We start from the raw sequence: 53,927 nt of genomic DNA on the forward strand, positions 1-53,927 counted from the left end.
CGGCCCCGGCGGCTTCCTGCGCCAGGGCCCCGGTGACCAGCAGGCTCCGATCCCGCCGGCACCGCCGCGCCGCCTGGTACCGGCCAAACCGAGCCCCGAGATCGCCGACAAGACGAGCCTGCTCGACCTGTCGGACAAGGTCTGCCGCTGGCCGATGGGCCATCCGGGCGAGCCGGATTTCCACTTCTGCGGCGAAAAGGTGAACCCGGGCTTCCCCTATTGCGTCGAGCATTGCGGCCGGGCCTATCAGGCACAGCTTCCCCGCGGTGCGCGCCGGCCCCCGCCGCCGCTGCCGTTCGGCGGTCCGCGCGTGCGCTGACTTTCGAGATCACTTCAAAAGAGGGCCGCGTCCGATTGGATTGCGGCCCTTTTTCTTGCCGCGGGCCCCGTACCTCTCGACAGCAGGGCGAGTCTCGGCGAGACAGGCGCCATGCTCCGGATATTGCTCGCCTGTTTCGCATTCCTGGCACTGGGATCGTGTGGCCCCTCGCCGTCACCGGGCGTGATAGTGCTTGCGGCATCGAGCCTGCAGGCACCGCTGGAAGACCTGGCCGAACAATGGGAAGCGCGGGGCCATGATGCGCCGGTCTTCTCCTTCGCTTCATCCGCCGCTCTTGCGCGGCAGGTCGAGACCGATGCGGCGGCCGACATCTTCATTTCGGCGGATCGGCAGTGGACCGACTACCTGCTCGCCAATGCTCCTGCGCTGCGGGAGCAGGCGCGGACAGTCGCGACGAACCGGCTCGTCGTGGGACGGCATGTCTCGGACCAGGCTGCGCCTGTCGCCGCAAGCGATCTCTCCAGCTTGCTTGCCGAAGGTCGGATAGCGACCGGCGACCCGGACGCCGTTCCGCTCGGTCGCTATGCCCGCGAGGCGCTCGAAGCTGCGGGTGCGTGGAATGAAGCCTCTCCCCGCCTCGTCTATGCCCAGTCCGCCCGCGCCGCATTCAGGCTGGTCGCCCGCGGCGAGGCGCCGACCGGTATACTCTACGCAAGCGACGTGTCGCAGACCGACAAGGTCGAGGCGGTCTTCACCTTCGATGCCGCCAGCCACTCCCCGATCGAATATATCGCGGTTCAGCTTCCTGCGAGCGGCCATCCCGAAGCGACCGAGTTCCTCGCCTTCCTCGCCTCCGCAGACGCCGCCGCGACATTCGAGCGCTACGGCTTCGGGCGCCCCTGAAACCGATGCTGACCGCCGCCGAATGGGAAATCGTCGCGCTGTCGCTTCAGGTCAGCGCGGTCGCGATCCTGTTCAGCCTGCCGATTGCCTACGCACTTGCATGGGTACTCGCGAGGAAACGCTTTCCCGGCAAGATCCTGCTCGATGCGCTGGTCCACCTGCCGCTCGTCGTCCCGCCGGTGGTCACGGGCTATGTCCTCCTGCTCCTGTTCGGTCGCACCGGCCCGATCGGCGGCGCGCTCGAAGAGTGGTTCGGCATATCACTCGTGTTCCGCTGGACCGGTGCAGCGCTTGCCGCCGCCGTCATGGCGCTGCCGCTCATGGTGCGCGCGATGCGGCTCTCCATCGAGGCGGTCGACCGGCGTTATGTCGAAGCCGCACGCAGCCTCGGTGCGAACCGCTGGCAGGCCTTCTTGCGGGTCACCTTACCGCTCAGCCTGCCGGGTATCGCTGCCGGGCTAGTGCTCGGCTTTGCCCGCAGTCTCGGCGAGTTCGGCGCGACGATCACTTTCGTGTCGAACATTCCCGGCGAAACGCGGACGCTCCCGCTGGCGATCTACAACGCGCTGCAAATTCCCGGGACCGATGTGCTGGTCGCGCGCCTCGCGGTGATCAGCGTCCTGCTATCGCTGCTCGCCCTGCTCGCAAGCGAATGGCTGGTCCGGCGGCAGGTCGGAGGGCGCGGCCATGTCCTTTGACATCGAGATTAGAATCCGCCGCGGCGAGCGCGACATTGGCGCAAGGATCGAAAGCGCTGAGCGGGTCGTCGCCCTCGTCGGGCCGTCGGGCATCGGCAAGACCAGCGTGCTGCATGCCATTGCCGGTCTGCTCCAACCCGACGAAGGCCGGATTGCCGTTGGCGGTGCGACGCTGTTCGACAGTGCGCGAGGTATCGACCTTCCGCCCGAAGCGCGCCGTGCCGGATATGTCTTTCAGGACAGCCGCCTCTTCCCGCACCTGACTGTCGAGCGGAACCTCGCCTTCGCGGCGAGCCACGCGCAGGGCGAGGCGTCTATCGGACAAGACGATCTTTGCGCCTTGCTCGACATCGCTCACCTGCTCAACCGCGATCCCTCCGCTCTCTCGGGAGGCGAAACGCGGCGCGTCGCAATTGCCCGCGCACTGCTGTCAGCGCCGCGCTTCCTGCTGCTCGATGAGCCACTGTCGTCGCTCGACCCGGAACGCGCCGAGGCGGTCCTCACTTGCATCGAGCGGCTGCGCGATACGCTCGCCATGCCGATGCTCTATGTCTCTCACAGCGCGAGCGAAGTCGCGCGGCTGACGAAAACGATAGTCGAGATGCCGCAAGCGCATTAGACTGATTTTTGTTAACTCGTGGGGAGGAACAGATGCCGCTTACGCTTTACGATGCGATCGTGCCGACATGGCTTCAGGTCACCGGTTCCGTCCAAGGGCTCATCGACAAGGCCGAGCAATGGTGCACCGACGAAGGCCATGCGCCGAGCGAGCTGATCGGCGCCTGCCTTGCGACCGACATGCTGCCCTTCGCCTACCAGGTGAAGAGCTGCTGGGTTCACTCCGCCCTGGCGCTGGAAGGCGCCAAGGAGGGCAAGTTCGCCCCGCATATGGACCCGCCACCCGACAGCTTCGATGGCCTGCGCGACCTGCTCGACCAGGCGGTGTCGGTCATGAAGGAGACCGATGCGGACGAGCTCGAGGCCATTGCGGGCAACGACATGGTCTTCACGATCGGCGACAAGTTCCGCCTCGACTTCACCGTGCAGAATTTCCTGCTCGGGTTCAGCAACCCGAACTTCTTCTTCCACGCGACCACCGCCTACGACATCCTGCGCATGAAGGGCATCGAGATCGGCAAGCGCGACTACCTCGGCCAGTTGCCGGTGAAAGGCTGACACCCGCCCGGTGGCCATGGCGCGCTTCGCTCGCTAGGAGCGCGCCCGATGAAGAAGACAGCACTGACACTCGCCATTGCCGCGGCCGCCATTCCGGCGACCGCCCACGCCAGCCTGCCTGATCCGGTGCGCGCGATGATCGATGCCGCCATCGCGACCGGCGACAAGGACAAGGTCGCCACGGTCATCGAACTGGCCCGCCAGACCAACCCCGACGACGCGGCGGAGCTCGATGCGATTGCCGATGCATTCGCGGCCGACCAGGCCGAACTCGCGGCGGCACAGGCTGCCGCCAAGGAAGAGGCCATTCGCGAATCCGGCCTGTTCGACAACTGGCGGGGCGAAGGCCAGCTCGGCGCATTCCGATCCACCGGCAACAGCAGCAACACCGGGCTGACGGCAGGACTGGAACTCGAACGGGTCGGCATCGACTGGCGGCACAAGGTCACTGCGCTCGCCGATTACCAGCGCTCCAACGGCGTGACGACGCGCGAGCAGTTCCTCTTCGCCTATGAGCCCAACATCCGCATCGACGACCGCCTGTTCGCCTATGGCCTCGCGCAGTACGAGCGCGACCGCTTCCAGGGGTTCACCTCGCGGTATTCGGTATCCGGCGGCCTCGGCTGGCGCGCGATCCGCGAGGAGGACATGACGCTGTCGCTCAAGGCAGGCCCGGCATGGCGCAAGACCGAGCGCGTCGATGGTAGCTCGACCAGCCGCATTGCAGGGCTCGCAGCGCTCGATTTCGACTGGCGGCTGAGCGACACGATCAAGCTGACCGAGGATGCGAACGCCTTCGTCCAGTCGGACAATTCGACCTTCACCTCGACCACAGGCATCGTCGCGGCGCTCGGCGGCGATTTCTCGGCCAAGGTTTCCTACACGGTGGAGCTCGACACCAATCCGCCTCCGGGTGCGGTCAAGACCGATACGCTCACGCGCATCACGCTGGTCTACGATTTCTGACGGAAGCGTTCTCCGAGAAGGAACACGACATAGCCCTTGAAGTCGGGGTCGCGCGCGAGATGGCCGGGCGCATCCCACTCGCCCCCTTCGACCAGCGCTACGCGGTACGGCAGGTCGAGCCGCTCGGTGGCGGCAAGGTAGCGCCGGTAGTCGGCCTGTGTTGTCGTGTGACGGTAGGTCTGCACCACGATCTCGTCGAGCGAGGCGGCCAAGGCAGCTAGGTCTTCGTCCGAGGCATTGGCCGGCCAGTCCATCAGCCCGGTCGCGGATAGCTGCCACTTGTCAGGCAATTGCGCGCGGATGTTTGCAAGGAAACTAGCATAGTCCCCTAGCCCGCCGGTGCTGGAATCGAAGTCGACCTGGATTCCTGTCAGGCGATCGTCGCGATCCCATTGCCGGGCGGCCGCCAGCAATTGCGCGGTGGCCTCATCGGACCAGTCGAGCCGCTCTGCCCGGACGACCAGCCATAGCTCTCCGGTTTCGACCGCCGGGATCGTCCGGCGCAGCGGGACGATCGATTCCGGATCGCCGCGCCTCAATTCCCCCCACAGCAGGTAAACCGCCTGCGCGCGCTCCATAGCAGAATGAGGCTCGACCCCGGTCCAGAGGTAGAACGCGTCGTAATCGGCCGGATCGACGACCTCGGGCGCGCTCGCAGGCTCGGGTGTACAGGCCAGCAGGCCGATTGCGGCCAGCGCGACGGCCCAGCCCCTACCAGTAATATTCGAGCTCCTTCGCCCAGCGCGTCTCGGCGTAGTCCCGCTTCAGCTGGCGGAACCAGGCCGCGCGCTGCGGTTCCTCCACGCCCTCGCCCCCGCAGGAGTTCATATTCGCCGGAGCATAGCAGCGCACCGCGCGGTAGAGCGCATAGGCTCGCTGGTCGCGGCTCGCCGAGCGGTCGGCCATGATCGAGGTGTAGAAATCGTGGCGCGGTATTACCGTGCCGCCATAGGAATTGCTGTCGCCCAGTTCCGGCGGCTCGCCCTCCCCGCGGTAGCGATAGATGATCTGGAAATCGTCGAGCCCGTTCAGCCGATAGAAGTCGCCGAGGCACAGCCGCCCGTCGATGTCCTTGGGATTGCGCAGGAGACGCTGCGCGGTCGCGTCGATCGAGCCACACGGGTAGCCGCTCGACCACTTGCCATCGGCGAAGATGTCGACCGGCGCGATTTCGGCGTCGATCACGTTCCACATGCCCTGATCCTCGTCCCGGGCGGGAAAGTCTTTCGCGAGCGGATAGTCGGCCAGGAAGCCGCGATACTCGCCGCGCTGCAACTGCTTGAGAAGCACGGTGAACAGCGCCAGGCTCCGCTCCGACACCGGGCGATCGCTTGCTCGTGCCTGCGCTTTCAGCAAGTCAGGACCGGCCGAGGAGCCGAGCAGGATGCTGCGGATGCGGCTGTCATCGATGGGCGAGCCCTTGGCGAAGACTTTGTCCAGCCGGCCCTGCTCTTCCCACAGGCGCGCAAGTGCCAGTTCGATGGCAGGGCGCTGCCAGATGCCGCTCGCGCCTTCGATCAGCTCGAGCCAGAAGCCTTCTTCGTTGCGATCGCCAAGCGCATGCAGGGCGAGCCCGCGCAGGTACTGGCGACTGAAGGCGAGCGGCGAATAGCTTTCCTGCCGCGCGTCGTCTGGCAGCAGGTCCCGCGCCGCCCGATAGTCCTGCTCGACATAGAAGGCGAAATTGGCCTTCAGGAACCCGTATAGCTCGGGGTGGTCGGCGAAGACCGCGGCCTGACCATCCAGCTCCGCCTTCGTCAGCTTCTCGTCGCCGTCTGCGTAATAGTCGTTCCGCATCCGCATCAGATCGTCGACCGCCAGCAGATAGACGTGGTCGAGCTGGCCTGCGCTTTCGCGTATCAGCAGCTTGTCGTCGACTTCGTCGATCAGCGCTGCCAGTTCCTCGTCGGTCGGCTCGGCGGATTCCAGCATATCGCCGTAGATAGCCCCGAGGCGGCCGTAGTCCTGCTGCAGCCACAGTGCCTTGCGGATCAGCCCGCTTGCCGAGGCGGCGTAGCGCCCTTGCGGATAGGCAGCGAGATAGGCGCGGAAACCCTCTTCGGCGCGCTTGGCGATAGCGGCATCGGCCTTTTCGAGATCGAACCAGCCCCACTTGTCGTCCGCGCTCTCGATCGCTTCGTTCAGCCGCGTGCGCGCGATCATGTAGAGCGCGGTTTCGCTGACCCAGGGGTCGCGATCGGCATTGCGCACCTTGGCGTAATATTCGACCGCGCGGTCCCAGCCGCCGTTGTAGAAGCTGGCCGAGCCTTCGAGGTAGCCCATGAAGGCCGTGCCTGCGTCGGGCACGCCATTCGCCCCGATATTGGTGAAGAAGCCACCATCGCCGACCGGCCCGAACCCGCCAGGCCCGTCATCCTTGCAGATGGCGGTTATCCGTTCGCGCAAGGAGCGCAGCAGGCTGTCGGCCTCGCCCTCGATCCGGCCATTGGCATCGAGCGCCATGCTGAATGCGGCCTGCCCGGTAATCGAGGTCTGGCAACGGCCACTGCCTGGATAGACCCACTCATCGTCGCCGGAATATTCGACCTCCTCGATGGGATACCAGGCATTGTGGAGGTTCTGCCAGCGCAGGAAATTGCGCCCGTAGAAGCTGCGCCATTCGAGGTCGGGATAATCGAGCCCGATGCCGCTGTTGCCCACCCGGTCCTGCATCAGGAGGAACAGGTTGACCCGGCTGTCGTTGCCGGGCGCGATCGGTATCTGGCTCGCGCAGCCGAGGTCGGGGTTCTCCGGACGCCATTCCGGCTCGCAATAGGCACCGCCCGACATGGCCGGCGTCGCCCATGCCGCGACCATCGCCGCTCCGACTACGAGAACCCCTTTGCGCATTCATGCCCCTCCCGATGTGACGGGACATAGAAACACAGCAAAGCTGAACCGCGCAAGTACGCTCAGCGCTTGCGGGTAGCGAACCAGATCGTGTGCTGCGGCCCCTTGTTGTTCGGGCGAGCGCGAACGGTGCGGACATCGACGTCGAAACCCGCTCCCTTGAGGCGGGTGGTGAACTTGTGATCGGGCGCCGCCGACCACACGGCGAGCACGCCGCCGGGGTTAAGCGCATCGCGCGCGCGGCCGAGCCCGGTCTTGGTATAGAGCCGCTCGTTGCCTTCGCGCACGATACCGTCCGGGCCATTGTCGACGTCGAGCAGGATCGCATCGTAGCGCTGCGTGGTCCCGTCGACCGCATCGTCGATCAACGCCGCCACGTCGGCCAGCACGATCTCGCCGCGCGGGTCTTCGAGGCAGTCGCCCGTCAGCTCGGCAAGCGGCCCCTTCGCCCAGTCGAGGATTTCGGGCACGACCTCGGCCACGACGACCTTCGCCTTCTCGGGTGCCCCGGCCAGCGCGGCGCGGAAGGTGAAACCCATGCCATAGCCGCCGATCAGCACGCGCGGCGCCGTAACGTCCAGCCGTTCGAGCGTCAGCTTGGCGAGCTGTTCCTCGCTGTACTGCATGCGCGTGCCCATCAACTCGTCGCGCCCGAGCATGATGATGAAATCGCGCCCGTGGCTGACGAGGGTTAGCTCGTCCCCGTCCGGGATCTGGGCAGTGGCAATCGTTTCGCGCGGCAGCATGGGCAGAGCCTAGATACGAAAAGGGCCGCCCTGTCGAGCGGCCCTTTCCTGATTGGTCGAATGAACGATCAGTCCTTGAGGAAGTCCGGAACGTGAGCTTCACCGCCCCCGTCGTTGTTCCCGCCACGATCGCCACCGCGATCACGGCCGCCGCCACCGCCACGGCGCGGGCCGCGACCACGACGGTCGCCGCCACGGTCGCCACGCGGGCCACGGTCACCGCGCGGTTCGCGCGGCGGACGGGTGTCTTCCAGTTCTTCCCCGGTTTCCTGGTCGACGACGCGCATCGACAGGCGGACCTTGCCGCGGTTGTCGATCTCGAGGACCTTGACCTTAACTTCCTGGCCTTCGCTGACGACATCGGTCGGCTTTTCGACGCGCTCGTTCTTCATTTCGCTGACGTGGACGAGACCGTCCTTGCCGCCCATGAAGTTCACGAATGCACCGAAATCGACGATGTTGACGACCTTGCCGGTGTAGATCTTGCCGACTTCGGCTTCCTCGACGATGCCTTCGATCCACGCGCGTGCAGCGGCGATCTCATCGGCGTTCGACGAGCTGATCTTGATCACGCCCTCGTCGTCGATGTCGACCTTGGCGCCGGTTTCGGCGACGATCTCGCGGATCACCTTGCCGCCCGTACCGATGACGTCGCGGATCTTCGACTTGTCGATCTGCATCGTCTCGATGCGCGGAGCGTGCTTGGACACTTCACCGCGAGCCGAGCCGAGGGCCTTCTGCATTTCGCCCAGGATGTGCGAACGACCGGCCTTCGCCTGTTCCAGAGCGGTCTTCATGATCTCCTGCGTGATGCCGGCGACCTTGATGTCCATCTGGAGCGAGGTGATGCCCTTTTCGGAGCCTGCAACCTTGAAGTCCATGTCGCCGAGATGATCTTCGTCACCCAGGATGTCCGACAGGACGGCGAATTCTTCGCCTTCGAGGATCAGGCCCATGGCGATACCCGAAACCGGGCGTTCGATCGGAACGCCGGCGTCCATCATCGACAGACAGCCGCCGCAGACGGTCGCCATCGAGCTCGAGCCGTTGGACTCGGTGATGTCCGACAGGATGCGGATGGTGTACGGGAAATCTTCATGGTCGGGCAGCACCGGGTGCAGGGCGCGCCATGCGAGCTTGCCGTGACCGGTTTCGCGGCGGCTGGTGAAGCCGAAGCGGCCAACTTCGCCGACCGAGTAGGGCGGGAAGTTATAGTGCAGCATGAAGTGATTGTACGACAGGCCTTCGAGACCGTCGATCATCTGCTCTGCGTCCTTGGTGCCCAGCGTGGTGGTGCAGATCGCCTGCGTTTCACCGCGGGTGAACAGCGCCGAACCATGCGTGCGCGGAAGCAGGCCGACCATCGCCTCGATCGGGCGGACCTGGTCGAGCTTGCGGCCGTCGATACGCTGGCCGTCCTTGAGGATCGCACCGCGAACGATTTCCGCTTCGAGCTTCTTGACCGCCTTGTTGGCGACCATCTGCGTCTGCGGTTCTTCCTCGGCGAAAGCTTCCTTGGCCTTCTCGCGCGCTGCGTTGAGCGCGTCCGAACGGGCCGACTTGTCGGTCAGCTTGTAAGCGGCAGCGATGTCGTCGCCGACGATGCCGCGCAGCTTTTCCTTGATTGCCGAGGTATCGTCCGAGGTATCGATTTCCCACGGGTCCTTGGCAGCCTGTTCAGCCAGATCGATGATCGCACCGATGACCTTGCGGCTTTCCTCGTGCGCGAACATGACGGCGCCGAGCATTTCCTCTTCGGTCAGTTCCTTGGCTTCGGATTCGACCATCATCACTGCGTCGTTGGTTGCAGCGACGACGAGGTCGAGGCGGCCGTCTTCGCCGAGCGCATCTTCGAGGCTCGGGTTGAGGACATATTCGCCGTTCTTGAAGCCGACGCGTGCAGCGCCGATCGGACCCATGAACGGAACGCCCGAAATGGTCAGCGCTGCCGAAGCCGCGATCATCGCGACGATATCGGGCTCGGTTTCACCGTCGTAGGACAGGACCTGCGCGATGACGTTGATTTCGTTGTAGAAGCCTTCCGGGAAGAGCGGGCGCACGGGGCGGTCGATCAGGCGGGAGGTCAGCGTTTCCTTCTCCGTCGCGCGGCCTTCGCGCTTGAAGAAGCCGCCCGGGATACGACCCGCTGCGGAGAACTTTTCCTGGTAGTGGACGGTGAGCGGGAAGAAGTCCTGCCCTTCGCGAACACTCTTGGCGGCGGTCACGGCGCACAGCACCACGGTTTCGCCATAGGTGGCCAGAACGGCGCCGTCAGCCTGACGGGCAATACGGCCGGTTTCCAGAGTGAGGGTCTTTCCGCCCCACTCCAGCGATACGGTTTTCGTGTCGAACATGTATTTTCCTTATGACCCGCACGGCCTGATTGCGGTGCGGGGCCTACAGTGCCGGGTAATCCGTCCCGGTCCGGTTCGAGGCTCTTCTCGCCTCCATTTTCCGTTCCCGTGCCGGATTGCGCGGGAGCCGGATAAACGAAGGGGCGACCCTGGAGCCGCCCCTTCGAGAAACTCTTATTTGCGAAGACCCAGCTTCTGGATCAGCGCGTTGTAACGCTCGAGGTCCTTCTTCTTGAGATAGGCGAGCAGGTTACGGCGCTTGTTCACCATCGCCAGCAGACCGCGGCGCGAGTGATTGTCCTTGTGGTGATCCTTGAAGTGCTCGGTCAGGTTCTTGATACGCTCGGTGAGGATCGCGACCTGAACTTCCGGGCTGCCCGTGTCGTTGTTGTCGCGGGCGTTGTCCTTGATGATCTTCGTCTTGGTTTCGGGTGCTACCGACATGTCTTTACTCTCTACTCTGCGACACCTGGAAGATTGAAGCCCCGCACGACCCTGGCCGTACCCCCTTCGAGTTCCATGAGCGCAACCGGCACATTCGCCAGCTTCGCAAGGTGGAGCCCATCGGGTTGGGGCATTCCGGAAAGGACCCGGCCCTGGCGGACCGCCTGCGCGCTATCCGGATCGAGTTGCAAGGCCGGGATGTCGTCCAGCCCCGCCTCGAGCGGCAGGAGTAGGTCTTGAAGAGGCGCGCCCTTACCGATTTCGTTGAGTTTGTCCAGCGAAATCGCCTGTTCTTCGAGGAACGGGCCGGCCTTGATACGGCGTAGATAGGTGACGTGCCCGCAGCTTCCAAGAGCATGCGCGATATCCCGTGCAAGGGAGCGGATATACGTCCCCTTCGAGACATGGGCGCGAAGGGTCGCCTCGCCTTCCCCGAAGGTCAGCAAGTCGAGTGCATGGATGGTCACCTGGCGGGTCTTGATTTCGACCGTCTCGCCAGCCCGTGCGCGGTCGTAGGCACGCTTTCCGTCGATCTTCACGGCCGAATAGGCCGGCGGGACCTGATCGATGGGACCGGTGAAGTCCGACAGTACCGCCTCGATCGCCTCGCGCGCGGGCCGAACGTCGCTCGTCTCGATGACTTCGCCTTCGGTATCGAGCGTATCGGTCTGTTCGCCGAAGGAAATCGTGAAATCGTAGATCTTGCTCGCGTCGAGCATCCTTCCAGCGAGCTTGGTCGCCTCGCCCAGCGCGATCGGCAGCACGCCTTCAGCCAGAGGGTCGAGCGTGCCGCCATGGCCGACTTTCGTTTTGGAATAGCCGCCTTCGCGCAAATTGCGCTTCACCGCGCCGACCGCCTGCGTCGAGCCGAGCCCGCGCGGCTTGTCGAGGATCAGCCAACCCGAAAGTGGATGCTGCAGGGCAGGTTTCTTGTCGTCAGTCACCCATCGCCCCTAGCCAAAAGCCGCGCGGCCCGCCAAGCGGTTAGCGATGGAAAACGGCTACGACCTCCTCGTCATCGGCGGCGGCATCAACGGCGCGGGGATCGCGCGCGATGCTGCCGGGCGCGGCGCGAAGGTGCTGCTGGTCGAGAAGGACGACCTGGCGGCGCACACCTCCAGCGCATCGACCAAGCTGGTCCATGGCGGACTGCGCTATCTCGAACATTACGAGTTCCGCCTGGTGCGCGAGAGCCTGATCGAGCGCGAACGGCTACTCGCCATCGCCCCTCACATCATCTGGCCCCTGCGCTTCGTCCTGCCGCACGACAAGGGCCTGAGGCCCAGCTGGATGCTGCGTCTCGGCCTGTTCCTCTACGACCATATCGGGGGCCGCAAACTCCTCCCGCCGACCCGCACCATCGACCTGCGCCAGCCGCCGCACGGGGACGTGCTGGAAGACCGGCTGGTAAAGGGTTTCGAATATTCGGACTGCTGGGTGGAAGACAGTCGCCTCGTCGTCCTCAACTGCGTCGATGCGAAGGAACGCGGCGCCGACATTCGCACACGGACCGAGTGCACCGCGCTAGAGCGGCATGCGGATCACTGGGTCGCCGCCCTGCGTGGCAGCGACGGTGCGAGCGACACAGTCACGGCGCTCAATGTCGTGAATGCTGCCGGACCGTGGGTCGATACGGTTCTCGGCCGGGCGATTTCCGGCGAGCAGCACCAGAACCTGCGCCTCGTGAAGGGCAGCCACCTCATCTTCCCCAAGCTGTTCGACCACCCGACCTGCTACATCTTCCAGAACCGCGACAACCGGATCGTCTTCGCCATTCCCTACGAACACGACTTTACGCTCGTCGGGACGACCGATGTCGGCTTCGAAGGCGACCCCAACGATATCGCAATCTCGGACGAGGAAGCGCGCTACATCTGCGACGCGATCAACGAGTACCTGCGGGTCGACGTGACACCGGAAGAGGCCGTGTCCAGCTATGCCGGCGTGCGACCGCTCTACGACGACAAGTCGGCGAGCAATTCGACCGTAACGCGCGACTATGTCTTCGAATTCGACGACAAGGGCGGCGCGCCGATCCTGTCGATCTTCGGCGGGAAGATCACGACCTATCGCAAGCTCGCCGAACACGCGCTTCAGAAGTTCCCCTCGATCGGCGGCAAGGCGTGGACCGCCGACGAAGCCTTGCCGGGTGGAAATTTCCCGGTCGATGGCTTCGAGGACCTGCTGGCCGGCTATTTGGCCCGCTATCCGTGGTTCCCGGCGAGCGGCATGCGCCGCCTGCTCCGCGCCTATGGCACCAGGGTGGCGGACTTGTTCGGGGAGGCCCAAGCGCTTGCCGATCTCGGCGAGCATTTCGGCGGCGATCTGTACGAGGCGGAGCTGCGCTACCTGCGCGAGGTCGAATTTGCCCGCTCGGCCAGAGACGTGCTGTGGCGGCGCAGCAAGCTTGAACTGCATCTTCCCGCAGACGCAGCAGGCAAGATCGACGCCTGGTTCGCGCGCGAGGGTTGATCAGCCGCCCGCGACTGCCGCTGCTATCGAGAGGTATTTCTCCAGCGCCCACTCGACCGGCGGACCGATGGTGTTGCCGATGATGTTCCACTGCGGAAACGCCCAGCTCGCCGCGATCAGCGCGACGAGCAGGAACATGCCGACCTGCTGGAACTGGCCCCAGTATTTCGCGAGCGAGCGCGGCAGCAGGCCTTCGACGATATGCCCGCCATCGAAAGGCGGCATGGGCAGGAGGTTGAAGAAGGCGAGGAACAGGTTGATCAGCAGGAAATAGAACAGCCCCTCGACGAGGATGCCGGGGCTCGCAAAGTTCTCCGGCGATACGCTCGGCGCGATCAGGCCGATCAGGATGGCGCCGACCAGCGCGAGCAGCAGGTTCATACCCGGCCCTGCCGCAGCAACCGCCATCATGCCGTAGCGCGGATTTTTGAGCCGCTGCTTGATCACCGGGACCGGCTTCGCCCAGCCGAAGATCGGCCCGCCGAACAGCCACAGCGCACCCGGCACGACCAGCGTGCCGATCGGATCGACGTGGCGGATCGGATTGAAGCTCAGCCGGTTGCGCTCCTTGGCGGTCGGATCGCCCAGTGCGAGCGCCGTCCAGCCGTGCGCCACCTCGTGAAAGACGATGGCGATCACCAGGCAGGGGATCACGATGGCTGCGAGGAGAAGTCCTTCGGTCATTCGGGATAGATAGGCAGCGCCGCGTCAGCCCGCCAGTGCCTCGCTGAAATGCTTTCGGCACAGGGCGACATAGCGATCGTTGCCGCCGATCTCGGTCTGTGCGCCCTGCTTGACCGCCGCGCCGCTCGCATCGACGCGCAGGTTCATCGACGATTTACGCCCGCAATGGCAGATCGCTTTGAGTTCGGTCAGCGAATCCGCGATGCCGAGCAGTGCCGCGCTTCCGGGGAAAAGCTCGCCCTGGAAATCGGTCCTCAGGCCATAGCAGAGCACGGGAATGCCTTCCTCGTCGGCCAGCCGCGCGCATTGCCACACCTGGTCTTTCGTGAGGAACTGCGCCTCGTCGATCAGCACGCAATTGACCGGCTCGGCCTTGTGCGACGCCATGACCCGCGACCACAGGTCGGTATCGCGCTCGAACCGGTGCGCGTCTGCTTCGAGGCCGATCCGGCTCGCGATCGGCTTGCCTTCCGAGCGATCGTCGAGCGCGGCGGTCCACAGCATCGTGCTCATCCCGCGCTCGCGATAATTGAAGTCCGCCTGCAGCAGGGTGGTCGATTTACCCGCATTCATGCTGGCATAGTAGAAATAGAGCTTGGCCATGCGCGCGACACTAGACCGCTTCTTGCGCCCGGCGCGAGAGACGCGCTCCAGTCTTCAACAGGCAGCGCGTTAAGCGGGGCGACAGGCGGCGCGAGCAATGCTAGCGCCTCGCAAAAGCAACTTTAGACCTCAGGGGACAATTGGGTGGCAGAAGCAGTCGCGCCGCAGACGCAAAAGGGCATTCTCGGCTGGATCGAACGGAGCGGCAACAAGCTGCCCGATCCGGTGTTCCTCTTCTTCTGGCTGATCGCCGGACTGGTCGTCATCTCGATTATCGCGAGCCTGCTCGGCTGGTCGGCGGCGCACCCGACGGAACTCGACGAAGCGACCGGACAGGCGCGCATCATCGAGGCGACGTCCCTCCTCTCCGCCGAGAACATCCAGCGTCTCTGGGTCGAAATGCCCAAGACGTTCACTCACTTCCACCCGCTTGGTTACGTGCTCGTTGTCATGCTCGGTGCGGGCGTGGCGGAGCGTGCCGGGCTGTTCGGCACCGCCATGCGCGCGGGTGTGCGCAACGCGCCCAAGGCGCTGCTGACGCCGATCGTCGTGTTCGTAGGCATGATGGGCAATCTCGCGGCGGATGCGGCCTATGTGGTCCTGATCCCGCTTGCCGGCATCATTTTCCATGCTGCCGGACGGCATCCCGTGGCAGGTATCGCCGCGGCCTTTGCAGGCGTGTCGGGCGGCTTTTCCGCAAACCTGCTGCCGGGCCAGCTCGATGCGCTGCTGTTCGGCATCACCGAGGCTTCGGTCGAGACCGTGTTCGGCGATTTCACCGCCAACATCGCAGGCAACTGGTACTTCATCGCGGCGATGACCTTCGTCTTCCTGCCGGTGATCTGGTACGTCACCGACCGCATGATCGAGCCGCGTCTCGGCCCGTGGGATCCCTCCCGCGCCAAGCATGACGGGGCCGGCGAGCAGACCGATCGCCCGCTGACCGATGGCGAGAAGAAGGGCCTGCGCATGGCGGGTCTCGCGGTTCTCGGCATCGTGGCGCTGTGGCTCGTCTTCACCTTCGGTCCGGGCACGCCGCTGATCAACGAAGACGCGACGCCCGAAGCGCGGCTGACGCCGTTCTACCAGAGCCTCGTCGCGGGCTTCTTCCTGCTCTTCCTGCTGGCCGGCTGGGCCTATGGCAAAGGCGCGGGCACGATCACCGACCACCGCAGCCTGGTGAAGATGATGTCCGGGGCGATGGAAGACCTCGCCTACTACCTCGTCCTTGCCTTCGCTGCGGCGCACTTCGTGGCGATGTTCGCCTGGTCGAACCTCGGACTGATCCTTGCGGTCGAGGGTGCGGACTTCCTCGGCTCCTCCGGCCTGCCCGCCTGGGCGCTGCTGGCGGCAATCATCCTGGTGTCGGCATTGCTCAACATCTTCGTCGGCTCTGCCAGTGCCAAGTGGGCGCTGCTTTCGCCGGTGCTGGTGCCGATGCTCATGCTGCTCGGCATTTCGCCGGAAATGGCCACCGCCGCCTATCGCGTGGGCGACGGCGCGACGAACATCATCACGCCGCTGATGGTCTACTTCCCGCTGATCCTGATCTTCTGCCAGCGCTGGGACAAGGACTTCGGCCTCGGCAGCCTCGCCGCAACCATGCTGCCGTTCTCGATCGGCCTGCTGGTGGCCGGCCTCGCCATGACGATCGGCTGGGTCGTGCTCGACCTGCCGCTCGGCCCGGGTGCCAGCGTGTTCATGGAAGTACCGACGACGGTCGCTCCGACCGCCCCGGCGGCAGCGCAGTAAGGCTTATTCGTCGTCCGGATCGAGGTCGCGCGCCACTTTCGGGTCGCGCAGCAGTTTCTCGATCCGGTCGGCCTCGTCGAAGCTCTCGTCCGGCCGGAACTTCAGCCTGGGCGCGAATTTGAGGCCGAGGCGCTTGGCGACCTCGCGCTGCAGATAGGCGGTGTTCTGGCGCAACGCCTTGACGACCGCATCTTCCTCCGCACCGAGCAACGGCTTCACATAGGCCGTCGCATTGCGCAGGTCCGGCGTCATGCGGACTTCGGTCACGGAGATGTTCGAGGCCGAAACGGTCTCGTCATGCACTTCCTGCCGCGCGAGCAGCTCGCTCAGGATATGGCGCACCCGCTCGCCCACCTTGAGGACGCGCACGGAGTGCTGTTCTGCGGTGAATTGCTGTCGGGCCATGTCAGTCCATCTTTTCCAGTATGCGTTTGAGCGAGGTCATGTTGCGCGCCGTGCCCTTGCAGCCGATCCGCCGCTCGAGAAGCTTGTTCGACAGGCTCGAAACGCCGACACCGTGCACATAGTCGAGAAACAGCACGCGGTCACCCAGTGCGAGCCGTTCGCTGCCCTTGCCCCGGTGTTCCTCGATCAGCGCATCGACGCGGGCCTTGTCGGGTTGCTGGCTGAGGAAGATGGAATGGACCATCTTGTCCGAACCATGCTCGGGCCCGGTGCCGTGAAACGGGTTCTCGTCGATCGCCCGCCTGACTTCGTCCGCCGTGCGCACCATGGCGCAGGACTTGAAGCCGAAGTTCTGCGCGACGACGCTTTCCAGCTGGATTTCGATCATCGCCGGATCGCGCTCGTCGGTCAGGATGACGTTCCCGCTCGCCGCGACGGTTTCGACGTCGCGAAAGCCCGAGGCGGCGAGCGCCTCCTTCAGAGCGGCCATCTTGATGCGATTGCTGCCGACATTGATGCTGCCGAGCAGGGCAAGGACGCGAGCCATCAGTCGCCCGTCGGTCTCGGCGTCGGGATGGCCGTGCTGGTCGAACGGGCGAGCAGCGTGCCGGCCTCGTCGAACAGTTCGCCTTCGAGGAAGATGACCCGCTTGCCACGCCGGATCACGCGGCCCTTCGCCACCAGCGGGCCGATCGGCACGGGCTTGAGCAGCGACATCGCAATCTCGAGGTTGAGCGGCGCTTCCTCGTGGTCGGTCGCCCAGACATGCGCCCAGCCCATGACCTCGTCGAGGAAGCCGGCCACTAGCCCGCCCTGCACGAAGCCGCGCGGGGTACGGAAGCTGTCGGGCGCGTTGAAGCGCAGGGTGATCTCTTCGCGCTCGGCATCGAAGCTGTCGAAGGCGACACCCATCAGCCTGGCATGCGGGAAGTCGCCCGCGTCACCCCTGCTCATTCCTTTTCTCCGGGAACGGGCGTCGGGATAGCGGTCGAAGTCGCACGGGCGAGGAGGTTGCCCTCCTTGTCGAACAGCTCGCCTTCAAGGAAAGCGACCCTGCGGCCTGCGCGCACGACCTTGCCCTTGCCGGTGATCGTTTCCAGCGGAACCATCCGCACGAAAGTCAGGTTCATGTCGAGATTGAGCGGCAGCGCCTCGCCATCGGTGGATGCGAGCAGTGCCGCCCCCATCACCTCGTCGAGGAAACCTGCGATCAATCCACCCTGCACCGCGCCGCGGGGCGAGGCGAATTCGGGCGGCGGGGTATATTCGACGGTGATTGTCTGATGCTCCTCGTCCCACGACTGGAACGAGGAGCCCATCAGTACCGCAGAAGGCGAACGCTGGCGTTCGTAGATCCTGGCCATGCGTTACCCCCGGCTCAGAGCGTGCGTTCACGCTCCTCGACTTCGAAGACTTCGAGGTTGTCGCCAGCCTTGATGTCGTTCGTGTCCTCGAGGACCACGCCGCATTCGAGACCCGCACGAACCTCGTCGACATCGTCCTTGAAGCGGCGCAGCGACGCGATGGTCGTGGCCGAGACGATGACATCGTCGCGGGTGAGACGTGCGTGGAGGCCCTTGCGGATGACGCCTTCGATGACGAGCAGGCCGGCAGCCTTGTCCTTCTTGCCAGCAGGGAAGACCTGCTTGACTTCGGCACGGCCGACGACGTTCTCGATCCGCTCCGGACCAAGCTCGCCTGCCATCTCCTTCGCGATCTCTTCGGTCAGGTGGTAGATGACATCGTAATACATCATCCGCACCTTCTCGCGTTCGACCAGCTGGCGTGCCTTCGGGTTCGGACGCACGTTGAAGCCGATGATCGGAGCGTTCGATGCCGCCGCAAGCGTAACGTCGCTTTCGGTAATGGCGCCAACGCCCGCATGCAGCACGCGCACCTTGATCTCGTCGTTCGAGAGGTTGTGCAGCGCGTTGGTGATCGCCTCGACACTGCCCTGCACGTCGGCTTTCACCACGAGCGGGAACTCGATGACGTTCGATGCGAGGTTGTTGAACATCGTATCGAAGCTGGTCGGGGCGAGCGCGGTGCGCTTCTCCGTTGCCTTCTCCTGGCGATATTCGGCCACTTCGCGGGCACGCTGTTCGTTCTCGACCACTGCGAGCACGTCACCGGCATTCGGCACGCCGCCGAGGCCGAGGACCTCGACCGGCATGGACGGACCGGCTTCCTTGATCTGCTTGCCCTGGTCGTTGACGATCGCGCGCACCTTGCCGCTCTGCGTGCCGACGACGAAGTTGTCGCCGCGCTTTAGCGTACCGCGGGTGATCAGCACGGTCGCGACCGGGCCGCGGCCCTTGTCGAGCTGCGCTTCGATCACGGTCGCTTCCGCATCGCGATCCGGATTGGCCTTGAGTTCGAGCAGCTCCGCCTGAAGCGCGATCTTCTCGAGCAGTTCGTCGAGATTGGTCTTTTCCTTGGCGGAAATTTCCACGTCCTGCACATCGCCCGACATCGCCTCGACGATGACTTCGTGTTCGAGCAGGCGCTCGCGGATCTTCTGCGGATTGGCTTCCGGCTTGTCGCACTTGTTGATCGCGACGATCATCGGAACGCCGGCGGCCTTGGTGTGATTGATGGCCTCGATCGTCTGCGGCATGATGCCGTCGTCTGCGGCGACCACCAGCACGACGATGTCGGTCACATTCGCACCGCGCGCACGCATTTCGGTGAACGCTTCGTGGCCCGGGGTGTCGAGGAAGGTGATGACTGCGCCATCCTTCGTCTTCACCTGGTAACTGCCGATGTGCTGCGTGATGCCGCCCGCTTCGCCCTTGAGGACGTTCGAGCCGCGCAGCGCGTCGAGCAGGCTGGTCTTGCCGTGGTCGACGTGGCCCATGATGGTGACCACCGCAGGACGCGGCTTGAGCGTTTCTTCCGGATCCTGGTCGACCGTCGTGTCGATATCGACGTCGGCTTCCGACACCTTCTGGATATTGTGACCGAACTGCTCGACGAGCAGCTCCGCTGTATCCTGGTCGATGGTCTGGTTGACCGTGACCATCATGTCGAGATTGAAGAGCTCCTTCACCAGGTCGGCACCCTTTTCGCCCATGCGCTTGGCCAGTTCGCCGACGGTAATCGCCTCGGGGACGACCACATCGCGGACCTGTTTCTCGCGCGGCTTGGACGAGCCGCCGCCCTGCATGCGGCGTTCCTTCTCGCGCGCACGCTTGAGTGCGGCGAGCGAACGCGCGCGGCGCCCCTCGTCCTCGTTGAGAGCCTTGGTGACGGTCAGCTTGCCCGAACGGCGCTTGTCCTTGCGCTCGGCCGGGGCAGGACGCTTGTCGTCCTTCTTCTTCTTTTCCGGCTTCTTCGCCTCGGGACGGGCCACGGGCGTGAACTTGCGCGGAGCAGGGGCCGGCGTGCCTTTCGCTGCGGGCGCGGCTTCCGCTTCGCCTTCGGCTTCGGCCGGAGCTTCGGCAGCAGCCTTGGCTTCTTCCTCGGCACGCTTGGCGGCTTCTTCCTCGGCCTTGCGGTTTTCTTCCTGCCGCTTCTTCTCGTCCTCGGCTTCCTTCTTGGCCTTCTGCTCGTCACGCTTGCGCGCTTCCTCGGCGAGGCGCAGGCGCTCTTCCTCGGCTTCGCGCTGGAGGCGGGCTACCTTTTCCTGCGGGGTTTCGCCCGGAGGTGCCTTCTTGGCGGCAGGCTTCTTCGCTTCCGGTGCAGGCGCAGGAGCAGGCTCCGGCGCGGGCGGCGGCGGAGGGGGCGGAGGCGGAGTCTCGCCGGGTTTGACGAGCTTGCGCTTGCGCTTCACCTCGACGGCAACCTTGTTGGTGCGGCCGTGGCTGAAGGTCTGCTTGACCTCGCCAGCATCGACCGCCCGCTTCAGGCCGAGAGGTTTGCGTGCAGGTTTTTTGTCTTCGTCGCTCATCTAGCTCGTCGTTCCTTCAAACTTCCAATTCGTCGTCCCGCGCCGCTGCCGAGGCAGCTTCGCCGGCGGTCTCTTCAGGGGCATCGGCCCCGATGTAGTGCGACAGGCGCGCGAGGATCGGCAGGATCCGCTCGGCCGCAGCATCTTCGGCCCTACGGCCATTCACGCCCAGGTGGACGACGTTCTCGCGGCCCAATGCCACAGACAAAGCCGCCCGGTCCAGTGGCAAGGTCATTCCCCGCTCACCGCTACCTTCCGCATCGCGCCCTACGCGCCATGCCTGGTCGAGTTTCTTGCGCCCGTCCTCACGGGCATCGCGCGCGTGCAAAAGGAGGGCAACCCGCCCCATTCTCGCCTGTTCGGCGATCCGGTCCGAGCCCAAGATAATGTTTCCGCTGCGCATTTCGAGACCCAGCCGGTCGAGAAACTGCTTGCGCAGCGCATCCTCGACCAGTCGCGGCAGGTCTTCCGGGATCGTCAGCGGCGCTCCCTTGAAGGCACGCGCCAGTGCGCCGCGCAGCTTGCCCTTCGCCAATGCCTCTTCGAGTTCGACGCGCGCCACGCCTATCCAGGCGCCACGGCCCGGCGCCTTGGCGGCAGGATCCGGCAGCACCAGCCCGTCGGGCGAGATCGCCAGCCGCACGAGCGTATCGCGCGGGGCGGTGTCGCCGGTGAGAATGCAGCGGCGTTCCGGGCAGGACTTCCCGGGGCCGGAATTGCTCCGGCCCTCGGGCTTGTCAGCGATGTCGGGGCTCAGGCGCTCATTGTTCGGAGTCCGCATCGGCGGCCTCCTGCGTTGCAGCCTCGTCGGTCGCTGCGGGCGCAGCTTCCTCTTCGTCGTCGAACCAGTGCGCGCGGGCAGCCATGATGATCTCGTTGCCCTGCTCTTCGCTCAGGCCGTACTCGCCAAGCACGCCGCCCTTGTCCTGTTCGCGGATCGAGGGACGACGCATCGGCGGGCCGTCGTTGTTGCGACGACGCGGAGCTTCGCGCTTCTTGGCGATCAGCTCGTCGGTCGCGAGGTCGGCGAGGTCGTCGAGCGTCTTGATGCCGCCCTTGCCCAGCGTGACCAGCATCTGCTCGGTCAGGTGCGGGATGTCGGCCAGCGCATCTTCGACGCCGAGTTCGCGGCGCTCGGTACGCGCAGCTTCCTCGTGGCGCTCGAGCGCTTCCTTGGCGCGGCTCTGCAGCTCTTCGGCCAGTTCCTCGTCGAAGCCTTCGATCGAAGCGAGTTCGTCGAGTTCGACGTAGGCGACTTCCTCCAGCTCGGCGAAACCTTCGGCGACGAGCAGCTGCGAGAGCGTTTCGTCGACGTCGAGCTCTTCCTCGAACATCTTGGAGCGCTCGGCGAATTCCTTCTGGCGCTTCTCCGAGGCTTCTTCCTCGGTCATGATGTCGATCTGGTGGCCGGTCAGCTGACTGGCGAGACGCACGTTCTGGCCGCGGCGACCGATTGCCAGCGAGAGCTGATCGTCCGGCACAACGACTTCGATGCGGCTCTCGTCCTCGTCGAGAACGACGCGGGCGACGGTAGCCGGCTGGAGCGCGTTGACGACGAAGGTCGCGGTGTCCTCGCTCCAGGGAATGATGTCGATCTTCTCGCCCTGCAGTTCCTGCACGACGGCCTGGACGCGGCTACCCTTCATGCCGACGCAGGCGCCGACCGGGTCGATGCTGCTGTCGTGGCTGATGACGCCGATCTTGGCGCGGCTGCCCGGGTCACGAGCGGCGGCCTTGATCTCGATGATGCCGTCGTAGATTTCCGGCACTTCCTGCGCGAACAGCTTGCGCATGAAGTCGGGGTGCGCGCGGCTCAGGAAAATCTGCGGACCGCGGTTGTTGCGTTCCACCTTGGTGATCAGCGCGCGGACACGCTCGCCCACGCGGGCGGCTTCGCGCGGGATCTGCTGGTCGCGGCGAATGACGCCTTCGGCACGGCCGAGGTTGACGATCACATGGCCGAATTCGACCGACTTGATCACGCCGGTGATGACTTCGCCCGCGCGGTCCTTGAATTCCTCGAACTGGCGTTCACGCTCTGCGTCGCGGACCTTCTGGAAGATGACCTGCTTGGCCGACTGCGCATCGATACGGCCGAGGTCAACCGGGGGCAGCGGGTCGACGATGAAGTCACCGATCTGCGCGCCGTCCTGCAGCTTTTGCGCCTGCTTGAGGTCGACCTGCTTGAAGTAGTCTTCGACTTCCTCGACCACCTCGACGACGCGCCACAGGCTGAGATCGCCGGTCTGCGGGTCGAGCTTTGCGCGAATGTCGTTTTCCGAACCGTAGCGGTTGCGCGCGCTCTTCTGGATTGCTTCTTCCATCGCCTCGATGACGATCGCCTTGTCGATCATCTTCTCCGAGGCGACCGAGTTCGCGATCGCGAGCAGCTCTGCCTTGTTGGCGGAAATTGCACTGGCCATCAGTCGTCAGCCTTTTCTTCTTCGTCTTCGGTTTCAACTACATCCTCGACGCCGGTGGTGTCGAGCGGTCGGGTTGCGGCAATCAGCGCATCGGTGAGGATGAGCTGTGCCGAATGGATTGCGGACATCGGGACGGCAACCTCGCCGGCCTTCCTGTCCTCGATTTTCACGGTTTCGCCTTCGATGCCGATGAGATTGCCGCGCAAGTTGCGCTGGCCGTCCCACGACTTGTCCATGGCGATCTTCACCTCGTGGCCCGCCCAGTTGACGTAATCCTTCACGCGGGTGAGCGGACGGTCGATGCCGGGCGAGGAAACCTCGAGGTGGTAGGCGCCTTCGATCAGCACCTCGCCGCGCTCTTCGAGTTCGTCGATCCTGTCGGACACGCGGCGCGACAAGGCGGCGCATTGTTCGATTACCAGCTGGCCCGTTTCCGGGTCCTCCGCCATGATCTGCAGGGCCAGGCCGCCATCGCCGGCTTCCGACGGCATCATCTTCACGCGCACGAGATCGAAACCGAGCGCTTTCGCTTCGGGTTCGATAATATCGGTCAGGCGTGCCAGATCGGCCATCGGGTCTCCATTTTTGCTCGATCGCCGCGACAATGGGGTTTCGGGCCGGCCCCCGGAGGCGCCAGCATCCAAACCTTGTCGCGACAATGTCGGAATGCCGCCCAGATAGGCGCGCCTTCCCGACAAAGCAAGTTATAGTTGGTGAGTTCGGGTGATTACCCGAGGACTATCGACCCGCCTGGACGAAAGCGATCAGTCGCAGAAACGCGCGACCTGCTGGTCGAGCTCGGCGATCATGTCTTCGTCGCGGTCGAGCGTGCCCTTTTCGACCGAGCGATTCCAGGCGTTCTCGGCGCGCAGTTTCCATGCCTCGCACTGGTCCTGCTTCGCCTTCGCCTGAGCCGTGGCGATTTCCTGACCGATCGTGCTTCCGCCGAGGGCATCCATCGGCTGGTTCATCGCCTCGTCGACGTCGCGCGGGACGGAAAAAGCCATATATGCCACCCACGCCATCCAGAAAGTGCCGAACAGCACGGACAGGGCCTTGATGAGTTTCATAGCAATATCTCCGCCGCGCCGGCACGCTCATAACCGGCGAGGCGGAGATACGCCGTGACAGTCAATTTACGGTTAAGGCCGCCGCGAACGGAAGGCAGACGGCCCTGCCCCGCGAGACTATCAATGATGGTGGTCGTCGTGACCACCTTCCTCGGGAGCCCAGGTGACATGGGTGACGAACTTGATGCCGTTGACCGATTTTTCGAAGGTGTGCGGGCGACCATTAAGCAGGAACCCGGTCGGGCGGCCCCAGGTGGCAGGAGTATTGCCGACAGCGGGCAGGCTGACACGGTTCTTGCCCTTGCCGTTTCCGCCGCCGCCACCGCCGCCTTTGCCGCCACCCTTGCCTGGCTTGGTACCGCCACCACCGCCATCGCCGCCGCCCGAGTAGATCGTCAGCAGCTGGTCGTAATCGTGCTGGTCCGGCCCTTCATTGCCCTCCGGACGACTGGTGTATTCCATGCACGAAGTCGTCTCGTCGGTTGAGAAGTTCTCGTTCTGGTGCGCGAGGCCATAGTCGTGGCCGATTTCCTGGCAGGTCACCAGCTGGCGCCAGCTGTAGGTATTGTAAGCGTCGCGGTTGAAATAGTTGTCGTTGAGCTTGGTCGTCCCGGCGACGATCTTGCCGCCCGACAGCGCAATGCTGGCAAGGCCCAGCCAGCCGTTCGAGCCATAGTCGTCGTTGCAGACCTGGATGGTCCCGGTGACGAAGCTGCAGGACGAGTTGTTGCCGCGCTCGATAGTCGCCTGGATGACAGGAGAAGCGTTCCAGTCGGCAACCGCCTTGTCGACATAGCTCGTCCAGTTGGGATCGGTGTTGTCGACCACGGGCGCGGCGATCGGGTTCGCCCCGTCGTAGTTCCACGCATAGGTGCTCCACGAATGGTTCGCGATGGCGCTGCCGCCGGCAAGCGCTGCGAGCGGGACGGCGAACAGCAAGGCGCGCTTGCGGCTGGTGAAACGTTTCATGTGGTCTTCCCCCGATGAATGATCAGGGGAGGCATTAGGACGGTCGAAAGCCTAATCCGCGCTCAAGAGGATTGCCTGATGAAACTGCCTAATGGCCGGCGTCCGATTGGTAACCAAGGCTCGCGGCGGGTCAGTCGTTGTCCGACAACCCGTGCTTCTTGATGCAGTGACGCAGCTGGTCGTAGGTCAGGCCGAGTGCCTTGGCGGTCTGGCGCTGGTTCCAGCGATGCTTGCCGAGCGCGTGCTCGACGATCGCCTTCTCGTGCTCGTCCACGGCGGCACGCAGGTCGTCGATGTTCTCGAGGTCGGCGGTCGGGCGCGCATCTGCGGAGACGATATTGCGGAAGTTGGGTTCGCTGGTTTCCGGCGACGGCGGATTGACCGGCTTCCACGGGGAATCGAACGGGTCGAAAATTACATGGCCGATCGGCGTTTCCCAATTGTCCCACCGGTAGACCGCGCGTTCGACGACGTTGCGCAGCTCGCGCACATTGCCCGGCCAGGGGTGGTTCTCGAGCTGCTCGGCGACATGGTCGGAAAAGCCCGGCCAGCCTTCCCACCCGATCTCCGCGGCCATGCGACGCCCGAAGTAGTCCGCAAGCACGCCGATATCCCCTTCGCGCACGCGCAGGGGCGGGAGAGTGATGACTTCGAAGCTCAGCCGGTCGAGCAGGTCAGAGCGGAACTTGCCCTCGGCCGCGCGGGCCGGGAGGTCTTCGTTGGTGGCGGCCACGATGCGCACGTCGACCCTGATCGGGCGCGAGGAACCGATGCGGGTGACCTCGCCATATTCAACGGCCCTCAACAGGCGCTCTTGTGCGGCCATCGAGAGAGTGCCCAGTTCGTCGAGAAATAAAGTGCCCTTGTCGGCTTCCTCGAACCTTCCCTCGCGAACCTTGGTAGCACCGGTGAAGGCTCCGGCCTCGTGACCGAACAGTTCGGCCTCGATCAGCGTTTCCGGCAAGGCGGCGCAGTTCATCGTAACGAGCGGTTCGTCCCACCGGGTCGACAGGCGGTGCAGGCGCTCGGCGATGAGTTCCTTGCCCGTCCCGCGCTCGCCGATGACGAGCACGGGGCGCCGCATCGAAGCTGCACGACTGGTCCGTTCGACCGCGTCGAGAAAGGCCCCGGACTGGCCTATGAACTGATTTTCCCGCTCCATGGGCCAAGATATAGTGAAAATTCCCAAGCCTTGGCAACAGAAACCAACCGCCCTCGGTAAAAATCATCAAATTCCGGCGGTTTTCTCCCGAAATCCAAAATTGGCACGCCCCTTGCTGATAGGTGAACAACACCAAACGGGAGTTAGTAATCATGTTCGACCGCCGCTTCTTTCAGACCAAGCTGGGACAGGCCTCTATCGCCAGCGTCGCAGCCATGTGCCTGTTCGTGGCGCTCAGCTCGCAGATGCAGGTGAGCCAGGCCTACGCCGCGGAAATCACCTGCGAGTCCGTGGAACTGGCATGAACATGCCCGTTGGCAAGAACCCCCTAGGTCCGGAGCGCACCGTCAAGGCCCAGCGCTTCCAGTCCGGCGCAGCCCCCAAGGCTCGCGGTGACGCTCCGGCCCGCAATCCGCTTTCGCGGCTCGAAACCGAGGTCGAACGCCTCCGCAAGAGCCCGACTCCAACCCAGTCGCCTTCCACCAGCGACCGGATCCAAGACGTCTTCAACTCCGGAGTGCCCTTTATGGGAATTTTCAGTCGTACCCGCGATATCATCGCCGCCAACTTCAATGACATGCTCGACAAGGCCGACGACCCCGAGAAGATGATCCGCATGATCATCCTCGAAATGGAGGAAACGCTGGTCGAAGTCCGCGCAAGCGCCGCCCGCACGATCGCCGACCAGAAGGAAATGCACCGCGCGACGGTCAAGCTCGACAAGCTCCAGGCCGACTGGGCCGAGAAGGCGCAGCTCGCACTCTCGAAGGACCGCGAGGACCTCGCCCGTGCCGCGCTGGTCGAGAAGAAGAAGGCTGCCGACATGTCGGACCAGCTCAAGCAGGAAATCGCCGTGCTGGACGATGCGCTGCGGGCCTACGAGAAGGACATTCACAAGCTGCAGAACCGCCTGCGTGAAGCACGCAGCCGCCAGACCGCGATCGCCGCGCGCCTCGAAAGCGCCGAGAACCGCGTCAAGCTGCGCAGCCTGATGACGCACGAGCGGACCGACGATGCGCTGTCGCGCTTCGACCAGCTCGAACGCCGTGTCGACTACGCCGAAGGCCGGGCCGACTCGCTCGCCATCGCCGACAAGTCCGGCACGCCGAGCCTGGCCGACGAGATCGCCGCGCTCGAAGGTGCTGACAAGATCGACGACGAACTCGCAGAAATGAAACGCGCGCTCGGCATGGGCGGCAGCGAAGACAAGAAGGACTGATCATCGTGGAAGAGATCATCATCATCCCCGCCATTTTCATCGGCCTGCCGTGGCTCATCCTCCACTACGTCACGAAGTGGAAGTCTGCCGCGACCATCACGACCGATGACGAAGCGCTGCTCGACGACCTCTACCAGCTCGCCAAGCGCCTCGACGAACGGATGGACACAGTCGAGCGCCTCGTCGCCGCCGATCATCCGGAATTCAACAACACGCGGCTCCTGCCGGACCGCGAAACGGACAACCAGCCGCTGCGCGAACTCGATCGCCTGATGGCTGAAAAGAAGGGAGCCAAGCTGTGAACACCCCGCGGACCACTCTTTATCGCGACAAGCAGAATGCCAAGCTGATGGGCGTCTGCTCGGGAATTGCGGACTATACCGGCGTCAACGCGCTGTGGGTTCGCCTCGCAGTCCTCGCCCTCACCTTCATGACCGGCGGTATGACCATCCCGGCCTACTTCATCGCCGGCCTGTTGCTGAACAAGAAGCCACCGCATCTCTACGTCGACCAGGAAGAGCAAGTCTACTGGCAGCGGGTTCGGCAGAGCCCGAAGCGCACGGCACGCGAAATCCGCTCGCGAATGCGCGACGTCGATCGCCGCCTGGCCGAAGTCGAGAGCTTCTACGTCAGCAGCAATCCGCGCCTGACCGCCGAAATCGAGCGGCTGCGCTGAGACCGACACACGGAGGGGGACTGATTAAATGGAGCCAGGACAACTTGCACTGCTGATCCCGATCATCGGCGTGTCGATCCCGATCGTCGCGATCTGGACCAAGCATCGCCAGAAGGTCATCGAGATCCAGATGGAAGCCACGGCAAGCGCGAGCGCGGAGAAGGCGGCACAATATGCCACCCAGGTCCAGCGCCTCGAAGACCGGGTGCAGGTGCTCGAACGGATCGTCACCGACCGCGGCTACGACGTCGCGACCCAGATCGAAGCCCTGCGCGACCAGCGCGAGGTGGAAGGCGCGGACAACGGCGTGCCTCTGAACATGGATAGGAAGGAAAACGTATAATGGATTTCGGCGGACCAAGTTTTGTCATCGCGATCATCGCGGTCAGCTACGGCGCCTGGATCCTCAACAACTGGATCCGTGCCAAGCACGGGTACGAGCTGGAGGACGAGTGGGGCGGCAAGAGCAAGCCCAAGGACACCAAGGAAAGCGCCCAGCTGCGCGAGGAAAACGCCGCGCTGCGCGACCAGATCGACTCGATGCAGGACCGCATGGTCGTGCTCGAGAAGATCGTGACCGACCGCGGCTACTCGCTGCATGACGAAATCGAGGCGCTGCGCGACAAGCCCGTCGCAGCCCGCAACGACAGCGGCGTGCCGCTCGACATCACCACCCGGGAGAAGGCATGACCATGGACACCGCAGCACAGATCGCACCCCACCTGCCCTGGATCATCGGCGCAGGCCTGGCTCTCGGCGGTGCCGGCATCGCGGGCTGGATCCACACGACCCGGCTCAAGATCAAGCATGGCTATCCGCTGGAAGGCATGTGGGGCCAGTCGCTCAAGCCGAGCACCGACGGCCAGACTGCCGAACGCGTAAAGCTCCTGACGCATGAGAACGCCGAACTGCGCGCCGAACTCGGTTCGATGAAGGACCGGCTGGGCAATATCGAGCGCATCGTAACCGACAGCGGCTTCCAGCTGACGCATGAATTCGAGCGTCTGCGTAAAGAGAAGGATGTGAACTGATGGGCGAACTGATGGTAATTTTCGGCTTCGTGATCGTCGCCGTCATGATCGTCACGATCGGCGTCAGCACGATCGTGAACCGTAGCCTCGAACACAAGGAGCGCATGGCGGCAACCAAGGGTGCCGGCCAGCAGGGCATCTCGAAAGAGAACTATGTCAAGCTCGAAGAACGCATTCGCGTCCTCGAACGCATCGCGACCGAGAACCGCAGCGATCTTGCCGCCCAGATCGAGCAGCTGCGCGATCTCGACACGCTCGAAGACTTCTCGAGCGACCGCCGGGAGACCGCCGCATGAGCATCTGGACCGCCCTGCTGATCTTCGCGATCGTGATGATCGTCATCGAGCGCAACCGGACGATCCGGAAGCTGAGCGGCGAACATCGCGACCATCACGACGAAGATCGCCAGCCCCAGGTCGAAGCGAGGGACGACGATACCCAGCGCGAGCTGCAGGAACTTCGCGACCGCGTCAAAGTGCTCGAACGCATCACCGTCGACGGCCGCGAAGCCAAGGCGATCGCCGACGAAATCGAGAAACTGAGAGACAAGTAAGGACACCCGCCAGTTCGGGGAGGAATTGGATATGAGTGAACAGATCATCATAGCTGCGGCCACCGTCACCGGCCTCACGATCCTCGCCATGACCGCGATGCGCTGCTGGCAGGGCTGGCTGGCGCTCAAGGAACGCGAGCTCGACCGGGCGATCCGCGCCCCGGAAATGGACAACGGCTCTCCCGCCGGTGCAGCTCGCATCGAGATCGCCGATCTCAAGGAACGCATCCGCAAGCTCGAAGCCATCGCGAGCGGGGTGGATTTGTGAGGCGATGCGCCTACATGGCGCGTCATGAGATCAATCGACGATATCCGTGAGGAGTACGAATTCCTCGAAGGCGACGAACGCTATCGCCTGCTGATCGAACTGGGCCGCGAACTCGAGCCCATGCCCGACGCCCTCAAGACCGACGCGACGCTGGTGCGCGGATGTTCGGCAAGCGTCTGGGTCTATCCCACCGAAAGCGGCGACACGCTGCATTTCCTCGCAGACAGCAATGCAGCCATCACCAAGGGCATCGTCGCGCTGGTGATCTCGGCTGTGCAGGACAAGCCGGCGAAGGATGTCGCAACGCTCGACATCGAAGGCGAGCTTGCCCCGTTCGACCTCAGGAACCAGCTGTCCTCCAACCGGACGCAGGGCATTCCCAACATGATCGCACTGGTGAAGGAACACGCGGCGAGGCTTGCTGCGGCCTGAGATGCGCACGCTCTACCTTGTTTGCGGCATCTTCTTCGTAGTGCTCGGCGCGATCGGCGCCTTCATGCCGATCATGCCGACCGTCCCGTTCCTGCTCGTGGCAGTCTACTGCTTCGCGCGCAGCAACCCGGAATGGGAGCGCAAGATCCTCGACCATCCGACCTGGGGGCCCCAAGTGCGCGACTGGACGGAGCGCCGGGCGATCTCGCGCCGCGCGAAGATCATGGCCATCGGCGCAATGAGCGTCGGCGCGGTCTTCACCTGGTACACCCTCGGGCACCCGTGGTACTGGATTTCAATCGCTATCCTGGTTGTCGCCGGCAGCTGGATCGCGACCCGCAACGAATAGGCTTCAGGCCCCGGCGCTCTCGCGCACGACGGCAATGCCTGCTTCGCGCTGCCGCTTGAGTTCGGCTTTCAGCTTTGCCGGATCGCGCGCGAATACGAAGCCGAAGCTGACCCCGCCTTCCTTGCCGATCGTCGCATGGTGCAGCTTGTGCGCCTGCACCAGCCGCTTCGCGTAGCCACGCTTGGGCACCCAGCGGAAATAGCGCTGGTGGACGAGACCGTCGTGAACCAGCGTGTAGATGATCCCGTAGAAGAGGATGCCGAGCCCGATCCAGGTGCCCGGCCACCAGGCGGAAGCGCCCATGACGAGCGGGCTGCCGAGCGCAAACATCGAGATGCTCATCGCCGCGCCGACGATGGCATAGAGATCGTTCTTCTCGAGCACATTGTCGTGCGGCTCATGGTGGTCGCGGTGCCACGCCCAGCCGAAGCCGTGCATGATGTACTTATGGCTGGCCCACGCGACCCACTCCATCGCGAAGACGGTGGCAATGACGATCAGGGCTGGCAGCAGGATGTCCATGGTGTGGACGATTATAGGTCAATCGTCCTTGGGAAAAAAGAACCGCGACACTTCTTCGCCGATGCGTGCCGGGCGCAGGGTTTCCGCGTCGATGCAGCACCAGGCGCTTTGTACTTCGGCAAGAACGTCTTCGCCGCGCTGGATGACCGTGCGGTAGAACGCACGCGCGCCCTTGATGCTTTCGAGCACGGTTTCGGCGATCACGTCGTCTTCGAGGAAGGCGGGCTTGCGATAGGTGATCTCGTGCTTGAGCGCGACCCACGCCTTGCTCGCCACTTCTTCCGCCGGGGCAAGCTTGCGCCAGTGCGCGAGCACGGCGTCCTGCACCCAGCCGAGGTAGCGGGCATTGTTCACGTGCCCCATGAAATCGATATCACCGGGCACGACCTTGATCGGAAAGGCGAAAGGCTTTGCTGACATGCGTGTCAGTTAGCATCGGATGTCTTTCATTTCCATGACCCCGCAGCAGGAAATTTCACCGGGTGGCTTTCGGAGCACAGAAAAATGTTTCGCATCGCCCAAGCTGACAGCCTTGTTTTGCGATCGTTCAGATAAGTGCGCTATTTTATGAACATGTGGACGACACGGATAACAAGGAAACTACCATGCACAAGTCAACCAAGCTGATCGCCGCCGGGCTCGCACTTCCCATCGCCCTCGGCCTCTCGATTCCCGCGAACGCCGCACCGCGCGGCCACTGGGACAATGGTTACGAGCAGAATTATCGCGGAGACCGCTCCTATCACCGCGGCTATTCCGACCCGCGCATCGAGCGCCGGATCGACCGCCTCGCACGCGACATCCGCATTGCAATGCGCAATGGCGAGATCGACCGCTGGCAGGCCCGCCAGGTCCGCGAACGCCTGCGCACCGTCGAGCGCAGCTATGCAGCCTTCGCCCGCAACGGCCTTTCGCGCCGCGACGTGCGCACCATCAACTGGCGCATCGACCAGGCTTATGACGCGCTTTCCGAGGCCCGTTATCGCAGCGCCTATCGCGGTCACGACCGTTACGACCGCCGCTACGATCGTCGCGGACGCTATTAATCCGAGGGGCTGAAAGCCTCACGCCAAGCGGGCAGAAGTTTTCCTCCCTTGCCCGATAGGGGGCGGCGGCCATAGGCATCGTGCCATGGCCAGCCGCCCCCGCACTCTTTACGACAAGATCTGGGATGCCCACGTCGTCGAAACGCGCGACGATGGCACCAGCCTTCTCTTCATCGACCGGCACCTCGTCCACGAGGTTACCAGCCCGCAGGCTTTCGAAGCGCTGCGCGCTGCAGGACGCCCCGTCAGGCGCCCCGACCTGACCCTCGCGGTGCCCGACCACAACCTGCCGACAACCCCGCGGCTCGATGCCACTGGCAATCGCATCCCGATCGCCGATCCGCAAAGCGCGCAGCAGCTCGCCGCCCTCGAACGCAACGCGCCCGATTTCGGCATCCGCTACATCGATGCGAGCGCGCCGCAGCAGGGCATCGTCCATGTCGTCGGGCCGGAGCAGGGCTTCTCGCTTCCCGGCAGCACGATCGTGTGCGGCGACAGCCACACGGCTGCCCATGGCGGGATCGGCGCACTCGCTTTCGGCATCGGCACTAGCGAGGTCGAGCATGTGCTCGCCACCCAGACGCTCCAGCTGAAGAAATCGAAAGCGATGGAAATCCGCGTCGAGGGCGAACTTTCGCCCGGCGTTACGGCCAAGGACCTGATCCTCCACATCATCGGCCGGATCGGGACGGCTGGCGGCACCGGACACGTCATCGAATATCGCGGAGCCGTGTTCGAGGCGATGAGCGTCGAAGCGCGCCTGACCGTGTGCAACATGAGCATCGAGGCGGGCGCGCGTGCCGGCCTGATCGCTCCCGACGAGACGGTTTTCCGCTATCTCAAGGGCAGGCCCTACACGCCGACCGGCGAGAACTGGGATCGCGCGCTCGCCTGGTGGAAGACGCTCCATACCGACGAGGGCGCGGTGTTCGACAAAACCGTCATCATCCAGGCGAGCGATGTCGAACCGACCGTGACCTGGGGCACCAGCCCGGAAGACACTGCGCCGATCGGCGGCACGATCCCCGCACCCGAAAGCTTCGCCGACCCCTCGAAACAGGAAGCTGCGCGCAAGAGCCTCGAATACATGGGCCTCGAAGCGGGCCAGAAGCTGTCCGACGTCGAGGTGCAGACCGTCTTCATCGGCAGCTGTACCAACAGCCGTATCGAGGACCTGCGTGCCGCCGCCGAAGTGCTGCGCGGCCGCAAGAAGGCGGACAATGTCCACTGGGCCATCGTCGTCCCCGGCTCCGGCCTCGTTAAGCAGCAGGCCGAAGAGGAAGGGCTCGACAAGGTTTTCATCGAAGCCGGCCTCGAATGGCGCGAGCCCGGGTGCTCGGCCTGTCTCGGCATGAACCCCGACAAAGTGCCGCCCGGCGACCGCTGCGCTTCCACCTCCAACCGCAATTTCGTCGGCCGGCAGGGACCGGGTGCACGCACGCACCTGATGAGCCCCGCCATGGCCGCCGCCGCCGCCGTCACCGGGAAACTCACCGATGTCCGTGAACTTGTTGGCTGAGATGGCTTGCAAGCCCGCCCCGCGCATCCCATGAGGTTGTCATGACCAAGAAAATCACAGGCAAGGCCGCCATCGCCGCAGGTGCGATCGGCTCCGCCGCTATCGCCGCAGCGCTGCTCTATGCGAACCGCCGCAAGGACAAGTCCGGGGGCAAGCCGCCCAAGACCTCGACCGCGCCGCATACGCCCACAGGCGAGCCGCCCGAAACGGACTGATGAAAGCAGTCTCGACCATCGAAGGGCGCGCGATTCCCTATGGCGCGAAGAACGTCGACACCGACGTGATCATCCCGGCCAAATGGCTCAAGACCATTTCGCGAGAGGGACTGGGCGAAGGGGCGTTTGAGAGCGTCCGTGCAAATCCGGACAACGTGTTCGACGATCCCGAATACGCCGGCGCGCCGATCCTGATCGCGGGCGACAATTTCGGCTGCGGATCGAGCCGCGAGCATGCCGCTTGGGCGCTGCTCGACCTCGGCATTACCGCCGTCATCGCGCCGAGCTTCTCCGACATCTTCTCGGGCAATGCCTTCAAGAACGGCATCCTTGCCGTCGCGCTACCGCAGGAGCAGGTCGACCGCCTGCTGGAGGTCGCGCGCGAGCATCCGATCAACATCGATCTCGAAAGCCAGACGGTGACAACGCCGTTCCAGGACCGATTTGCCTTCGACATCGACCCGTTCCGCAAGCACTGCCTGCTGAACGGTCTCGACGAAATCGGCCTCACGCTCGAGCGGGAGGCATCCATCACGACATACGAACAGCGCCAGGCACGCGACATGCCATGGCTCGCACAAGGAACAGGGGAGAAAGCCGCATGAAGGCTCTACGCACGCACGCAGTCGGTGGTCCGGAAACGCTCACGCTCGACGAGGTGGAGGTTCCCACCCCCGGCAAGGGCGAAGTGCTGGTCGACGTGAAGGCCTGCGCGATCAACTACCCCGACACGCTGATGATCCGCGACCTCTACCAGTTCAAGCCGGAGCGTCCCTATTCGCCCGGCGGCGAGATCGCAGGCGTGATCGAGGCTGTCGGCGAAGGCGTCGAAGGCTATTCGGTCGGCGACAAGGTCATGGCCGGTATCGGCAACGGCGGCCTTGCCGAGAAGGTCGTCGTCCCGGCGAACCGCATGTTCCCGGTGCCTGACGGCGTTGCCTTCGAGAAAGCGGCCTCGCTGCTGATGACCTACGGCACGACGATCCACGGGCTGAAGGACCGCGGCCACATCAAGGAAGGCGATACGGTCCTCGTCCTTGGCGCGGCAGGCGGCGTCGGCCTCTCGGCAGTCGAACTTGCCAAGGCATTCGGTGCGCGCGTCGTCGCTGCCGTCTCCAGCGAGGAAAAGGGCGAAGTCGCGAAGAAGGCCGGTGCCGACGAGGTCGTGATCTATCCCAAGACCGAAATGGACAAGGATGCGTCCAAGGCGCTCGCCAACGCCTTCAAGGCGGCCTGCGGCCCCGAAGGCGCGAACATCGTCTACGACATCGTGGGCGGCCAGTATTCCGAGCCGGCGCTGCGTTCGATCGCCTGGGAAGGCAAGTTCCTCGTCGTCGGCTTCCCGGCCGGTATCGCCAAGATGCCGCTCAATCTCACCCTCCTGAAAAGCTGCGATATCGCCGGCGTTTTCTGGGGCGCCTTCACGGCGCGCGAGCCGGTCAAGTTCCGCGAGCAGGTCGAGGAACTGTTCGACCTGATGAAGGCCGGAAAGATCGACCCGCTGGTGTCGGAAACCTTCCCGCTCGAACGCGGCGGCGATGCGATCGCCAAGCTCGAAAACCGCCAGGCGGTCGGCAAGCTCGTGGTGACGATGGACTGACAGGGCTAGAAAGCTGCTTGCCCGCAAGGGGGCAGCGCCCTATTTCGAAGGGGATATCCATTCCCCCGAGAGGACAAAATGACCGATTTCAAGGACCGCGAACGCGCCGAAGAAGCCAAGTTCGCGATGGACGAGGACACTGCTTTTCGCGTTGCGGCACGTCGCAACCGCCTGCTCGGCCACTGGGCCGCAGAGAAGATGAACCTCACCCCGGAAGAAACCGACGCCTATGCCAAGGCCGTCGTGCAGGCCGATTTCGAGGAAGCCGGTGACGAAGACGTCATCCGCAAGCTCCTCGGCGACCTGACCGCTGCCGGTGTCGAGATCGACGAGGCTGGCGTTCGCGCCGCGCTCGAAGAAAAGGCGATCGAGGCCAAGCGCCAGTTCATGAGCGAGAGCTGATCCGATGCCGATGGCGGCAGAGGACATCGTTTCGATGATCAAGGACGCGCTTCCGGGCGCGGAAGTCGAAATGCGCGACCTGGCGGGCGACAACGACCATTGGGCAGCCAAGGTCGTCGCCCCGCAGTTCGCGGGCAAGACGCGCGTGCAGCAGCACAAGATGGTCTATGAAGCGCTCGGCGGGAAGATGGGCGGCACGCTGCATGCCTTGCAACTGACCACCCAAGTCCCCACTTCCGGCGCGTAAACGAAATTCAGACGGAAAATCCTATGTCCGACGTAAACGAACGCATCTCCGGGCTGGTCGGCGAGAACGACGTGGTCCTTTTCATGAAGGGCACCCCGCTCTTCCCGCAGTGCGGCTTTTCGAGCCGCGCGGTTGCCATCCTCGATCATTGCGGCGTCGCCTATGAAAGCGTCGACGTGCTGCAGGACATGGAAATCCGCCAGGGCATCAAGACCTATTCGGACTGGCCGACGATCCCCCAGCTCTATGTGAAGGGCGAATTCGTCGGCGGCAGCGACATCATGATGGAAATGTTCGAAGCCGGCGAGCTGCAGGAAATGCTCGAGCAGAAGCAGGTCGCAAAAGCCGACTGAACGCTTCATCGGTTCTGACAAAGAGAAAGGCCCGGTTCGCCAGAACCGGGCCTTCTTTTTGGGTCGACGCTACCGGGAGACCAATGGCGGCGTCAGTCATCGAGGACCAATCGATGCAAGCACAGATGCAGGCACCGTGCCAGATTTGCGTTTGGCCGCTTTTCCAGCGACTTCGATGGTTAGCGAATTCTTGATGCCGCCGGTTCTGTAAAAGCTTCCGACACCCGCATCCCGCTTCGCTGTCGTGAGCGCTTGGCAAAGCGGGCCGGCTGCTCCAAAGTCTCCCGCGATGACCGATGATCGTTTCGCGCACGCGCCCCATGCCGAGGGTATTCCCGCCGCCACAGTAGTCGTTTTCCGCCGCGCCGCCGATGGCGGGCCGCCGGAAATCCTGATGACCGTGCGATCGCGCTCGATGTCCTTCGCGGGCGGTGCGGCGGTCTTTCCCGGCGGCCGCGTCGACGAGGCGGACTTCGAGCTGGCAAAGACGCTCGACAGCGATATCGAGCAGGACGAGCTCGCCCACCGTGTCGCAGCGATCCGCGAAACGCTGGAGGAAACCGGTCTCGCCATCGGCATGCGCGGCGAGGTCGACGCGAGCCTTGCCGGCAAGGCGCGCGAATTGCTGCTTGAGCGCGGCGAGCTCGCACCGGTGCTGGACAAGATGGGCTGGCAGCTCGACCCGTCCGAAGTCCTGCCCTTCGCTCGCTGGTTTCCCAAGAACGAGAAGCTGTCGCGCGTGTTCGATACGCGTTTCTATCTCGCCGATCTCGGCACCGGCGCGGTCGATATCACTGTCGACCAGACCGAGAATGTCCGCCTGTTCTGGACCACCGCCCAAGGCGCGCTCGACAGGTCCGAGACCGGCGAGCTGACAATCATCTACCCAACCCGCCGCAACCTCGAAAGGCTCGCGCAGTTCACCGACTTCGCCCAGGCGGCGGACGATTGCCGCCGGCATCCGGTGCGCACGATCACGCCGTTCCTTTCCGAGGAAGACGGGCAGCGCTGGCTGCGCATCCCCGATGACGCGGGCTATCCGGTGACCGGCGAGCCGCTCGATGCGGTGATGCGCGGCTAAGCCTCTCACTTTCCCTGCGGAACAGGCGGCAGGCCTCCCCGTTGGATTGGCAAATCCGACGAACAGGAGCCCTCATGTCGCAACTCGAAACCATCAACCCCGCAACCGAAGAGCCGATCCAGTCCTACGACGTGCAGTCATGGGACGAGGTGAAGTCGTCGATCGAGCGCTGCCAGTCCGCATTCGAGGACTGGAGGCTGAATTCGCATGAAGAGCGGGGAGAGGTGCTCAAGGCTATCGCGGCGAAGTTCCGCGAGAAGAAGGAAAACCTCGCACAGCTCATGACCCGCGAAGTCGGCAAGCTGTTGCGCGACAGTCGCGACGAAGTCGAACTATGCGCCGCGATCTGCGAATGGACCGCCGAGAACGGCCCGAAAGAACTCGCCGACGACGAGCGCGAATACCCGGACGGGCGCAAGGGCGTCGTGACCTATTCGCCGATCGGCGTCGTCTACGGCATCCAGCCGTGGAACTTCCCGGCCTACCAGGTCGTGCGCTATTCCATCGCCAGCCTCATGGCGGGCAATGGCGTGCTGCTGAAGCATGCAGAGAACTGCACAGGCAGTGGCTTAGCCATCAAGGACATCTACGAGGAGGCGGGGCTGCCCGAAGACCTCTTCACCGTCCTGCTGGTCGACCATGACACTTCGAACAAGGTGATCGAGCACGATTTGGTTCGCGGTGTCACGTTGACCGGAAGCGACGGCGCCGGGCGCGCCATTGGCGAACTCGCCGCGCAGAACATCAAGAAAACCGTTCTCGAGCTCGGGTCCAACGATGCCTACATGGTGCTGGAAGATGCCGATGTCGCCCATGCGGCAAAGACCTGCATCCAGGGGCGGCTCTACAACAACGGCCAGACTTGCATCAACGCCAAGCGCTTCATCGTGACCGAGGCGGTCTACGATGAATTCATGGAGCATTTCGTCTCGGGCATGGAAGCGATCAAGCTCGGCGATCCGACCTCCGACGATAGCGATATGGGGCCGATGGCGCGCAAGGACCTGCGCGAAACGCTGCAGAAGCAGGTCGACCAATCGGTCGAGAGGGGCGCGAAAATCCGCTGCGGCGGCGAGATGCGCGAGGGCACCGGTTATTACTACCCTGCCACCGTGCTCGAGGATGTCGCCCCCGGGCAGCCTGCCTATGACGACGAACTGTTCGGCCCCGTCGCCTCGGTCATCCGGGCGAAGGACGATGAGGATGCGATCCGGCTCGCCAACGACAGCCGCTATGGCCTCGGCGGCGGGATCTTCACGAAGGACCTCGAAAAGGCGAAGCGCATTGCCAGCCAGCATTTCGATACCGGCATGGTGTTCATCAACGGCTTCGGTCTCGCCAACCCCAACATGCCGTTCGGCGGGGTGAAGAATTCGGGCTACGGCCGCGAGCACGGCGGCAGCGGCATGCGCGAATTCGTCAACGAAAAGAGCATTTTCGTCAACGACGCATGAGCGGGCGAGCTCCAGCGGGGTGCGTCATTTGAGAGAATAATGAGTGGCGCGCCCGGCAGGACTCGAACCTGCTACCTCAAGATTAGAAGTCTCGCGCTCTATCCAGATGAGCTACGGGCGCGCGCTGCCTCAGCGCATAGCGCGCTTTTCGCGGCCCGCAAATCGCTCTAGGCCCGCTGTCCATGGAAAAGCCGACACGCATCAAGACGGGTAGCGGGCCGCCGCAGGCCTTTCGTTACTACGACATCGTCATGGCCGCATTCGTGGCCATCCTGCTGCTGTCGAACATCATCGGGGCGGCCAAGCCGTCCTACATCACCCTGCCAAACGGCAGCGAGTGGTCGTTCGGCGCAGGCGTGCTGTTCTTCCCGATCAGCTACATCATCGGCGACATCCTGACCGAGGTGTACGGCTACGCGAAAGCGCGGCGGGTCATCTGGACCGGCTTTGCCGCGCTCACCTTCATGGCCTTCATGGCATGGGTCGTCGTGGCCCTTCCCCCGGCGGAAGGCTGGGACGGGCAGGAGGCCTACGAGAAGGTCTTCGGCAATACCTGGCGCATCGTCCTCGCCTCGATCATCGCCTTCTGGGCAGGCGAGTTCGCCAACAGCATCGTACTGGCGAAGATGAAGGTCTGGACCAAGGGCAAGATGCTGTGGTCGCGCACGATCGGTTCGACCGTGGTCGGGCAGGGCCTCGACAGCATGCTGTTCTATCCCATCGCCTTCCTCGGCCAGGATGGCTGGACCACCGAGCTGATCATCCAGCTCGTTCTGTCGCAGTGGCTCATCAAGACCGCGTGGGAAGCGTTCCTGACGCCGGTAACCTACGTAGTGGTGAACAAGCTGAAGTCGGCCGAGGGTGTCGACATCTACGACACCGCGACCGACTTCTCGCCTTTCGCAAAATCGGATTGATCGGGAATTTTGCGGGGCCCGAAATAAGGAAGGCCGGGCACTGAGACCCGGCCTTCCCCTCCCCCAAGCGTTGTTCGCTTAGAACTCCACACCGACTGCGATGCCGTAGCGCCGCGGATCGAGCGTGAAGATGTTCGTGAACAGGCCCGACGAGGCGTCGGTCACGTAGAGACCCGTCGTCGAGTTGCTGTCGAAGATGTTCTGGACGAACCCGCGGACGAACCACTGGTTGTCCGGCGCGTTCAACTGGATCTGCGCGTTCGCCTGAACGAACGGAGCGATCCGGTTGACCCGGCCGTTGAACACGTTGCCGTACTGCTCACCCGTGAAGGCGACGTCGAAGCGCGGCACGAGCGTCATGCCGCTGTCGAAGTCGTAGGTGTACTGGACACCGACCGAAGCCTTCATTTCCGGAGCCTGCGGCAGCTTGTTGCCCTTCAGGTTCACCTGGACACCCGGGCTGAGCACCTCGATCCCGCCGAACAGGCCGCCTGCTGCTGCAGCGTAGCCATCGAGCGCAGCGCAGACGCTGAAAGCGCCCGAGGATGCGATGTTGGCATCCGCCGGGAACTCGGTCGTCCCCTGCAGCGGGTTGGTCGTTGCAACATTGCCGGTTACCTGGCCTGCGTTGATTTCGCCGTTGACGAAATTCACGAAGGCATCGGGCCCGCCTTGCGCACTGCCGGTGACAGCACACAGAGCGCCGTTGGTGATGTCCTTGATGATGACGGCATTCGGATCGCCGCCACCCGGGTCACGCGGGTTCGAGAAGAACTGGTCGCCCGCAACTTCTGCATTCAGGTAGCTGAAGTTCATGTTGAACAGCCAGCGATCGGACGGACGCAGGAGAGACTCGATTTCGAGGCCCCAGATGTTCGCATCGATCGTGTCGTTGACCGAAGTGCGTGCGATAATGCGGCTCAGCTGCAGGTCCTTGTACTTGTAGTAGAAGGCCGTCGCATTGAGCTGCACCATGCCGTTAGCGAAGGTGTTCTTCGTACCGATTTCGAAGGCGTCGATCGTTTCCGATGCGAAGCTGTCCGGAACCGCGAAGATCGGCTGCAGCGGCGGGTTGATACCGCCCGACTTGTAGCCGCGCGAGTAGGACGCATAGATCAGGTTATCCGGTGTGATCTGGTAATCCAGGACCACGCGGCCGGTAATCTCGTCGAATGCGACCGACCGCTGTTGCAGCGGCTGGACACCCGCAATCCCCGGATCGGCATCGAAGCCGGCAGCGAAGGGCGAGGAGAACGGATCGCCGTCGTTGCTGTAGGGATTGAGGAAGCTTGCAAGCGTCGAACGAGCCGAAATCGATTTCGTGTCGTCGTTGTAGCGCAGACCGCCGGTCAGCTTCAGCTTGTCGGTAATGTCGAAATAGACCTCGCCGAAGATGCCGTAGCTTTCCAGTTTGAAGTCGGTCGTGTTGTTGCGGAAGAACGACGTCGCCAGATAGCTTGGATCAAGCCCAAGTCCGAAAGACGTGAACGAGCCAAGGACGCCGGTGATATAGTCGATGGCGAAGGCGTTCACGAAGTAGCTGTTCTCCAGCACCTTCGATTCTGCATAGATACCGCCGAGCAGGAAGTTGAACGGCCCGTCGAAGTCAGACGAGACAATAAGCTCGCCCGACCAGGATTCGTTCTCCTGGTTCGACCGGTCGAACTGCGTGCCGTCCGGGGTACAGACCCGGAAGCCCTCGAACGCGCCGCGGTTGTCGAGACGCGTGTCGGAGACGCACAGGTCAGTGCCGGAGAACAGGGCATCGGTAATCGGCGTGAAATACGCGCTCGAACCCGGGACGAAGGCCGGAGCCGGTGCCGGAAGTCCGGTCGGAATACCGTTGGCAGCGAAGAACTGCAGGGTTCCGAACGCTGCGGCAGCATTCGGGATTTGGCCCACGCCGTTGTTGTAGTCCTGGCGCGAGTCGACGCTCGTTTCCTGGTACATGCCCGACAGGCCGACACTGATCCCGCCGAAGTCGTGCTCGATGTGACCGTAGATCTGCAGTTCGTCGGCGAAGTATTCCGGCGTGAACTGCGTGCTCACTTCACGAACGTCGGACGATTCCTGGAAGTTCGCATAACCGTCGGGTCCATAGAGGCTGTTGAGGCCCAGGACCGCAGGGATGCCGTTGAACTCGAGGAACTCGGACGAACCCAGCGTGCCGGTGAAGGTCGAGTTGGAGTTCAGCTTGTCAAAATCGCGGCGGTTGTTGAGACAGCCGAGGATACCGGTCGGGTCCCTCTGACACTGCTGCTTCTGGATACGCATGCGATTGTCGTCTTCGCGGAAGTAGTAGCCCATCAGGTCGATGGTCGTATCCGGGCCCGGCTCGAAACGGAGCGAACCGCGGATCGCATACATTTCGCGGTCGTCGATATCGTCGCCGTTGAACAGGTTGGTCGTGTAACCGTCACGGTCGAGGTAGAAGCCCGCGATACGGATGCCGATCGTGTCGCCGATCGGCACGTTGACCATGCCCTTGGCCTTGATCGAATTATAGTTGCCGTATTCGAACTCCGCCTTGGCACTGAAACCCGAGAGGTCGGGCTTGGCCGAGACGACGTTGACCACGCCCGAGGTCGCGTTACGACCGAACAGCGTGCCCTGCGGTCCGCGAAGTACTTCGATCCGTTCGAGATCGAAATACTCGGTCTCGAACAGGCGCGTCCCGAAGAGCGGTGCGGAATTGAGGTGGATTGCCGTCGCGCTGTCGCAGCTCACGCCGACGCAGAGGTCGCCGATGCCGCGGATGGTGAAGCTCGAGGCGGTGAAGTTGCTCTTGGTGAAAGAGACGTTGGGCAGGGTCAGCTGGAGATCGCTTGCGTTCTCGATCTGCTGCGCTTCGAGTGCTTCGGCATTGAAGGCGCTGACTGCGATCGGAACTTCCTGCAGCCTCTGGCCCTGGCGCTGCGCGGTAACGACGATCTCGGTTGAACTACGGAAGACCGGTGCTTCTTCCTGGTCATTATCGGTATTGTCCTGCGCGTAAGCAGGTAGTGCGAACATGCTCCCGGCAATGCCGGCAAGCAGGGCAGCCTTGACCCTCATACGTCCTCTCCCATGTCACGGCTGTCTTTTGATGCAGCCTGTAGATTGGAAGCTATGCCAGAACATGTCGCTCTGGCAATAGGGTTGCGCGAAATGAATTGTTCAGAACGATTTGTTGCGCAACGCGCAATTCGCTCAATCACCTACTTTGCGTAGCTGTCGATCCGGGCGAGGCCGGCATCCGAGACGACCCGGAATTCGGGCCGCTTGCCCAGCCTGTCGGCCAGCAGCGTGAGGTCTTTTTCGTTCGGAATACCAAACAGCGCCTCGTGGCTTTCCTCGAGCGAGAGTACCAGCGCATCGCCTTCTATCTGCAGACTGCTGACCTGGAACAGCTTGGACGAACGCGCCCCGAGCCGGCGACAGAGCCGGGTCGCGAGACCCCAGCAAATCGCCGCTTCGAGCGCCTCTTCGGGTGCGAGGCTCGTCACATCCTTCGGCAAGTCGCAGCGATTGCCATTGGCGGAGACGGCTGCGGCGAGCATGGCGCGGTCCTGCGCCTTGATCGCGATCCAGCGCTTGTGGAGCGACCATTCGATCGCCAGCGGGCCGCGCAGGTTCGGCTCGATTTGCATCGACGCGAGCGACAGCATTGTGGCGGCGAGGCGGAGACGCTCCGAGCCGTATTGCGAGCGCGGGACGACGTCGGCAGTCCATCCGGCCATGCGCGTCGCCAGTACCGGCGGGCAGCCGCGGAGCGCTGCAAATTCCCCGACACCCGCGAGCAGCGGGTCCTGCCCTTTCGCATCGCTCGCCAGTTGGGAGAAGACGATGCCTTCGCGCAGACCCCAGGCCGACACGGTGATCCGCGACGGCTCGAGATGCTCGATCATCGCCATGAGCAGCGTTGCCGCGACCGGAATGTTCTCCGCACGCATGCTGGAAATGCGCGGGCTGCCGGCGAAATCGCTCGCTTCCATCGTCGCCAGCCGCCGCGCGAGTGCGAAAGCGTCTTTCGTCGCGATCTCGAAACCGTGCGGGTCGGTCAGCGGGTAGCCCTGCTCTTCCATCGCGTAGACGGCACCTGCGCGCCATGTGCCCCCGACGAGGTAGAGCGGCTCGCCCTTGGGCGCTTTCCAGTTCGCACCGGCGAGCATTTCGGCGATCGCCGCCTTGCCCTTCTCGCGCCCGTGCTTGAGCAAGGCCGGCAAACGCAGGGTGCCGAGCGGCAGGCTCGTCCCGACTTCGCATTGCCCGTCGGCGATCTCGACCAGTTCGAGGCTGCCGCCGCCGAGGTCGGCAACTACACCGCTGGCACCGGGAAAAGCGCCGACCACGCCCATAGCGCTCAGCTCGGCCTCCTCCTCGCCCGAAAGCAGGCGCGGTTCGAAACCCAGATCGCTCACCATGGCGAGGAACTCGGGCCCGTTGGTCGCATCGCGCGCAGCAGCGGTCGCCACCACGTCGACGCGCGACACGCCGAGCTCCTCGAGGATGAGCGCATAACGGCGCAAGCCGCGCATCGCGAGTTCGACCGCCTCGTCGGCGAGCCTGCCGGTATCGCCGATCTCGCGCCCGAGACGCGCGGTGACCTTCTCGTTGAACAATGTCACCGGCGCGCGCGGCGAGCCGCCGTAGAGCACGAGGCGCACGGTGTTCGACCCGATGTCAATAATTGCGCGGGCGACCCGGTTGCCGGCGAACATGCCCTGCCGGTCGGCGTGCCGCCTGCGAAGCGCCATCAGGCAGCGCCTTTGCGCAGCGCGAGCATCGGGACGGCGCCTGCTTCCAACGCGCCACCGCGCCCGCTGAGCGACGGGTTGGTCATGAAGTACTGGTGGCAGTTGAAAGGCTTCTCGCCCGGCTGCGCGCGTTCGTACGTGCCATCGCTCTGCTGCTCCCAGCTTTGCTCCGTATCGAGCAGGTTCGCGAGCAGCACCTGCTGCAGCACCTGGTCGTGGACCGTCTTGTTCCTGATCGGAACCATGACCTCAACGCGCCGGTCGAGATTTCGCTCCATCGCATCGGCAGAGGTGATGTAGACCTTGGCCTTGAAGCTCGGGAAAGCCTCGCCATTGGCAAAGGCCCAGATGCGGCTGTGTTCGAGGAAACGGCCGATGATCGACTTGACGCGGATGTTCTCCGACAAGCCTTCGACGCCGGAACGCAGGCAGCAGATGCCGCGCACGACGAGCTGGATTTCGACTCCCGCCTGGCTCGCCCGGTAGAGCCGGTCGATCACATCCTTGTCGGTCAGCGAATTGAGCTTTGCCCAGATGCCGGAGGGCCTGCCCGCCTTCGCATTGGCGATTTCCTTGTCGATCCGCTGGTAGAGCTTCTCGCGCAGCCCGATCGGCGAGATTGCCAGCTGCCCGGTCTTGCGCGGCTCGACATAGCCGGTGACGAAGTTGAACAGCTTTGCCGCATCGCGCCCGAGTTTCGGGTCGGCGGTGAAGTAGCTGAGGTCGGTGTAAATCTTGGTCGTGATCGGGTGGTAGTTGCCTGTCCCGAAGTGGCAGTAGGTCCGATAGCTGTCGCCTTCGCGGCGCACGACCATGGAAACCTTCGCATGGGTCTTCCAGTCGACGAAACCGTAGATCACCTGCACCCCTGCCCGTTCGAGCTTGGAGGCCCAGATCAGGTTCTGCTCCTCGTCGAACCGGGCCTTGAGTTCGACCACCGCAGTGACCGACTTGCCCTCTTCCGCAGCAGCGATCAGCGCCATGATGACCGGCGACTGGTCGCCAGCACGATAGAGCGTCTGCTTGATGGCGACCACGTCGGGATCGTCCGCTGCCTGGCGCAGGAAATCGACCACCACCTCGAAGCTTTCGTAGGGGTGGTGGATGATGATATCCTTCTCGCGAATGGCGGAGAAGCAGTCGCCGTCGTGCTCGAGGATGCGTTCGGGATAGCGCGGGCTGTAGCTCGCGAATTTCAGTTCCGGCCGGTCCTCCTCGACGATTTGCGAGAGGCCGGCGACGCCGATCAGCCCGTCGGTCTTGATGATGGTCGTCTCGCTCGAAGCCATCTGCTCGAGCAGGATTTCCTCGGCCACCGGGTCGAAATCGCTTTCCATCTCGAGCTGGATCACTTGCCCGCGGCGGCGCCGCTGGATCGCGCTGCGGAAGGTGCGCACGAGATCCTCGGCCTCTTCCTCGATCTCGATATCGCTGTCGCGCAGCACACGGAACGCGCCATCGCCCTTGATCGTGAAGCCGGGGAACATGTGATCGGCAAAGCGGCAGATCAGGCGCTCGATACTGATGTAGACCGCCTTGTCGCCCGGAACGCGCACCCAGCGCGGAATCGCGGACGGGACCAGCACCATCTCGACGATCTGCTGTCCGTCGGATTCGCGCTCCAGCGTGAAGAGCAGCCCCGCGCCCTCATTCGCCACGAAGGGGAACGGGTGCGCCGGGTCGAGCGCCTGCGGTGTCAGGACCGGGACGATTTCCTCGAGGAAATAGGTCTTGAGCGCGGCATAGCTTTCGGGATCGACCCGAGCATTATCGGCAATGGTGATACCCGCTTCCTCGAGCTCGGCGCGCAGTTCCGTCCAGTTCGATTGCTGTTCGGCATTGAGCTCGTGCACCGCCTCGCGAATGGCCGCGAGTTGCTGCGAGGGGCTGCGCCCGTCGATCGAGACGCGCTCGATCCCGCGCTGCACCTGCCCGACGAGGCCGGCGACGCGGATCATCATGAACTCGTCGAGATTGCTGCCCGAAATGGACAGGAAGCGCAGCCGTTCAAGCAGAGGGTAATTCGCATTGCGGGCTTCGGCGAGGACACGGGCATTGAACGCGAGCCAGCTCAGCTCGCGGTTGATGTAGTGATCGGCCGCCTCCTCCGACGGTTCGAAGGCGTGATCCAGGGGTAGGACCGCTTTGCCCGTATTCGCCATATTCCCCGTGTCCGGTGCCTCATCCATCTCGCTCGTCCCCGCAAAACCGTGCCCCGATTAGGCGAGCGCTTTGCGGAGTAAACGCGCTGCCTTGGCGTGACACAATTCGGTCATGAGCGCCAGCCTTCCGGCGCGGGCGGAGTCAGGCGATATCGCGGCTGTTGGCGATTTGCGCGATGCCGCGCTTGCCCGAGGAATCGCGCCCAAGTTGCACGATCACGTCGATGACCGAGGCGGCGTAGGAAATCGTGTCCTGCCGCGTGAGCCCGATGCCGGTCTGCATGACCATCAGCGACAATTGCTCGAGCGCGCCGCGCAGGCTGTTGGCATGGATGGTCGAGAACGAGCCGGGGTGGCCGGTGTTGATCGCGCGCAGGAAGGATACCGATTCCGCCCCGCGCAATTCGCCCAGCACGATACGGTCGGGGCGCAGGCGCAGCGCTGCCTGCAACAGTTCGTTCGGCGTGACCTTCGCTTCGCCCAGTTCGCCCTTCACCGCGACGAGGCCCACGGCATTCTCGCCGGGGAATTTCAGTTCGGGCGTATCCTCGACGAGGACGACGCGCTCCTGGCTGGGTATCTCGCCGAGCATGGCGTTAAGGAAGGTCGTCTTGCCGGTCGAGGTGCCGCCGGAAATCAGGATCGTGCGGCGCTGGCGGATCGCTTCGCGCAGGTAGGCGATCGGCTCCTGCTGCGCATCGGGCATCGCGCCCTCTTCCTTCGGCTTCAGCGGACCGGCATCATAGGCATCGAGCGGCAGGTCGAGGCGCCGGTGGCGACGGATCGCCATGACCCAGTGCTTGCGCGCGGCGGGAGGACCGCAGAACTGCACGCGCGCACCGTCGGGCAGCGTCGCGCCGAGCAGCGGGTGCTCGCGGTTGATGCCCTGGTGGCTGACCCGTGCGACCTGCTCGGCAAGTCGCTGGACCAGCGTGTCGGTAATCTCGGGCGTTTCGATGCGCTGCATGCCGGGCGATGCGGCATCCTCGATCCACACTTCGCCGGGCCGGTTGACCATGATCTCGGTCACCGTGTCGCGGTCGAGCCACTGCCGGAACGGGGCGAGATAGGCGTCGAGATAGACGCTGCGCTCGCCAAGCTGCGGCTGCTCGCCTTTCGGCAGGGAGTGGATGTCGGCGCTCATGCCCTGGCCAGCCTTCTCGCGCTTACTCGACCGAACTGAAGTCGAGATCGCGCGCGGTGAAGACGCGGATCGGTTCGCCCATGCGCACGCGGATCGTCGGGCCGATCTGGCTGTCCTGCTGGACTGCCGCTGCTGCTGCCGACTGGCCCGCGCCGCCAAGCACGACCGAGCTGCCGCCCGAGCCGATGGCCGAAAGGCCGCCGACTACGGAGAGGAGCAGCGCCGAACCGAAGCGCTGGAAGAAATTCGAATTGACCTTGCCCGCAAGCCCGGTCGTGCCGTCGAAGCCGACAGCGGGCGAGGACAGGGTAACCGATGCGCCATCCGGACGGATCAGGCGCGTCCAGATCACATAAGCGCGCTTCTGGCCGTTCTGCACGCCCGACTGGTACTGGCCGATCAGGCGGCTCGAACGCGGGACGAGGACGCGGGTGCCGTCGAAGCTGCGCACGTCCTGGCTCACCACTGCGCGGACATAGCCCGGCACATTGGTATCGATCGCGGTTTCGAGGACTGCGGGAATGAGCGTGCCCTGCGTCACCGTGGTCTGCGGATTGACCATCGCCTTGGCCTGCGCCGTGCCGCCACCGACACCGCCGACACGCGCGGCGAAGTCGCCAGCAGAGCCGGTCGCGCCCGAAGCTTCGACCGCTTCGCCGGTCACCGCCGCAGAGGGCAGAGCGACCGAACCGATCGGAGCCCCGCTCGCATCGAAGACGACCGTCGGCGAGGAATAGGGATTGCCCATCGGCATCGCGTCCGCACGCGGATCGCGCGCGAGGACTGCCGCCGGAGCGGGATCGGGCTGCGGCACGCCGTTGGCCTGGCGCGTGGTCGGAAGGACAGGCTGCGCTGCCGGCTGAGCGACCGGAGCGGGCGCTGCCGCCTGCTGTGGCACCGCAGCCTCTTCCGAACCGCCGGTGCGCGCGCTGTTCATGCCCCAAAAGGCGGCGAAACCGAGCAGGGCCACGACGGCGACGCCGGCAGCGAGGCCGAGACCGTCGGACCCGTTCTTGCGCTGCGTGACCGAGGGGTAGGCATTGCGGCTCGCGAGGTCGATGACATCGGCGCTCTGAGTTTCGCGCGGATCGACGTCGTTGGCGGTTTCATCGCCCGATTTCTTGGCCGGAAGACGCATGGCAAGGCGCATGGTTACCCTCCCCTCTGGATGTTACCGGACTGGGCGGAGGCGCGGACCGGCCCGGTGTTGGTCAGCGTGGCGACGTCATCGCCCGAACGCAGGATGATTTCGCGATAGACGCCCTCGACGATCACCGTGTCGCCGCGAACCGTGAAGTTGACCGGGCCTTCTGTGCCCTCTTCGTCCTTCACGAGGATCGCCGGTACGGCGGCACCGGTCGGCCAGGCGAGGAAGGTCGCGGTGCCATCGTCATAGGTCTGGCTCGGGAAGAGCTTGCGATTGCCTTCACTTTCCCAGTCGAAATTGAGGCTTGCCGGGTCGACCACTGCATAGGGATCGCTCGCGGCGGCCATCTCGATCGAATTGGCGGTCTCCGCCGCCGCAGCCAGCTGGGCTTCGTCTTCCTCGACCTCGGGCGGTTCGGGATAGGTGAAGCTGAGCACGTAGAGCGGCTTGGCCGAGGGGCTGGCGACGAGATCGAACAGGTAGGTGTGCTTGTCGGTAATGACCGTCAGGTTCGTGCGCGCATTGGGTGAGAGCGGCTTCACGAACAGCAGGTTCGCGCGCTTGTTCGGCGTCACCTGCCAGGCATTGCTGTCGCCGATCGCGACGTTCTCGATCCGCTCTTCCGGGTCGAACTTGATCGTCGCCTGCACCTTGGTCTTGCCGTCGATGCGGACGATCTCGTTTGGATCGTAGAGACGTTCGACCAAGCGCGGATCGTCGGCCAGCGCCGGGGCCGAGACGAGGATGAGAGCAAGCGCGGTAAAGCTTGCGCGAATCATTTCACTTTCTCCGTTTGGCGGGAATTCGCGGGGCGGAACCGGCTGCCGATGCCATGCGCTCGCGAGACGCCATTGCTAGTTGCCTGGACCCGACCCGATCCTGAAGAGGTGGCGAAGACCTTGGTCTCGCGCCTTGTAACGCTGGAGCCGCCACTGCTCGCATCGTTGGCGGCTGCAGCTGGCGTGACGCCCGACACGGCAATGCGGCGCGGCGGGTTGGACATGCCTGCGGCCTGTGCGGTCGACTGGACCTGCGTCGTCGCGCCTGCAGCCGGAGCACGGGTGCTTGCAGCCATGTCGGAGCCCTTGTTGGCGGCATCGGGTACGAGGCCGAAGACGCGCCATCCGGCAACCATCGTGCCTGCGACCTTGAGTGTGATGACCATAAGCGCCGCATGGACTGCGCCGATCAGGAAGAACGCGACGGCCGGGCGCGTGCCGACTTCGCCGGGAACCTGGCTGAGGCTGGAGAGGATCGGCACGCTCAGTTCGAGCATCACGCCCCCGCCGATCACCGCCAGCAGCGGGGTCAGCGCGAGCATCACCACGCCCTTGAGCCAGCCGACGAACAGCCCGCGGGTCGCCGGGAAAAGCGCGAGCACGACGAAGATCGGACCGAGCGCCACCAGCACGGCAAGCGCGATGCGCGCCGTCACCAGCACGCCGACCGTGCCGAGCAGCAGGATCATCGCGCCCATCCACAAGATGCCCTTGGGCGAGAAGGCTGTAATCTCCGAACCGATCTCGGCGCCCTGCCCATTGGCCGAAGCGACACCGGGCGCACCGCCCTGCGTCGCCTGCTCGATCGCGACGAACACGATGTCGAGCTTCTGCGCGAAGACGGCCGTGGCCGAACCATCGGTCCCGGTCAGCACGCTGGCGAGATAGTCGGGCGCGAAGATCGCGAGGTTCCACACGATGCCTTGGTAAGCCGCCCAACTGGTGGCGAAGGTCAGCACGAGGCCGAGCGTCACCATGCGCGGGACGAGCGAACGGACCGACAGGTTCGTGCGGCCCAGCATCAGCGCGATGGCGAACAGCGCGATGAAGATCGCGAGCAGGATGCTCAGCGTCGGACCGAGCGCGCCGCCGGGCGCGAACAGGCGACCAAAGGCCGAGGCGGTAACCTCGTTCGCCGTGCAGTCGACCGCGCGCAGCGCCGCCGCTACGCCGTTGCCGACTTCGGCTTTTGCCTGGTCGCAGGCGGCACTCACTCGGCCGCCTCCCACATGTCGTTTTCACTTGCGCCGCCCATGCCCGGCCAGCCGTGTCCGGTGAGCGCGGGATACCATTCGGACGGTGCATCGCCGACCGCTTCGCGCAGCAGGTCGAGACGGCGGACCGAAGCCTCGCGGCCCGAAAGTATGGTCAGCACTTCCGGTGCATTGCCGAGGTCGAGGCGCACCACGACGCTCGCATCGGGCTGGCGCACGAGGAAGCACCGCGAATGGGCCGGCAGCGAGCGGATGATCGACAGCTCGTGCTCGGTCAGGCCAAAGCCTTCGCAATAGTCCTCGGGTCGCGCACGGCTGTTCGGCATGAACACCATGGTCGCGGTCTGCTCGACCAGCGCGGTCGAGATGCGGCTTTCAAGCGCATCGCGCGCCGACTGGGTCGCGAAACCGACCAGCGCGTTGCGTTTCCGCAGCGTCTTGAGCCAGTCGCGGATGCGCGCGGCGAACACCTCGTCGTCGAGCGCTTTCCAGCCCTCGTCGATCAGGATCATCGTCGGGTGCCCGTCCAGCCGCTCGTCGATGCGGTGGAACAGGTACATCATGGTCGGGGTGCGCAGTTTCGGGTTCTCGAGCAGCGCGGTCATGTCGAAACCGAGCACGCGGTTGTCGAGATCGAGCCGGTCGCGCTCGTTGTCGAACAGCCAGCCGTGCTCGCCATCACCGATCCACGCGGAAAGGCGATCGGCAAGGTCGCCCGGCTCGGGTCGCCGCGTGCCCGACAGCAGTTCCTTGAAGTGGCGCAGGCGCCGCAGCGAGGCATCGTTTGAGTAAGCGGCGTCGACCGCTGCGGCGATCGTCGCGCTTTCTTCCGGCCCTTCGGCCTTCAGCAGCACGGTCAGCCAGTCGCGCAGGAACGCGCGGTTGACCGGCGTATCGGGCAAGGCGAGCGGATTGAAGCCGGTCGGCTCGCCCGCGTTGATACGGTCGTAGCGTCCGCCGATCCCGCGCACGAACAGCTCCGCGCCGCGATCCTTGTCGAACAGGATGGTGCGGGGTGCGAACTTCTGCGCCTGCGCGGCGAGGAAGTTCATCACCACGGTCTTGCCCGAACCCGACGGCCCGATGACCGAGAAGTTGCCGAGGTCGCCGTGGTGGAAGTTGAAGAAGAACGGCGTCGCGCTGGTCGTCTCCAGCAGCGTGACCGCATCGCCCCAGTGATTGCCGCTCGCCTGGCCGAGCGCGAAACCGTGGAGCGAGCCGAAGCTCGCCATGTTGGCGCTCGAAATCATCGAGCGGCGCACGATGTAGCCCTCGTTGCCCGGGAACTGTGCCCAGAAGGCGGGCTCGAGATTGGTGTCCTCGCGCACTGCAATCGCGCCGGTGTCGGCCAGCGCTGCGGCACAGGCGGCCGACGCGTCGTCGAGGCGGTTGAGATCGCGCTCGCGCACCAGCACGGTCAGGTGGTGGTCGCCGAAGCCGACCGAGCCTGCGCCAAGCTCGTCGCGTGCTGCGAGCATGTCGGCCCGTTCCGCCTGAGCCTCTTCGTCGGCCGAACGCAGGCGCCGGATCGCGAGGTCCATCCGCTCGCGCGCGGTCTGGCGCTCGAACGGGGCGTAGCTTTCGGTCACGATCATCTCGAACGGCAGGCGCAGCAGCCCGTCGAGCAGGCCGGGCGAGGTGGCGTCGGGATAATCCTTGAGGCTCAGGATCGCGGAGAAATCGGGATCGCCCGCACCGCGCTGCTCCATCGCGTCGAGGCCGAAACTGGTCCTGCGGTAGGGCAGCATCTGGCCGATGTCCGTCTCGTCCGACGGGCGGCGAACCGGGCGCATCTCGCCATTGTAGAGCGCGCTCAGCAGTTCGAGCAGCTCGTTGTTGGTGCGCCCTTCGCTCGCCTCGTAGTCGCCGAGCAGCGTCGCGCCATAGGATTGCAGCGAGGCGATGAGGCCGGTCGCGGCAGCCTTGAGCGCGCGCACGTCCTTGGGGTCGTATTCGAATTCGGCGTCGCGCTTGCCCTTGAAGAATTTCGCGGCGCGTTCGGCGATGCCCGCCTTGCCGCGCGCCGGGCGGCGGATGAGCGTGACGAACTGGTCGTTGATGAACAGCGCGCCCTTGCCGAGGCGCTCCTTCCAGCGGCGGTCGATATGGGCCGAGAGCGGATCGTCGAACTCGGCATCGAGCTCGACCTCGACCCGGCGGCGGACCACGTGGTGGTACATCACGAAGCGCGCATCGAGCGTCGAACGCAGCATCACCTCGCGCGTGCCGGCATGGGCATTGAGCGCGTCGGTATCCTCGGTCTCGAACAGCAGGCCGGGGACCTGGATCGAGGTCATGATCGAGCCGTCACGCAGCAGCAGCGTGTGCTCGTCGATCAGGCGGGCATATGGCAGCCGGTCGCCAGCGCGGGCTTCCTTCGCGCTCCAGGCGGCGGCTCCGATCCATTTGCTCATACGTCTCGACCCTCCAGCAGGTCGCTCTCAAAAACGGCGGTCAGGGCGCGTAGCTGTTGCAGCCCCAGCGCTTCCAGTTCTTCACTCGCGGGCACTTGCTGACCTTGGTGATCCACAGGTCGAAGATCCGCGGTTCGCGCAGGCACGCGAGATAACCGATGACATGCATGACGACCGCACCGATCAGCGACCAGAAGCTCTGGAAGATGAGGAACAGTTCGGTCGTCACCATCATGTTGATGATGAAATAATTGTAGGTCACGCCCGCAAACATCTGCGGGCGCGTCAGCGCACGGTGCACGGGATGCCGAACGAGCGCGTCCATGACCCGTCAGCCCCCTGCAGCGCCCTGGATGCCGGCGACGATCGAGGCGGCACCGAACAGGATAAAGCAACCGATGATGACGGTCGCACCGAAACGCCAGTTGAGGCGGCCGGTCAGCATCATGAAGCCGACGGCGGCAACGGCCATCACCGCGACTGCGGTCGCGACATTGCCGAGCAGAGTGCCCTGCAGCCAGCCGAGAGCGGCGACGATCGGGCCCGAGCCGGCCGGATCGGCGCTCTGCGCGAAAGCTGCACTGGGGACGGCGAGAAGCGA

At 64.3% G+C, this 53,927-nt stretch carries 62 protein-coding genes and 1 tRNA gene (2 of these 63 cut by a window edge); 31 read left to right on the plus strand and 32 right to left on the minus strand.

Annotation, left to right across the window (positions count from 1 at the left end; genetic code table 11):
* The 6 genes from EO245_RS12305 to EO245_RS12330 all read left to right on the plus strand — a co-directional run.
* On the plus strand, window positions 1-319 hold the final stretch of the coding sequence (locus EO245_RS12305) for a GcrA family cell cycle regulator (RefSeq protein ID WP_128893204.1). The gene continues 371 nt to the left of window position 1, outside the view; the window shows 319 of its 690 coding nt (coding positions 372-690); its start codon lies beyond the left edge, outside the window; the stop codon is at window positions 317-319.
* Between the two features lie 183 nt (window positions 320-502).
* Window positions 503-1,183, plus strand: a complete 681-nt coding sequence (gene modA / locus EO245_RS12310) for a molybdate ABC transporter substrate-binding protein (RefSeq protein ID WP_164931326.1) — start codon at window positions 503-505, stop codon at window positions 1,181-1,183.
* Window positions 1,184-1,188: 5 nt separating this feature from the next.
* Window positions 1,189-1,881 (plus strand): molybdate ABC transporter permease subunit, encoded by a 693-nt coding sequence (modB, locus tag EO245_RS12315; RefSeq protein ID WP_128893206.1) that lies wholly within the window; start codon window positions 1,189-1,191, stop codon window positions 1,879-1,881.
* The gene (locus EO245_RS12320; RefSeq protein ID WP_128893207.1) at window positions 1,871-2,500 is read left to right on the plus strand and encodes an ATP-binding cassette domain-containing protein; all 630 of its coding nucleotides are present in this window, start codon (window positions 1,871-1,873) and stop codon (window positions 2,498-2,500) included. Before modB ends, EO245_RS12320 begins: the two co-directional genes overlap by 11 nt.
* Window positions 2,501-2,532: 32 nt before the next feature.
* Entirely contained in the window at window positions 2,533-3,057 is a 525-nt protein-coding gene (locus EO245_RS12325; protein WP_128893208.1) for a DUF1993 family protein, read from the plus strand.
* 48 nt (window positions 3,058-3,105) lie between these two features.
* A complete protein-coding gene (locus EO245_RS12330) occupies window positions 3,106-4,023 on the plus strand; it encodes a YdiY family protein (protein WP_128893209.1) in 918 nt (305 codons plus the stop codon).
* Here EO245_RS12330 and EO245_RS12335 read toward each other — a convergent pair.
* The 6 genes from EO245_RS12335 to truB all read right to left on the minus strand — a co-directional run bounded on the left by EO245_RS12335 (window position 4,011) and on the right by truB (window position 11,361).
* Window positions 4,011-4,601, minus strand: coding sequence for a DUF3142 domain-containing protein (locus EO245_RS12335; RefSeq protein WP_128893210.1), 591 nt, complete (start codon window positions 4,599-4,601; stop codon window positions 4,011-4,013). The genes EO245_RS12330 and EO245_RS12335 overlap by 13 nt on opposite strands.
* Before the next feature lie 133 nt (window positions 4,602-4,734).
* Complete coding sequence (locus EO245_RS12340; protein WP_128893211.1) at window positions 4,735-6,873, minus strand: outer membrane assembly lipoprotein YfiO; 2,139 nt, start codon at window positions 6,871-6,873, stop codon at window positions 4,735-4,737.
* 62 nt (window positions 6,874-6,935) lie between these two features.
* Window positions 6,936-7,619, minus strand: a complete 684-nt coding sequence (locus EO245_RS12345) for a spermidine synthase (RefSeq protein WP_128893212.1) — start codon at window positions 7,617-7,619, stop codon at window positions 6,936-6,938.
* A 68-nt stretch (window positions 7,620-7,687) separates the two neighbouring features.
* A complete protein-coding gene (gene pnp, locus EO245_RS12350; RefSeq protein ID WP_128893213.1) occupies window positions 7,688-9,973 on the minus strand; it encodes a polyribonucleotide nucleotidyltransferase in 2,286 nt (761 codons plus the stop codon).
* 174 nt (window positions 9,974-10,147) lie between these two features.
* Window positions 10,148-10,417 carry a 30S ribosomal protein S15 gene (gene rpsO / locus EO245_RS12355; RefSeq protein ID WP_128893214.1) on the minus strand — a complete coding sequence of 90 codons (270 nt, stop codon included), beginning with the start codon at window positions 10,415-10,417 and terminating at the stop codon, window positions 10,148-10,150.
* 11 nt (window positions 10,418-10,428) lie between these two features.
* On the minus strand, window positions 10,429-11,361 hold the full coding sequence (gene truB, locus EO245_RS12360) for a tRNA pseudouridine(55) synthase TruB (RefSeq protein WP_128893215.1): 933 nt from the start codon (window positions 11,359-11,361) through the stop codon (window positions 10,429-10,431).
* Between the two features lie 46 nt (window positions 11,362-11,407).
* Between truB and glpD the strand changes: the two genes are divergently transcribed.
* Complete coding sequence (gene glpD, locus EO245_RS12365; protein ID WP_128893216.1) at window positions 11,408-12,889, plus strand: glycerol-3-phosphate dehydrogenase; 1,482 nt, start codon at window positions 11,408-11,410, stop codon at window positions 12,887-12,889.
* Here the strand turns inward: glpD and EO245_RS12370 are convergent, their stop codons facing one another.
* Both EO245_RS12370 and EO245_RS12375 read right to left on the minus strand, forming a co-directional pair.
* Window positions 12,890-13,573: a site-2 protease family protein gene (locus EO245_RS12370; protein ID WP_128893217.1), complete on the minus strand. Its 684-nt coding sequence runs from the start codon at window positions 13,571-13,573 to the stop codon at window positions 12,890-12,892. It lies immediately after the preceding gene.
* Between the two features lie 24 nt (window positions 13,574-13,597).
* Complete coding sequence (locus EO245_RS12375) at window positions 13,598-14,176, minus strand: thymidine kinase (RefSeq protein ID WP_128893218.1); 579 nt, start codon at window positions 14,174-14,176, stop codon at window positions 13,598-13,600.
* Window positions 14,177-14,320: 144 nt separating this feature from the next.
* On the opposite strand from EO245_RS12375, the gene EO245_RS12380 reads away from it, so the two are divergent.
* On the plus strand, window positions 14,321-15,928 hold the full coding sequence (locus EO245_RS12380) for an AbgT family transporter (protein WP_128893219.1): 1,608 nt from the start codon (window positions 14,321-14,323) through the stop codon (window positions 15,926-15,928).
* 3 nt (window positions 15,929-15,931) lie between these two features.
* Here the strand turns inward: EO245_RS12380 and rbfA are convergent, their stop codons facing one another.
* From rbfA to pspF, 11 genes are all read right to left on the minus strand, one after another.
* Window positions 15,932-16,333 (minus strand): 30S ribosome-binding factor RbfA, encoded by a 402-nt coding sequence (gene rbfA, locus EO245_RS12385; protein WP_128893220.1) that lies wholly within the window; start codon window positions 16,331-16,333, stop codon window positions 15,932-15,934.
* Window position 16,334: 1 nt separating this feature from the next.
* Complete coding sequence (locus EO245_RS12390; protein WP_128893221.1) at window positions 16,335-16,880, minus strand: DUF1697 domain-containing protein; 546 nt, start codon at window positions 16,878-16,880, stop codon at window positions 16,335-16,337.
* Window positions 16,880-17,287, minus strand: a complete 408-nt coding sequence (locus EO245_RS12395) for a PaaI family thioesterase (RefSeq protein WP_234026897.1) — start codon at window positions 17,285-17,287, stop codon at window positions 16,880-16,882. Before EO245_RS12395 ends, EO245_RS12390 begins: the two co-directional genes overlap by 1 nt.
* Window positions 17,284-17,697 carry a PaaI family thioesterase gene (locus EO245_RS12400; protein WP_128893222.1) on the minus strand — a complete coding sequence of 138 codons (414 nt, stop codon included), beginning with the start codon at window positions 17,695-17,697 and terminating at the stop codon, window positions 17,284-17,286. The genes EO245_RS12395 and EO245_RS12400 overlap by 4 nt, the downstream gene beginning before the upstream one ends.
* Window positions 17,698-17,711: 14 nt before the next feature.
* Window positions 17,712-20,222, minus strand: coding sequence for a translation initiation factor IF-2 (gene infB / locus EO245_RS12405; protein WP_128893223.1), 2,511 nt, complete (start codon window positions 20,220-20,222; stop codon window positions 17,712-17,714).
* A gap of 16 nt (window positions 20,223-20,238) precedes the next feature.
* Entirely contained in the window at window positions 20,239-21,003 is a 765-nt protein-coding gene (locus EO245_RS12410) for a DUF448 domain-containing protein (protein WP_128893224.1), read from the minus strand.
* Window positions 20,984-22,645 (minus strand): transcription termination factor NusA, encoded by a 1,662-nt coding sequence (gene nusA, locus EO245_RS12415; RefSeq protein ID WP_128893225.1) that lies wholly within the window; start codon window positions 22,643-22,645, stop codon window positions 20,984-20,986. The genes EO245_RS12410 and nusA overlap by 20 nt, the downstream gene beginning before the upstream one ends.
* On the minus strand, window positions 22,645-23,217 hold the full coding sequence (rimP, locus tag EO245_RS12420; protein WP_128893226.1) for a ribosome maturation protein RimP: 573 nt from the start codon (window positions 23,215-23,217) through the stop codon (window positions 22,645-22,647). Before rimP ends, nusA begins: the two co-directional genes overlap by 1 nt.
* 192 nt (window positions 23,218-23,409) lie before the next feature.
* Entirely contained in the window at window positions 23,410-23,715 is a 306-nt protein-coding gene (locus EO245_RS12425; RefSeq protein ID WP_128893227.1) for a hypothetical protein, read from the minus strand.
* A 120-nt stretch (window positions 23,716-23,835) separates the two neighbouring features.
* The gene (locus EO245_RS12430) at window positions 23,836-24,684 is read right to left on the minus strand and encodes a hypothetical protein (RefSeq protein WP_128893228.1); all 849 of its coding nucleotides are present in this window, start codon (window positions 24,682-24,684) and stop codon (window positions 23,836-23,838) included.
* Window positions 24,685-24,814: 130 nt separating this feature from the next.
* Window positions 24,815-25,846, minus strand: a complete 1,032-nt coding sequence (gene pspF, locus EO245_RS12435) for a phage shock protein operon transcriptional activator (RefSeq protein ID WP_128893229.1) — start codon at window positions 25,844-25,846, stop codon at window positions 24,815-24,817.
* A 152-nt stretch (window positions 25,847-25,998) separates the two neighbouring features.
* Here pspF and EO245_RS13425 point away from each other — a divergent pair, with 152 nt between their 5' ends.
* Genes EO245_RS13425 through EO245_RS12490 form a run of 12 tightly spaced genes read left to right on the plus strand, consistent with a single transcriptional unit; the run spans window position 25,999 to window position 30,374 of the window.
* Complete coding sequence (locus tag EO245_RS13425) at window positions 25,999-26,151, plus strand: hypothetical protein (RefSeq protein ID WP_164931327.1); 153 nt, start codon at window positions 25,999-26,001, stop codon at window positions 26,149-26,151.
* Window positions 26,148-27,065, plus strand: a complete 918-nt coding sequence (pspA, locus tag EO245_RS12440) for a phage shock protein PspA (protein ID WP_370246158.1) — start codon at window positions 26,148-26,150, stop codon at window positions 27,063-27,065. The genes EO245_RS13425 and pspA overlap by 4 nt, the downstream gene beginning before the upstream one ends.
* A 5-nt stretch (window positions 27,066-27,070) precedes the next feature.
* Window positions 27,071-27,367 (plus strand): envelope stress response membrane protein PspB, encoded by a 297-nt coding sequence (gene pspB, locus EO245_RS12445; protein ID WP_128893230.1) that lies wholly within the window; start codon window positions 27,071-27,073, stop codon window positions 27,365-27,367.
* On the plus strand, window positions 27,364-27,741 hold the full coding sequence (gene pspC, locus EO245_RS12450) for an envelope stress response membrane protein PspC (RefSeq protein WP_128893231.1): 378 nt from the start codon (window positions 27,364-27,366) through the stop codon (window positions 27,739-27,741). Before pspB ends, pspC begins: the two co-directional genes overlap by 4 nt.
* Before the next feature lie 28 nt (window positions 27,742-27,769).
* Window positions 27,770-28,084, plus strand: a complete 315-nt coding sequence (locus EO245_RS12455; protein ID WP_128893232.1) for a hypothetical protein — start codon at window positions 27,770-27,772, stop codon at window positions 28,082-28,084.
* Window positions 28,084-28,431, plus strand: coding sequence for a hypothetical protein (locus EO245_RS12460; RefSeq protein ID WP_128893233.1), 348 nt, complete (start codon window positions 28,084-28,086; stop codon window positions 28,429-28,431). Before EO245_RS12455 ends, EO245_RS12460 begins: the two co-directional genes overlap by 1 nt.
* Window positions 28,428-28,772 (plus strand): hypothetical protein, encoded by a 345-nt coding sequence (locus EO245_RS12465; RefSeq protein WP_128893234.1) that lies wholly within the window; start codon window positions 28,428-28,430, stop codon window positions 28,770-28,772. Before EO245_RS12460 ends, EO245_RS12465 begins: the two co-directional genes overlap by 4 nt.
* Complete coding sequence (locus EO245_RS12470) at window positions 28,772-29,068, plus strand: hypothetical protein (RefSeq protein ID WP_128893235.1); 297 nt, start codon at window positions 28,772-28,774, stop codon at window positions 29,066-29,068. Before EO245_RS12465 ends, EO245_RS12470 begins: the two co-directional genes overlap by 1 nt.
* Window positions 29,065-29,325, plus strand: a complete 261-nt coding sequence (locus tag EO245_RS12475) for a hypothetical protein (RefSeq protein WP_128893236.1) — start codon at window positions 29,065-29,067, stop codon at window positions 29,323-29,325. Before EO245_RS12470 ends, EO245_RS12475 begins: the two co-directional genes overlap by 4 nt.
* A 31-nt stretch (window positions 29,326-29,356) precedes the next feature.
* On the plus strand, window positions 29,357-29,593 hold the full coding sequence (locus tag EO245_RS12480; protein ID WP_128893237.1) for a hypothetical protein: 237 nt from the start codon (window positions 29,357-29,359) through the stop codon (window positions 29,591-29,593).
* Between the two features lie 24 nt (window positions 29,594-29,617).
* Entirely contained in the window at window positions 29,618-30,025 is a 408-nt protein-coding gene (locus tag EO245_RS12485) for a SufE family protein (RefSeq protein WP_128893238.1), read from the plus strand.
* 1 nt (window position 30,026) lies between these two features.
* Window positions 30,027-30,374, plus strand: a complete 348-nt coding sequence (locus tag EO245_RS12490; RefSeq protein WP_128893239.1) for a YbaN family protein — start codon at window positions 30,027-30,029, stop codon at window positions 30,372-30,374.
* A gap of 3 nt (window positions 30,375-30,377) precedes the next feature.
* Here the strand turns inward: EO245_RS12490 and EO245_RS12495 are convergent, their stop codons facing one another.
* Together EO245_RS12495 and EO245_RS12500 are read right to left on the minus strand one after the other, a co-directional pair.
* Entirely contained in the window at window positions 30,378-30,896 is a 519-nt protein-coding gene (locus tag EO245_RS12495) for a sterol desaturase family protein (RefSeq protein ID WP_128893240.1), read from the minus strand.
* Between the two features lie 18 nt (window positions 30,897-30,914).
* On the minus strand, window positions 30,915-31,316 hold the full coding sequence (locus EO245_RS12500) for a thioesterase family protein (protein ID WP_199798655.1): 402 nt from the start codon (window positions 31,314-31,316) through the stop codon (window positions 30,915-30,917).
* A 185-nt stretch (window positions 31,317-31,501) separates the two neighbouring features.
* Between EO245_RS12500 and EO245_RS12505 the strand changes: the two genes are divergently transcribed.
* The 10 genes from EO245_RS12505 (at window position 31,502) to EO245_RS12545 (ending at window position 38,813) form a co-directional block, all read left to right on the plus strand.
* Window positions 31,502-31,942 (plus strand): hypothetical protein, encoded by a 441-nt coding sequence (locus EO245_RS12505; protein WP_128893242.1) that lies wholly within the window; start codon window positions 31,502-31,504, stop codon window positions 31,940-31,942.
* Between the two features lie 85 nt (window positions 31,943-32,027).
* Window positions 32,028-33,461: a 3-isopropylmalate dehydratase large subunit gene (gene leuC / locus EO245_RS12510; RefSeq protein ID WP_128893243.1), complete on the plus strand. Its 1,434-nt coding sequence runs from the start codon at window positions 32,028-32,030 to the stop codon at window positions 33,459-33,461.
* A 41-nt stretch (window positions 33,462-33,502) separates the two neighbouring features.
* Window positions 33,503-33,676 carry a hypothetical protein gene (locus tag EO245_RS13430; RefSeq protein ID WP_164931328.1) on the plus strand — a complete coding sequence of 58 codons (174 nt, stop codon included), beginning with the start codon at window positions 33,503-33,505 and terminating at the stop codon, window positions 33,674-33,676.
* Window positions 33,676-34,281, plus strand: a complete 606-nt coding sequence (leuD, locus tag EO245_RS12515; protein ID WP_128893244.1) for a 3-isopropylmalate dehydratase small subunit — start codon at window positions 33,676-33,678, stop codon at window positions 34,279-34,281. Before EO245_RS13430 ends, leuD begins: the two co-directional genes overlap by 1 nt.
* Complete coding sequence (locus EO245_RS12520) at window positions 34,278-35,276, plus strand: NADPH:quinone oxidoreductase family protein (protein WP_128893245.1); 999 nt, start codon at window positions 34,278-34,280, stop codon at window positions 35,274-35,276. Before leuD ends, EO245_RS12520 begins: the two co-directional genes overlap by 4 nt.
* 78 nt (window positions 35,277-35,354) lie before the next feature.
* Window positions 35,355-35,678, plus strand: coding sequence for a DUF1476 domain-containing protein (locus EO245_RS12525; RefSeq protein WP_128893246.1), 324 nt, complete (start codon window positions 35,355-35,357; stop codon window positions 35,676-35,678).
* Between the two features lie 4 nt (window positions 35,679-35,682).
* A complete protein-coding gene (locus EO245_RS12530) occupies window positions 35,683-35,925 on the plus strand; it encodes a BolA/IbaG family iron-sulfur metabolism protein (RefSeq protein ID WP_128893247.1) in 243 nt (80 codons plus the stop codon).
* A gap of 23 nt (window positions 35,926-35,948) precedes the next feature.
* A complete protein-coding gene (grxD, locus tag EO245_RS12535) occupies window positions 35,949-36,278 on the plus strand; it encodes a Grx4 family monothiol glutaredoxin (RefSeq protein WP_128893248.1) in 330 nt (109 codons plus the stop codon).
* A 289-nt stretch (window positions 36,279-36,567) separates the two neighbouring features.
* Entirely contained in the window at window positions 36,568-37,359 is a 792-nt protein-coding gene (locus tag EO245_RS12540; RefSeq protein ID WP_128893249.1) for an NUDIX domain-containing protein, read from the plus strand.
* Window positions 37,360-37,433: 74 nt separating this feature from the next.
* A complete protein-coding gene (locus EO245_RS12545; protein WP_128893250.1) occupies window positions 37,434-38,813 on the plus strand; it encodes an NAD-dependent succinate-semialdehyde dehydrogenase in 1,380 nt (459 codons plus the stop codon).
* 44 nt (window positions 38,814-38,857) lie between these two features.
* Here the strand turns inward: EO245_RS12545 and EO245_RS12550 are convergent.
* Window positions 38,858-38,934 (minus strand) — tRNA-Arg (locus EO245_RS12550).
* A 61-nt stretch (window positions 38,935-38,995) separates the two neighbouring features.
* On the opposite strand from EO245_RS12550, the gene EO245_RS12555 reads away from it, so the two are divergent.
* Window positions 38,996-39,730 (plus strand): queuosine precursor transporter, encoded by a 735-nt coding sequence (locus EO245_RS12555; RefSeq protein ID WP_128893251.1) that lies wholly within the window; start codon window positions 38,996-38,998, stop codon window positions 39,728-39,730.
* A 78-nt stretch (window positions 39,731-39,808) separates the two neighbouring features.
* On the opposite strand, the gene EO245_RS12560 is transcribed toward EO245_RS12555, so the two are convergent.
* From EO245_RS12560 to EO245_RS12605, 10 genes are all read right to left on the minus strand, one after another.
* On the minus strand, window positions 39,809-42,784 hold the full coding sequence (locus EO245_RS12560; protein ID WP_128893252.1) for a TonB-dependent receptor: 2,976 nt from the start codon (window positions 42,782-42,784) through the stop codon (window positions 39,809-39,811).
* A gap of 143 nt (window positions 42,785-42,927) precedes the next feature.
* The gene (locus EO245_RS12565) at window positions 42,928-44,466 is read right to left on the minus strand and encodes a Ppx/GppA family phosphatase (RefSeq protein ID WP_128893253.1); all 1,539 of its coding nucleotides are present in this window, start codon (window positions 44,464-44,466) and stop codon (window positions 42,928-42,930) included.
* Entirely contained in the window at window positions 44,466-46,655 is a 2,190-nt protein-coding gene (locus EO245_RS12570) for an RNA degradosome polyphosphate kinase (protein WP_234026898.1), read from the minus strand. The genes EO245_RS12565 and EO245_RS12570 overlap by 1 nt, the downstream gene beginning before the upstream one ends.
* 115 nt (window positions 46,656-46,770) lie before the next feature.
* Entirely contained in the window at window positions 46,771-47,772 is a 1,002-nt protein-coding gene (gene virB11, locus EO245_RS12575; protein ID WP_128893254.1) for a P-type DNA transfer ATPase VirB11, read from the minus strand.
* Between the two features lie 22 nt (window positions 47,773-47,794).
* Window positions 47,795-48,922 (minus strand): TrbI/VirB10 family protein, encoded by a 1,128-nt coding sequence (locus EO245_RS12580; protein ID WP_234026899.1) that lies wholly within the window; start codon window positions 48,920-48,922, stop codon window positions 47,795-47,797.
* A 2-nt stretch (window positions 48,923-48,924) separates the two neighbouring features.
* Complete coding sequence (locus EO245_RS12585; protein ID WP_128893255.1) at window positions 48,925-49,698, minus strand: TrbG/VirB9 family P-type conjugative transfer protein; 774 nt, start codon at window positions 49,696-49,698, stop codon at window positions 48,925-48,927.
* On the minus strand, window positions 49,695-50,912 hold the full coding sequence (locus tag EO245_RS12590) for a type IV secretion system protein (RefSeq protein ID WP_128893256.1): 1,218 nt from the start codon (window positions 50,910-50,912) through the stop codon (window positions 49,695-49,697). Before EO245_RS12590 ends, EO245_RS12585 begins: the two co-directional genes overlap by 4 nt.
* The gene (locus EO245_RS12595; protein WP_128893257.1) at window positions 50,909-53,326 is read right to left on the minus strand and encodes a VirB4 family type IV secretion/conjugal transfer ATPase; all 2,418 of its coding nucleotides are present in this window, start codon (window positions 53,324-53,326) and stop codon (window positions 50,909-50,911) included. Before EO245_RS12595 ends, EO245_RS12590 begins: the two co-directional genes overlap by 4 nt.
* Before the next feature lie 40 nt (window positions 53,327-53,366).
* A complete protein-coding gene (locus EO245_RS12600) occupies window positions 53,367-53,651 on the minus strand; it encodes a type IV secretion system protein VirB3 (protein ID WP_128893258.1) in 285 nt (94 codons plus the stop codon).
* Between the two features lie 6 nt (window positions 53,652-53,657).
* Window positions 53,658-53,927, minus strand: the 3' portion of a protein-coding gene (locus tag EO245_RS12605; protein ID WP_128893259.1) for a TrbC/VirB2 family protein. 30 nt of this gene lie beyond the right edge of the window; only the last 270 of its 300 coding nucleotides appear in the window; the start codon falls outside the window, past its right edge — the gene reads right to left on this strand; its stop codon occupies window positions 53,658-53,660.

The organism is Erythrobacter sp. HKB08 (assembly GCF_004114695.1).
Classification (GTDB): Bacteria; Pseudomonadota; Alphaproteobacteria; order Sphingomonadales; family Sphingomonadaceae; genus Parerythrobacter_A.

What these genes read in the sequence shown, in the direction of transcription:
- EO245_RS13425 (WP_164931327.1), top strand. Translation starts at nt 25,999, where the DNA reads ATGTTCGACCGCCGCTTCTTTCAGACCAAGCTGGGACAGGCCTCTATC.
- EO245_RS12335 (WP_128893210.1), bottom strand. Translation starts at nt 4,601, where the DNA reads ATGGAGCGCGCGCAGGCGGTTTACCTGCTGTGGGGGGAATTGAGGCGC.
- EO245_RS12340 (WP_128893211.1), bottom strand. Translation starts at nt 6,873, where the DNA reads ATGCGCAAAGGGGTTCTCGTAGTCGGAGCGGCGATGGTCGCGGCATGG.
- EO245_RS12505 (WP_128893242.1), top strand. Translation starts at nt 31,502, where the DNA reads ATGCACAAGTCAACCAAGCTGATCGCCGCCGGGCTCGCACTTCCCATC.
- EO245_RS12345 (WP_128893212.1), bottom strand. Translation starts at nt 7,619, where the DNA reads ATGCTGCCGCGCGAAACGATTGCCACTGCCCAGATCCCGGACGGGGAC.
- EO245_RS12480 (WP_128893237.1), top strand. Translation starts at nt 29,357, where the DNA reads ATGAGTGAACAGATCATCATAGCTGCGGCCACCGTCACCGGCCTCACG.
- EO245_RS13430 (WP_164931328.1), top strand. Translation starts at nt 33,503, where the DNA reads ATGACCAAGAAAATCACAGGCAAGGCCGCCATCGCCGCAGGTGCGATC.
- EO245_RS12430 (WP_128893228.1), bottom strand. Translation starts at nt 24,684, where the DNA reads ATGAAACGTTTCACCAGCCGCAAGCGCGCCTTGCTGTTCGCCGTCCCG.
- EO245_RS12425 (WP_128893227.1), bottom strand. Translation starts at nt 23,715, where the DNA reads ATGAAACTCATCAAGGCCCTGTCCGTGCTGTTCGGCACTTTCTGGATG.
- EO245_RS12330 (WP_128893209.1), top strand. Translation starts at nt 3,106, where the DNA reads ATGAAGAAGACAGCACTGACACTCGCCATTGCCGCGGCCGCCATTCCG.
- grxD (WP_128893248.1), top strand. Translation starts at nt 35,949, where the DNA reads ATGTCCGACGTAAACGAACGCATCTCCGGGCTGGTCGGCGAGAACGAC.
- EO245_RS12320 (WP_128893207.1), top strand. Translation starts at nt 1,871, where the DNA reads ATGTCCTTTGACATCGAGATTAGAATCCGCCGCGGCGAGCGCGACATT.
- EO245_RS12410 (WP_128893224.1), bottom strand. Translation starts at nt 21,003, where the DNA reads ATGCGGACTCCGAACAATGAGCGCCTGAGCCCCGACATCGCTGACAAG.
- virB11 (WP_128893254.1), bottom strand. Translation starts at nt 47,772, where the DNA reads ATGAGCGCCGACATCCACTCCCTGCCGAAAGGCGAGCAGCCGCAGCTT.
- EO245_RS12555 (WP_128893251.1), top strand. Translation starts at nt 38,996, where the DNA reads ATGGAAAAGCCGACACGCATCAAGACGGGTAGCGGGCCGCCGCAGGCC.
- EO245_RS12475 (WP_128893236.1), top strand. Translation starts at nt 29,065, where the DNA reads ATGAGCATCTGGACCGCCCTGCTGATCTTCGCGATCGTGATGATCGTC.
- pnp (WP_128893213.1), bottom strand. Translation starts at nt 9,973, where the DNA reads ATGTTCGACACGAAAACCGTATCGCTGGAGTGGGGCGGAAAGACCCTC.
- infB (WP_128893223.1), bottom strand. Translation starts at nt 20,222, where the DNA reads ATGAGCGACGAAGACAAAAAACCTGCACGCAAACCTCTCGGCCTGAAG.
- EO245_RS12525 (WP_128893246.1), top strand. Translation starts at nt 35,355, where the DNA reads ATGACCGATTTCAAGGACCGCGAACGCGCCGAAGAAGCCAAGTTCGCG.
- rbfA (WP_128893220.1), bottom strand. Translation starts at nt 16,333, where the DNA reads ATGGCCCGACAGCAATTCACCGCAGAACAGCACTCCGTGCGCGTCCTC.
- pspA (WP_370246158.1), top strand. Translation starts at nt 26,148, where the DNA reads ATGAACATGCCCGTTGGCAAGAACCCCCTAGGTCCGGAGCGCACCGTC.
- EO245_RS12400 (WP_128893222.1), bottom strand. Translation starts at nt 17,697, where the DNA reads ATGGCCAGGATCTACGAACGCCAGCGTTCGCCTTCTGCGGTACTGATG.
- nusA (WP_128893225.1), bottom strand. Translation starts at nt 22,645, where the DNA reads ATGGCCAGTGCAATTTCCGCCAACAAGGCAGAGCTGCTCGCGATCGCG.
- EO245_RS12580 (WP_234026899.1), bottom strand. Translation starts at nt 48,922, where the DNA reads ATGCGCCTTGCCATGCGTCTTCCGGCCAAGAAATCGGGCGATGAAACC.
- EO245_RS12565 (WP_128893253.1), bottom strand. Translation starts at nt 44,466, where the DNA reads ATGGCGCTTCGCAGGCGGCACGCCGACCGGCAGGGCATGTTCGCCGGC.
- EO245_RS12460 (WP_128893233.1), top strand. Translation starts at nt 28,084, where the DNA reads ATGGATTTCGGCGGACCAAGTTTTGTCATCGCGATCATCGCGGTCAGC.
- EO245_RS12490 (WP_128893239.1), top strand. Translation starts at nt 30,027, where the DNA reads ATGCGCACGCTCTACCTTGTTTGCGGCATCTTCTTCGTAGTGCTCGGC.
- EO245_RS12585 (WP_128893255.1), bottom strand. Translation starts at nt 49,698, where the DNA reads ATGATTCGCGCAAGCTTTACCGCGCTTGCTCTCATCCTCGTCTCGGCC.
- glpD (WP_128893216.1), top strand. Translation starts at nt 11,408, where the DNA reads ATGGAAAACGGCTACGACCTCCTCGTCATCGGCGGCGGCATCAACGGC.
- pspF (WP_128893229.1), bottom strand. Translation starts at nt 25,846, where the DNA reads ATGGAGCGGGAAAATCAGTTCATAGGCCAGTCCGGGGCCTTTCTCGAC.
- EO245_RS12595 (WP_128893257.1), bottom strand. Translation starts at nt 53,326, where the DNA reads ATGAGCAAATGGATCGGAGCCGCCGCCTGGAGCGCGAAGGAAGCCCGC.
- EO245_RS12370 (WP_128893217.1), bottom strand. Translation starts at nt 13,573, where the DNA reads ATGACCGAAGGACTTCTCCTCGCAGCCATCGTGATCCCCTGCCTGGTG.
- EO245_RS12520 (WP_128893245.1), top strand. Translation starts at nt 34,278, where the DNA reads ATGAAGGCTCTACGCACGCACGCAGTCGGTGGTCCGGAAACGCTCACG.
- EO245_RS12500 (WP_199798655.1), bottom strand. Translation starts at nt 31,316, where the DNA reads ATGTCAGCAAAGCCTTTCGCCTTTCCGATCAAGGTCGTGCCCGGTGAT.
- EO245_RS12375 (WP_128893218.1), bottom strand. Translation starts at nt 14,176, where the DNA reads ATGGCCAAGCTCTATTTCTACTATGCCAGCATGAATGCGGGTAAATCG.
- EO245_RS12395 (WP_234026897.1), bottom strand. Translation starts at nt 17,287, where the DNA reads ATGAGCAGGGGTGACGCGGGCGACTTCCCGCATGCCAGGCTGATGGGT.
- EO245_RS12530 (WP_128893247.1), top strand. Translation starts at nt 35,683, where the DNA reads ATGCCGATGGCGGCAGAGGACATCGTTTCGATGATCAAGGACGCGCTT.
- leuD (WP_128893244.1), top strand. Translation starts at nt 33,676, where the DNA reads ATGAAAGCAGTCTCGACCATCGAAGGGCGCGCGATTCCCTATGGCGCG.
- EO245_RS12465 (WP_128893234.1), top strand. Translation starts at nt 28,428, where the DNA reads ATGACCATGGACACCGCAGCACAGATCGCACCCCACCTGCCCTGGATC.
- leuC (WP_128893243.1), top strand. Translation starts at nt 32,028, where the DNA reads ATGGCCAGCCGCCCCCGCACTCTTTACGACAAGATCTGGGATGCCCAC.
- EO245_RS12600 (WP_128893258.1), bottom strand. Translation starts at nt 53,651, where the DNA reads ATGGACGCGCTCGTTCGGCATCCCGTGCACCGTGCGCTGACGCGCCCG.
- EO245_RS12540 (WP_128893249.1), top strand. Translation starts at nt 36,568, where the DNA reads ATGACCGATGATCGTTTCGCGCACGCGCCCCATGCCGAGGGTATTCCC.
- EO245_RS12545 (WP_128893250.1), top strand. Translation starts at nt 37,434, where the DNA reads ATGTCGCAACTCGAAACCATCAACCCCGCAACCGAAGAGCCGATCCAG.
- EO245_RS12325 (WP_128893208.1), top strand. Translation starts at nt 2,533, where the DNA reads ATGCCGCTTACGCTTTACGATGCGATCGTGCCGACATGGCTTCAGGTC.
- rimP (WP_128893226.1), bottom strand. Translation starts at nt 23,217, where the DNA reads ATGGCCGATCTGGCACGCCTGACCGATATTATCGAACCCGAAGCGAAA.
- EO245_RS12570 (WP_234026898.1), bottom strand. Translation starts at nt 46,655, where the DNA reads ATGGATGAGGCACCGGACACGGGGAATATGGCGAATACGGGCAAAGCG.
- EO245_RS12470 (WP_128893235.1), top strand. Translation starts at nt 28,772, where the DNA reads ATGGGCGAACTGATGGTAATTTTCGGCTTCGTGATCGTCGCCGTCATG.
- EO245_RS12495 (WP_128893240.1), bottom strand. Translation starts at nt 30,896, where the DNA reads ATGGACATCCTGCTGCCAGCCCTGATCGTCATTGCCACCGTCTTCGCG.
- modB (WP_128893206.1), top strand. Translation starts at nt 1,189, where the DNA reads ATGCTGACCGCCGCCGAATGGGAAATCGTCGCGCTGTCGCTTCAGGTC.
- EO245_RS12455 (WP_128893232.1), top strand. Translation starts at nt 27,770, where the DNA reads ATGGAGCCAGGACAACTTGCACTGCTGATCCCGATCATCGGCGTGTCG.
- EO245_RS12485 (WP_128893238.1), top strand. Translation starts at nt 29,618, where the DNA reads ATGAGATCAATCGACGATATCCGTGAGGAGTACGAATTCCTCGAAGGC.
- rpsO (WP_128893214.1), bottom strand. Translation starts at nt 10,417, where the DNA reads ATGTCGGTAGCACCCGAAACCAAGACGAAGATCATCAAGGACAACGCC.
- EO245_RS12560 (WP_128893252.1), bottom strand. Translation starts at nt 42,784, where the DNA reads ATGAGGGTCAAGGCTGCCCTGCTTGCCGGCATTGCCGGGAGCATGTTC.
- EO245_RS12390 (WP_128893221.1), bottom strand. Translation starts at nt 16,880, where the DNA reads ATGGCTCGCGTCCTTGCCCTGCTCGGCAGCATCAATGTCGGCAGCAAT.